The sequence below is a fragment of the Streptomyces sp. NPDC051940 genome (assembly GCF_040680895.1).
GTDB lineage: Bacteria > Actinomycetota > Actinomycetes > Streptomycetales > Streptomycetaceae > Streptomyces.
On sequence record NZ_JBFAXR010000008.1, the window covers coordinates 1 to 55,306 of the forward strand.

52 protein-coding genes and 2 pseudogenes (1 of these 54 cut by a window edge) are annotated in these 55,306 nt (G+C 70.8%); 19 read left to right on the top strand and 35 right to left on the bottom strand.

The features are described 5' to 3' along the window. Positions 1-127: 127 nt before the first annotated feature. The 3 genes from AB0M28_RS05560 to AB0M28_RS05570 form a co-directional block, all read right to left on the bottom strand. The gene (locus AB0M28_RS05560) at positions 128-1,432 is read right to left on the bottom strand and encodes an extracellular solute-binding protein (protein WP_365398186.1); all 1,305 of its coding nucleotides are present in this window, start codon (positions 1,430-1,432) and stop codon (positions 128-130) included. A gap of 100 nt (positions 1,433-1,532) precedes the next feature. Then, positions 1,533-2,660, bottom strand: coding sequence for a DUF4185 domain-containing protein (locus tag AB0M28_RS05565; RefSeq protein ID WP_365398189.1), 1,128 nt, complete (start codon positions 2,658-2,660; stop codon positions 1,533-1,535). Beyond that, positions 2,657-4,297: a fucose isomerase gene (locus AB0M28_RS05570; RefSeq protein WP_365398192.1), complete on the bottom strand. Its 1,641-nt coding sequence runs from the start codon at positions 4,295-4,297 to the stop codon at positions 2,657-2,659. Before AB0M28_RS05570 ends, AB0M28_RS05565 begins: the two co-directional genes overlap by 4 nt. A 417-nt stretch (positions 4,298-4,714) precedes the next feature. On the opposite strand from AB0M28_RS05570, the pseudogene AB0M28_RS05575 reads away from it, so the two are divergent. Continuing rightward, a pseudogene (locus AB0M28_RS05575) lies at positions 4,715-5,785 on the top strand (DUF4185 domain-containing protein); the annotation flags it as partial. A 45-nt stretch (positions 5,786-5,830) separates the two neighbouring features. After that, positions 5,831-6,103: pseudogene (locus AB0M28_RS05580) on the top strand (M23 family peptidase); the annotation flags it as partial. Positions 6,104-6,115: 12 nt separating this feature from the next. Here AB0M28_RS05580 and AB0M28_RS05585 read toward each other — a convergent pair. Next, positions 6,116-6,634, bottom strand: a complete 519-nt coding sequence (locus tag AB0M28_RS05585; protein WP_365398195.1) for an Lrp/AsnC family transcriptional regulator — start codon at positions 6,632-6,634, stop codon at positions 6,116-6,118. A gap of 96 nt (positions 6,635-6,730) precedes the next feature. Here AB0M28_RS05585 and AB0M28_RS05590 point away from each other — a divergent pair, with 96 nt between their 5' ends. Further along, complete coding sequence (locus AB0M28_RS05590; protein ID WP_365398198.1) at positions 6,731-8,035, top strand: MFS transporter; 1,305 nt, start codon at positions 6,731-6,733, stop codon at positions 8,033-8,035. A 48-nt stretch (positions 8,036-8,083) separates the two neighbouring features. On the opposite strand, the gene AB0M28_RS05595 is transcribed toward AB0M28_RS05590, so the two are convergent. The 3 genes from AB0M28_RS05595 to AB0M28_RS05605 all read right to left on the bottom strand — a co-directional run bounded on the left by AB0M28_RS05595 (position 8,084) and on the right by AB0M28_RS05605 (position 11,355). Continuing rightward, a complete protein-coding gene (locus tag AB0M28_RS05595) occupies positions 8,084-9,016 on the bottom strand; it encodes an RIO1 family regulatory kinase/ATPase (protein ID WP_365398201.1) in 933 nt (310 codons plus the stop codon). Positions 9,017-9,340: 324 nt separating this feature from the next. Continuing rightward, positions 9,341-10,003 carry a response regulator transcription factor gene (locus AB0M28_RS05600; RefSeq protein ID WP_365398204.1) on the bottom strand — a complete coding sequence of 221 codons (663 nt, stop codon included), beginning with the start codon at positions 10,001-10,003 and terminating at the stop codon, positions 9,341-9,343. After that, on the bottom strand, positions 10,000-11,355 hold the full coding sequence (locus tag AB0M28_RS05605; protein WP_365398207.1) for a sensor histidine kinase: 1,356 nt from the start codon (positions 11,353-11,355) through the stop codon (positions 10,000-10,002). Before AB0M28_RS05605 ends, AB0M28_RS05600 begins: the two co-directional genes overlap by 4 nt. 166 nt (positions 11,356-11,521) lie before the next feature. Between AB0M28_RS05605 and AB0M28_RS05610 the strand changes: the two genes are divergently transcribed. After that, entirely contained in the window at positions 11,522-12,640 is a 1,119-nt protein-coding gene (locus AB0M28_RS05610) for a pectin acetylesterase-family hydrolase (protein WP_365398210.1), read from the top strand. A gap of 56 nt (positions 12,641-12,696) precedes the next feature. On the opposite strand, the gene AB0M28_RS05615 is transcribed toward AB0M28_RS05610, so the two are convergent. The 4 genes from AB0M28_RS05615 to AB0M28_RS05630 all read right to left on the bottom strand — a co-directional run bounded on the left by AB0M28_RS05615 (position 12,697) and on the right by AB0M28_RS05630 (position 16,688). Further along, positions 12,697-13,608, bottom strand: coding sequence for a CU044_5270 family protein (locus AB0M28_RS05615; protein WP_365398213.1), 912 nt, complete (start codon positions 13,606-13,608; stop codon positions 12,697-12,699). Then, positions 13,601-14,245 carry an RNA polymerase sigma factor gene (locus tag AB0M28_RS05620; protein WP_365398216.1) on the bottom strand — a complete coding sequence of 215 codons (645 nt, stop codon included), beginning with the start codon at positions 14,243-14,245 and terminating at the stop codon, positions 13,601-13,603. Before AB0M28_RS05620 ends, AB0M28_RS05615 begins: the two co-directional genes overlap by 8 nt. A gap of 115 nt (positions 14,246-14,360) precedes the next feature. Beyond that, a complete protein-coding gene (locus AB0M28_RS05625) occupies positions 14,361-15,284 on the bottom strand; it encodes a formylglycine-generating enzyme family protein (RefSeq protein WP_365398220.1) in 924 nt (307 codons plus the stop codon). A 12-nt stretch (positions 15,285-15,296) separates the two neighbouring features. Next, complete coding sequence (locus AB0M28_RS05630; protein ID WP_365398223.1) at positions 15,297-16,688, bottom strand: sulfatase; 1,392 nt, start codon at positions 16,686-16,688, stop codon at positions 15,297-15,299. A 204-nt stretch (positions 16,689-16,892) separates the two neighbouring features. Here AB0M28_RS05630 and AB0M28_RS05635 point away from each other — a divergent pair, with 204 nt between their 5' ends. Next, positions 16,893-17,645, top strand: a complete 753-nt coding sequence (locus AB0M28_RS05635; protein ID WP_365398225.1) for a helix-turn-helix domain-containing protein — start codon at positions 16,893-16,895, stop codon at positions 17,643-17,645. Here AB0M28_RS05635 and AB0M28_RS05640 read toward each other — a convergent pair. Further along, complete coding sequence (locus AB0M28_RS05640) at positions 17,627-18,205, bottom strand: dihydrofolate reductase family protein (protein ID WP_365398228.1); 579 nt, start codon at positions 18,203-18,205, stop codon at positions 17,627-17,629. The two genes, AB0M28_RS05635 and AB0M28_RS05640, sit on opposite strands and share 19 nt — an antisense overlap. A gap of 189 nt (positions 18,206-18,394) precedes the next feature. Further along, positions 18,395-19,336 carry an aldo/keto reductase gene (locus AB0M28_RS05645; RefSeq protein WP_365398231.1) on the bottom strand — a complete coding sequence of 314 codons (942 nt, stop codon included), beginning with the start codon at positions 19,334-19,336 and terminating at the stop codon, positions 18,395-18,397. A 96-nt stretch (positions 19,337-19,432) separates the two neighbouring features. Between AB0M28_RS05645 and AB0M28_RS05650 the strand changes: the two genes are divergently transcribed. Next, a complete protein-coding gene (locus AB0M28_RS05650) occupies positions 19,433-20,023 on the top strand; it encodes a TetR family transcriptional regulator (protein WP_365398234.1) in 591 nt (196 codons plus the stop codon). Positions 20,024-20,077: 54 nt separating this feature from the next. On the opposite strand, the gene AB0M28_RS05655 is transcribed toward AB0M28_RS05650, so the two are convergent. Continuing rightward, complete coding sequence (locus tag AB0M28_RS05655; RefSeq protein WP_365398237.1) at positions 20,078-21,199, bottom strand: NAD(P)/FAD-dependent oxidoreductase; 1,122 nt, start codon at positions 21,197-21,199, stop codon at positions 20,078-20,080. 53 nt (positions 21,200-21,252) lie between these two features. Between AB0M28_RS05655 and AB0M28_RS05660 the strand changes: the two genes are divergently transcribed. Further along, positions 21,253-21,939, top strand: coding sequence for a TetR/AcrR family transcriptional regulator C-terminal domain-containing protein (locus tag AB0M28_RS05660; protein WP_365398240.1), 687 nt, complete (start codon positions 21,253-21,255; stop codon positions 21,937-21,939). A 10-nt stretch (positions 21,940-21,949) separates the two neighbouring features. Here AB0M28_RS05660 and AB0M28_RS05665 read toward each other — a convergent pair whose 3' ends face one another. The 6 genes from AB0M28_RS05665 to AB0M28_RS05690 form a co-directional block, all read right to left on the bottom strand. Continuing rightward, positions 21,950-22,945, bottom strand: coding sequence for a LacI family DNA-binding transcriptional regulator (locus tag AB0M28_RS05665; RefSeq protein ID WP_365398243.1), 996 nt, complete (start codon positions 22,943-22,945; stop codon positions 21,950-21,952). A 61-nt stretch (positions 22,946-23,006) separates the two neighbouring features. Beyond that, positions 23,007-23,870: a carbohydrate ABC transporter permease gene (locus AB0M28_RS05670; RefSeq protein WP_365398246.1), complete on the bottom strand. Its 864-nt coding sequence runs from the start codon at positions 23,868-23,870 to the stop codon at positions 23,007-23,009. Beyond that, positions 23,860-24,813 carry a sugar ABC transporter permease gene (locus AB0M28_RS05675; protein ID WP_365398502.1) on the bottom strand — a complete coding sequence of 318 codons (954 nt, stop codon included), beginning with the start codon at positions 24,811-24,813 and terminating at the stop codon, positions 23,860-23,862. Before AB0M28_RS05675 ends, AB0M28_RS05670 begins: the two co-directional genes overlap by 11 nt. Positions 24,814-24,815: 2 nt before the next feature. Next, the gene (locus AB0M28_RS05680) at positions 24,816-26,087 is read right to left on the bottom strand and encodes a sugar ABC transporter substrate-binding protein (protein WP_365398249.1); all 1,272 of its coding nucleotides are present in this window, start codon (positions 26,085-26,087) and stop codon (positions 24,816-24,818) included. 131 nt (positions 26,088-26,218) lie between these two features. Beyond that, a complete protein-coding gene (locus tag AB0M28_RS05685) occupies positions 26,219-27,817 on the bottom strand; it encodes an FAD-dependent oxidoreductase (RefSeq protein ID WP_365398253.1) in 1,599 nt (532 codons plus the stop codon). Then, positions 27,814-28,899: a LacI family DNA-binding transcriptional regulator gene (locus AB0M28_RS05690; protein WP_365398256.1), complete on the bottom strand. Its 1,086-nt coding sequence runs from the start codon at positions 28,897-28,899 to the stop codon at positions 27,814-27,816. Before AB0M28_RS05690 ends, AB0M28_RS05685 begins: the two co-directional genes overlap by 4 nt. 178 nt (positions 28,900-29,077) lie before the next feature. Here AB0M28_RS05690 and AB0M28_RS05695 point away from each other — a divergent pair, with 178 nt between their 5' ends. Together AB0M28_RS05695 and AB0M28_RS05700 are read left to right on the top strand one after the other, a co-directional pair. Continuing rightward, positions 29,078-31,438: a hypothetical protein gene (locus AB0M28_RS05695; RefSeq protein WP_365398259.1), complete on the top strand. Its 2,361-nt coding sequence runs from the start codon at positions 29,078-29,080 to the stop codon at positions 31,436-31,438. 162 nt (positions 31,439-31,600) lie between these two features. Then, the gene (locus AB0M28_RS05700) at positions 31,601-32,752 is read left to right on the top strand and encodes an MFS transporter (RefSeq protein WP_365398505.1); all 1,152 of its coding nucleotides are present in this window, start codon (positions 31,601-31,603) and stop codon (positions 32,750-32,752) included. A gap of 126 nt (positions 32,753-32,878) precedes the next feature. On the opposite strand, the gene AB0M28_RS05705 is transcribed toward AB0M28_RS05700, so the two are convergent. Both AB0M28_RS05705 and AB0M28_RS05710 read right to left on the bottom strand, forming a co-directional pair. Beyond that, positions 32,879-34,084, bottom strand: a complete 1,206-nt coding sequence (locus tag AB0M28_RS05705) for a DUF4241 domain-containing protein (protein ID WP_365398262.1) — start codon at positions 34,082-34,084, stop codon at positions 32,879-32,881. 76 nt (positions 34,085-34,160) lie between these two features. Next, a complete protein-coding gene (locus AB0M28_RS05710) occupies positions 34,161-35,522 on the bottom strand; it encodes a deoxyribodipyrimidine photo-lyase (RefSeq protein ID WP_365398265.1) in 1,362 nt (453 codons plus the stop codon). A 452-nt stretch (positions 35,523-35,974) separates the two neighbouring features. On the opposite strand from AB0M28_RS05710, the gene AB0M28_RS05715 reads away from it, so the two are divergent. Further along, positions 35,975-36,547 carry a GNAT family protein gene (locus tag AB0M28_RS05715; RefSeq protein ID WP_365398268.1) on the top strand — a complete coding sequence of 191 codons (573 nt, stop codon included), beginning with the start codon at positions 35,975-35,977 and terminating at the stop codon, positions 36,545-36,547. A gap of 18 nt (positions 36,548-36,565) precedes the next feature. Here AB0M28_RS05715 and AB0M28_RS05720 read toward each other — a convergent pair whose 3' ends face one another. Further along, positions 36,566-37,651, bottom strand: coding sequence for a questin oxidase family protein (locus tag AB0M28_RS05720; protein ID WP_365398271.1), 1,086 nt, complete (start codon positions 37,649-37,651; stop codon positions 36,566-36,568). Between the two features lie 14 nt (positions 37,652-37,665). Next, entirely contained in the window at positions 37,666-38,244 is a 579-nt protein-coding gene (locus tag AB0M28_RS05725) for a dihydrofolate reductase family protein (protein WP_365398274.1), read from the bottom strand. Positions 38,245-38,338: 94 nt separating this feature from the next. On the opposite strand from AB0M28_RS05725, the gene AB0M28_RS05730 reads away from it, so the two are divergent. Then, a complete protein-coding gene (locus tag AB0M28_RS05730; protein WP_365398277.1) occupies positions 38,339-39,364 on the top strand; it encodes a DUF5937 family protein in 1,026 nt (341 codons plus the stop codon). Here AB0M28_RS05730 and secD read toward each other — a convergent pair. The 3 genes from secD to AB0M28_RS05745 form a co-directional block, all read right to left on the bottom strand. Further along, on the bottom strand, positions 39,301-41,562 hold the full coding sequence (secD, locus tag AB0M28_RS05735) for a protein translocase subunit SecD (RefSeq protein ID WP_365398280.1): 2,262 nt from the start codon (positions 41,560-41,562) through the stop codon (positions 39,301-39,303). The two genes, AB0M28_RS05730 and secD, sit on opposite strands and share 64 nt — an antisense overlap. Before the next feature lie 463 nt (positions 41,563-42,025). Continuing rightward, a complete protein-coding gene (locus AB0M28_RS05740) occupies positions 42,026-42,700 on the bottom strand; it encodes a response regulator transcription factor (RefSeq protein ID WP_365398283.1) in 675 nt (224 codons plus the stop codon). A gap of 7 nt (positions 42,701-42,707) precedes the next feature. Continuing rightward, on the bottom strand, positions 42,708-43,655 hold the full coding sequence (locus tag AB0M28_RS05745; protein WP_365398508.1) for a HAMP domain-containing sensor histidine kinase: 948 nt from the start codon (positions 43,653-43,655) through the stop codon (positions 42,708-42,710). A 325-nt stretch (positions 43,656-43,980) separates the two neighbouring features. Between AB0M28_RS05745 and AB0M28_RS05750 the strand changes: the two genes are divergently transcribed. Then, entirely contained in the window at positions 43,981-44,289 is a 309-nt protein-coding gene (locus AB0M28_RS05750; RefSeq protein WP_365398286.1) for a TraR/DksA C4-type zinc finger protein, read from the top strand. A gap of 160 nt (positions 44,290-44,449) precedes the next feature. Next, positions 44,450-45,793, top strand: coding sequence for a peptidase C39 family protein (locus AB0M28_RS05755; protein ID WP_365398289.1), 1,344 nt, complete (start codon positions 44,450-44,452; stop codon positions 45,791-45,793). Positions 45,794-45,829: 36 nt separating this feature from the next. Here AB0M28_RS05755 and AB0M28_RS05760 read toward each other — a convergent pair whose 3' ends face one another. Further along, a complete protein-coding gene (locus tag AB0M28_RS05760) occupies positions 45,830-46,555 on the bottom strand; it encodes an SDR family NAD(P)-dependent oxidoreductase (RefSeq protein WP_365398292.1) in 726 nt (241 codons plus the stop codon). 105 nt (positions 46,556-46,660) lie between these two features. Between AB0M28_RS05760 and AB0M28_RS05765 the strand changes: the two genes are divergently transcribed. The 3 genes from AB0M28_RS05765 (at position 46,661) to AB0M28_RS05775 (ending at position 48,664) form a co-directional block, all read left to right on the top strand. Continuing rightward, entirely contained in the window at positions 46,661-47,500 is an 840-nt protein-coding gene (locus AB0M28_RS05765; protein WP_365398295.1) for a LysR family transcriptional regulator, read from the top strand. A gap of 125 nt (positions 47,501-47,625) precedes the next feature. Next, positions 47,626-48,015 carry a hypothetical protein gene (locus tag AB0M28_RS05770; RefSeq protein ID WP_365398298.1) on the top strand — a complete coding sequence of 130 codons (390 nt, stop codon included), beginning with the start codon at positions 47,626-47,628 and terminating at the stop codon, positions 48,013-48,015. Positions 48,016-48,079: 64 nt separating this feature from the next. Beyond that, on the top strand, positions 48,080-48,664 hold the full coding sequence (locus AB0M28_RS05775) for a DinB family protein (RefSeq protein WP_365398301.1): 585 nt from the start codon (positions 48,080-48,082) through the stop codon (positions 48,662-48,664). Between the two features lie 199 nt (positions 48,665-48,863). On the opposite strand, the gene AB0M28_RS05780 is transcribed toward AB0M28_RS05775, so the two are convergent. From AB0M28_RS05780 to AB0M28_RS05790, 3 genes are all read right to left on the bottom strand, one after another. Further along, the gene (locus tag AB0M28_RS05780; RefSeq protein WP_365398304.1) at positions 48,864-50,297 is read right to left on the bottom strand and encodes an NAD(P)-binding domain-containing protein; all 1,434 of its coding nucleotides are present in this window, start codon (positions 50,295-50,297) and stop codon (positions 48,864-48,866) included. A 196-nt stretch (positions 50,298-50,493) separates the two neighbouring features. After that, complete coding sequence (locus tag AB0M28_RS05785) at positions 50,494-50,964, bottom strand: MerR family transcriptional regulator (RefSeq protein WP_365398307.1); 471 nt, start codon at positions 50,962-50,964, stop codon at positions 50,494-50,496. After that, positions 50,961-51,305: a hypothetical protein gene (locus tag AB0M28_RS05790; protein ID WP_365398310.1), complete on the bottom strand. Its 345-nt coding sequence runs from the start codon at positions 51,303-51,305 to the stop codon at positions 50,961-50,963. The genes AB0M28_RS05785 and AB0M28_RS05790 overlap by 4 nt, the downstream gene beginning before the upstream one ends. Before the next feature lie 165 nt (positions 51,306-51,470). Here AB0M28_RS05790 and AB0M28_RS05795 point away from each other — a divergent pair, with 165 nt between their 5' ends. Beyond that, the gene (locus AB0M28_RS05795) at positions 51,471-51,836 is read left to right on the top strand and encodes a metalloregulator ArsR/SmtB family transcription factor (protein ID WP_365398313.1); all 366 of its coding nucleotides are present in this window, start codon (positions 51,471-51,473) and stop codon (positions 51,834-51,836) included. Positions 51,837-51,918: 82 nt separating this feature from the next. On the opposite strand, the gene AB0M28_RS05800 is transcribed toward AB0M28_RS05795, so the two are convergent. Then, positions 51,919-52,635, bottom strand: a complete 717-nt coding sequence (locus AB0M28_RS05800; RefSeq protein WP_365398511.1) for an aquaporin — start codon at positions 52,633-52,635, stop codon at positions 51,919-51,921. A gap of 76 nt (positions 52,636-52,711) precedes the next feature. Next, entirely contained in the window at positions 52,712-53,026 is a 315-nt protein-coding gene (locus AB0M28_RS05805) for a metalloregulator ArsR/SmtB family transcription factor (protein WP_365398316.1), read from the bottom strand. A 91-nt stretch (positions 53,027-53,117) separates the two neighbouring features. Between AB0M28_RS05805 and AB0M28_RS05810 the strand changes: the two genes are divergently transcribed. Next, entirely contained in the window at positions 53,118-53,534 is a 417-nt protein-coding gene (locus tag AB0M28_RS05810) for an arsenate reductase ArsC (RefSeq protein WP_365398319.1), read from the top strand. Between the two features lie 6 nt (positions 53,535-53,540). On the opposite strand, the gene AB0M28_RS05815 is transcribed toward AB0M28_RS05810, so the two are convergent. Further along, positions 53,541-53,879, bottom strand: a complete 339-nt coding sequence (locus AB0M28_RS05815; RefSeq protein ID WP_365398321.1) for a metalloregulator ArsR/SmtB family transcription factor — start codon at positions 53,877-53,879, stop codon at positions 53,541-53,543. A gap of 123 nt (positions 53,880-54,002) precedes the next feature. Between AB0M28_RS05815 and arsM the strand changes: the two genes are divergently transcribed. After that, positions 54,003-54,911, top strand: a complete 909-nt coding sequence (gene arsM, locus AB0M28_RS05820; protein ID WP_365398324.1) for an arsenite methyltransferase — start codon at positions 54,003-54,005, stop codon at positions 54,909-54,911. Here the strand turns inward: arsM and AB0M28_RS05825 are convergent. Then, positions 54,885-55,306, bottom strand: the 3' portion of a protein-coding gene (locus AB0M28_RS05825) for a hypothetical protein (RefSeq protein WP_365398327.1). It continues 106 nt past the right edge of the window; only the last 422 of its 528 coding nucleotides appear in the window; its start codon lies off the right edge, out of view; the stop codon is at positions 54,885-54,887. The genes arsM and AB0M28_RS05825 overlap by 27 nt on opposite strands.

Here is a 55,306-nt window from a genome sequence, read left to right on the forward strand (position 1 = left end):
CGCGGCGAGGTGCGCGCCGAGGCGGACGCGGTCCGCGTCGCCGATGCGGACGCCCGCGGGGGCGACGTAGTCCGTCATGCGCGGGAACTTGTCGAGTGGTGGCCGGTGCCGCCCGGGCGGCTCGCTGCTACTTGGGGGCAGTGCCCGCGAGGGACTGCTTCTTGATGGCGTCGTTGATCGCATTGTCGGCCGTCTTCAGGGCGTCCGGGATGGACTGCTTGCCCTTCATGGCCGATTCCAGGGCCTTGCCGAAGGCGAGGGAGACCTCCCAGGGCTGGGCCGCCTCGGGCTTGCCGTACGGCACCACCTGCTCGGAGATGATCTTCATGAAGGGGTCCGAAGACGCCTGCGGGTCGGCCGCCAGGGCCGCGTCTACGGAGGTGCGGGCGGTGTACTTCGAGTAGCCGGTGGCCTTGAAGAAGTCGGTCATGATGGCCGTGTCCCCGGCGACCAGGTAGTTCACGAAGTCGGCCGCTTCCTTCTTGGCCTCCGACTTGGCGTCCACGGTCAGGGTCCAGCCGCCGAGCGTCGAGGTGGGCTTGGCCGCGTCGCCGTCGACGGTCGGGAACGGCGCCACGGCCGTCTTCTCGATCATCTTCGGGTACTCGTTCTTGAGCTGGCCGATCACCCACGATCCGCCGGCGGTCATCGCCACCTCGCCGTTGCCGTAGGGGGCGCCGTCGGCGTAGGGGACCTTGGGCTGCTTGGGGATCAGCCCGCCGGAGTACAGCGACTTGTACAGTCCGGCCACCTTCTCGAAGCACGGCTCGGTGGCGCGGGCCTTGGACCAGTCGTCCGCGATGGGCAGATGGCCGCAGGCGTTGTACTGCAGTCCCCAGCTCGACCAGCCCAGATCGGCTTCCACCGAGGCGATCGACATGCCCTTGACCTTGCCCTGGGTGAGCTTGGTCGACCAGGTGAGCAGCTCGTCCCAGGTGGTGGGCGGCTTCGCCGGGTCCAGGCCGGCGGCTTCGGCGAGGTCGGTGCGGTAGTAGAGCACGGTGGAGGGTTCGACCAGGAACGGGTAGGCGTAGGTCTTGCCTTCGACGGTGACGAAGTCCTTGACGTTGTCCTTGATGTCGCCCAGGGCCTTCGCGGGCAGCAGGTCGTCCAGCGGGGCGAAGCGGCCTTCGCGGGTGCCCGGGACGATGCCGTTGTAGGCGGTGGTCGACACGTCGGGCTGCTTGCCGGCGGCCTGGGCGGCCTTGAGCTTCTGCTCCCAGGTGTCGCCGGGCACCACCTGCAGGTTGATCTTCACCTTGTCCTGGGAGGCGTTGTAGGCGTCGACCTGCTTCTTGAACCAGGCCTGCTGGTAGTCCTCGAACTTGAACTGCCAGAAGTCCACAACGGTCTTGCCGCCCTCGGTCTGCTTCTCCCCGTCACTGCCGCAGCCGGCCAGTACCAGGGCACCGGCCACGGCCGTCGCGACCATTCCGGCAATTCTTCTTCGCCCGATGAACACGTTCTCTCCTTTGAGGTGCTCGCTGAAATTTACTCATCGCCGGGCCCGAGGCGATCTGCTGTGACGAACGTCACTCCTTGCCGGAAATCAGGTCGGCTTTATACCAATAGACGTTGTACGGCCCCCAGACCGACAACGTGAAATAGATGGTCCAGCCGCCGTCCGCCGTATAACGCGGAAGCATGTAGGGCGAATAGAGCCCCGGCACGTCCTGCGACGAGACCAGCGTGAACTTCTCCCGCCAGGGCCCCCAGGGCGTCGATCCCTCACGGATCGCCGCGCCCCCGCCGCCGCCGTCCGTGTACGTCATCAGCCAGCGCGAGAGGTGCTCGTTCCATACGACGGACAGCTCGCCGACCGTGTCGTCCACGACCGTCTCGGCCTTCGCCGCGTCCGGCGACCAGCGGGGCCGGCCGGTGCCGGCCGTGCCCGCGAAGTAGCGGTAGGCGCCGGGGTCCTCCACGTCCTGCTCGGGTACGCGCATCAGCCGCACACCGCCGAAGCGCCCGTGCGGGACGCCCCAGAAGTACAGGTCCCCGTCCACTTCGGCGACGCTGACCTGGATGAAGTTGCTCGTGCCCGGCCAGCGGGGCGCGTCCAGCTTGGTCCAGGTCCTGCCCTGGTCGGTGGATTTCGCCAGCCCCGCATGGTTCGCCTCCCACTCCCCCGGTTCGCCCCAGTGGCGTACCGACATGTAGGCCAGGTACATGGCGCCGCCGGCCTCGAAGCCGTAGGTGGGGATGACCGTCATCTCCTGGCCGTCCGCCTTCCGGGAGGGCAGCAACTCCTTCGCCCAGCCGATGTCGTCGGCGATGAAGCCGTCGAGGCGGATGCCGTCGGACGGATCGGTGTCGTCGGTGTACGCCAGGACGTTGGAGCGCCAGGCGTCGCCGCCCGCTCCGGCCTTGCCGTCCTCGCGCGGGCCGAAGGTGTCGCCGAAGACGAACCAGGTCCTCCCGGCGGCCTCGAACATCGAGCCGAGGTCCGTGCCGTGGACGTGGAAACGGTCGGTGCGGTTGGGCGAGTCGGCCCCGGTGAGCTGGGTGACGCGCTGCACGTCGCGGACACCGGCGAGGACGGCGGGGCGGGGTTCGGGGTCGAGCATGGCGCCTCCTGGTTCCGCGCAGCCGGCCGCCACCACCACCAGCGCCGCGGCGAGCGCCGCGCGGCTTCGTCGGCGGCTGGTGGCGGTCGTCACTTCAGCTCCACGTCGCCGCACAGGTGCACCGTCAGCCCCAGTTCGTGGAACAGGGCGGCCTTGGCGAGCAGCGCGCGGTCCGCGCCCGCGGCGTCCGGGGCGTACGCGACCTGGACGTGGTTGGCCTTGTGCCGGGCCATCAGCTGGTCCCGGCCGACGCCGTGCAGGACCGCGTGCATGATCGGCCACTGCGGGGTGGTGGCGTCCAGCCGGCGCCGCGTCTCCTCCTCGGGCAGCTCGGCCACATGGCCGCGGCCCAGGTCCACATGGAGCGCCCCGTCCATGATGAACACCCGCGACCAGACGATCTCGCCGGGCTTGGAGACGCCGCTGAGGGTGCCGCCGCCGAGCGGGAAGTACATCGGCGGCTGGCGCATGCTCCAGCTCTTGTCGTAGCCGCCGTTGTGGGCGGCGGGCACCGAGCCGGAGATCTCGAAGACCCAGACGAACTCGCCGCCGTACTCCGCGCCCCAGCGGATGTCGTGGAGCGTGGTCGCCGGGTCCAGGCCCATCGCGGTCCAGATGCGGTTGGTGACCAGCGCGTCGACGGCGACGCCCTCGTCCACCTCGTTGAAGTGCGGCAGCGGCCGGCCGGCGTACAGCTCGCGGGAGCCGTCACGGCTGAACACCGGGGGCCGGTCACCGTCGTTGAGCAGGCCCTCGGCGAGATCGCTGGCCGGGACGGTGTCCTTGAGCCCCTGCTGGTACTGGATGCCGACCGCGTCCAGACCGAAGTCGTCGCTGATCCGCAATGCCGCTACGTACATCTTGAACTGGCTGGTGAGCTGGGCCTCGGTGAGTTCGGTGGCCTCGTCGGTGCCCAGGTGGAAGATGAAGCCGCGCTCGTCCAGCCAGCGCCGGACGTCCTTGGCCTCCTCGTCCGTGACCTTGGCCATCTCGGCGACCAGGGCGCTCTGCGACAGGCGTTCCTTGTAGATGCCGAGGGGGTTGAGCAGTTCGTCGTCGAAGATCGCGTTGTACATGCCCATGCAGCCCTCGTCGAAGACGCCGATGATGGCCTTGTCGTCCTTCAGCTGCCGGGCGAGGGCGCTGCCCAGTTCCACCTCCGCCGCCCCCGCGTCCAGCGGGGGCAGTGCGCGGACATGCGACTGGTCGTGCTCGAGGGTGCCGGTCTCGAGCCAGCGCTCCAGTCCCGTACGGGCCCAGTCGTCGGTGAAGTCCTCGCTCCACAGGATCGAGTGATCGACGCCGGCCTTGGTCAGGCTGGCCGTCAGTCCCAGCAGACCCACGAGACCGGGATGGGCGCCGGACCAGTTGGCGACGACGAGGATCGGACCCCCGTGGTCGCGCAGGCCCGCCAGGACGTGGTGGCTGTACTGCCAGACCGCGGTGACCACGATCAGCGGGGCGTCGGCGGGCAGTTGCCGGAACACCTCCAGGCCGCGCCGCTGGCTGTCGATGAAGCCGTGCCGCGCCCCGGCGTCGACCTCGTGGCCGCGCCGGACCGACCAGCCCAGCCCCGTCACGGCGGCGGCGAGGTCGGCCTCCAGCCGCTCCTGTGCGGGCCAGCAGGCGACGTTGGCGCTGGGCCGGAGGTCTCCGCTGGCCACGGTGTACACGGTGCGCGGGAGTCGGCGCGGTCGCTCGGTGGGCTGGGGCAGCGTGTAGGTACGCAAGGAGGATCCTCCCCGTGCTGGCAACGGGCCGATGGTGCGCGGGCCGGCTGCGGTTGACCCCGCGTGGGCTCGCGGTGCCGGAAATCTCGCAGAAATCGATTTCAGCGTCAAGGGCTCTCACAGCCCCGGATTCGCCCGCAGCGGCCGGGCGGCCGCTGTCGGCGAATCGGTGCCGGGGGCGTTGACGCGCACGGCTGCGCCTGGCAACCTCACTCGACTGCGGGGCCAAATACCGGGCTCACCGCGCACAATCCACGCTCCCGCTTGGTCGCTCACCTTGGTCGAGCAGCCTTGCCCGCAGGTCATCGGCACGTACGCGTGCAGCCATACAGTCGTCGGAAAACGATTCCGTCTCTGCGTCACCCGGCACGGGTGACCGGTCGCCGGCACCCCCAACGCACGCCCTCAGGAGGACGAATGAAACGGTCCACATTCCTCAAAGCCGCCGCCGGCAGCGTGCTCGGCGGCCCGGGACTGCTCGGCGCCGCGGGCGCGGGCCCCGCCCGCGCGGCCCAGGGGGCGGGGGCGGCTCAGGTGGCGCAGGAGCAGGCGCTGCAGGTGACCAAGGTCGCCAACCTCACCGGACCCGGGCTGACGACGGCGTACCGGATGGAGGCCACCGATCTGGGCATCCCGGTCCGAACTCCCGACGGACGGCTGCTGTTCGTCTTCGGCGACACCTTCGAGCAGGCCTCCGTAGGCGGCGGCTGGTGGCGCTCACCGGTGGCCCTGTGGTCGAACACCACGGACCTGACCTCCGGGGTGCGCTGGTCCGGGGCCGTGGGCGGGGCGGCGGCCGAGCAGCTGTGGTTCTACGAGCACGACAACCCGGTGTTCTCCACCGTGCTCCCCTCCGACGTGATCACCATCGGCGGCAGCATGTATCTGCACGTCATGGTGAACAAGGGTCTGCACAACGTGGTGTGGACCGAGATCTGGCGCTCCGACGACTCCGGCGCCAGCTGGTACCACACCGGCGCCAAGTTCGCCCCGGACGCACACGGCGGCCTGTTCCAGTGCATCAGCTGGGGGCTGGGCAACGACGGCTGGGTGTACGTCTACTCCACCGCGTTCACCCGCCAACACCCGCTGATCCTGACCCGGGTGCGCGCCGACCGGATCGCCGACCCCGCCGCGTACGAGCCCTGGGGCTACCGCAACGGCGCCTGGGCGTGGGGCAATCCGGCCACCCCGATCCTCGAGGGCGAGTTCGGCGAGCTGTGCTTGCGGCCCCTGGGCGGCAAGTGGATCCTCACCTGGTTCAACGCGGGTGACTACCGGATCGACGGCATCATCATGGACTACCCCACGTCGAACCTGTACACCGCACATCGGCGCACCCTGATCCACGGCGGCGAGTGGGGCAGCGAGGACGACTCGCATGTCGCCCAGCTCTACGGCGGCTACATCATCCCCGGCTCCACCCTGGACGATCTGCATCTGGCCGTCAGCCAGTGGAACACCGCCCAGGGCTGGCCGTACCGGGTGATGCAGCACCGCGTCCAGGGCTTCGCCTCGGACACGGCACCGACCCGCTACTACGTCGACACCTTCGCCGACGCGCCCGTCTACGCCTCACCGACGAGCACCGTGCAGACGGGGACCCTGCGCGCGGGCACGAACTACGTCTACTGCAAGACCTGGGGCCGCGAGATCCGGGACGCCTCCAGCAACTACAACCACTGGTGGCTGCGCACCGACCCGGATGTGGGGCCGTCGGGCCAGTACGTATCCGCGTACTACCTGTCCCGGTGGGGCAACGACGAAGCGAAGGACAACAACGGCGCGGTGATCCCCGACTGCTGAACCGGCGCCTGGTCACGCGCTGCCCGTGTGCCGCCAGCCCTGCGAGTCCGTGGCGCGTGGGTAGTCCGACGGGGCGGGTTCGACCCGGCGTCCCTCGTACTGCGTCGAGAGCACCATCGAGGTGCTCATGGCTCCGTGCTTGCCGAGGCGTTCCAGCAAGCCTTCCAGATGCTCGAGCGAGGCGGCCCGCACCTTGAGCATGGTGCAGTGCTCGCCGGTGAGCTTGTGCACCTCGACCACCTCCGGGTAGTCGTCGGCGGCAGAGGTCTTCAGCAGGCAGCTGCCCAGCTGGCAGCGCAGTTGTACGAACATCGACACCGGCTGCCCCACCCGCCCCGCCGACACCTTGGCCTCGTACCCGGTGATGACCCCGTCCCGCTCCAGCCGCCGCACCCGCTCGGCGACGGCGGGCGGGGAGAGGTTGACCCGGCGGCCGAGCTGGGCGTACGAGAGACGGGCGTCGGCCTGGAGCTCGGCGAGGAGGCGCCAGTCGAGTTCGTCAAGGTGCACTTCTTCGGAACGAGAGCCCATCAGGGGTGAGAGCCTTTCATTCGTAAAGCAGTCGGCGGGGGAAGTCCGTTGATCGTGCCTTCTGTCGATGTTCGGCTTTCCATAGCGTTGCAGGGTATGGGAGTTGTGAACAGCCGTACGGCGATGGTCCGTTTGCTGGCCGGTGTGGCGCTGGTCAACCTGATGATGTCCGGGGCCTCCACCATGGCCACCCTGATCGCCGCGGACGCGGTGGGCGAGGCGTGGAGCGGCCTGCCGAACGTGGCCGGTGTCATGGGCACGGCCGCCGGAGCGATGGGGCTGTCCGCGCTGATGAGCCGCCGCGGCCGCCGCGCGGGTCTGCTCGCCGGGTACGGACTGGCGGCGTCCGGTGCCCTGCCCGCGGGCGGGGGCGCGGCACTCGCGGCCGGCGGCGCCCCCGTCCTGGGCGTCGTGCTGCTCTCGGTGGGTCTGGCCCTGCTGGGCGCCGGCAACAGTGCTGCCCTGCTGTCCCGTTACGCGGCGACGGACCTGTATCCGCCAGAGCGGCACGGAGCGATGATGGGCGTGGTGGTGTGGGGCGGCACTGCGGGAGCGCTGGCGGGGCCGGCGATGCTCCCCCTGACGACACACCTGGTATCCCCACCGGAAATGGGCCCCTACGCTTTGGCTTTCGTGGCATCGCTGGGAGCGCTGGTGGCGGTGGCAGGCTTGCCCGGGGCCAAGGCGGCGGGCGAGCGATCCGCCCGATCAGCAGACGATGGGCGCACCCCAGGGGGGAGACGGGTAGGCGCAGTCGACCACACACCTGCGTCCCCGCAGGCCCATCCTGCCGCCGGCACCTCCGTCGCCCTGCTGTCCATGATCACGGGCCAGGTGGTGATGGTCGCCGTCATGACCATGGCTCCCGTTCACCTTCACACCCACGGCCACGGCCTCGGCGCGGTAGGTGTCGTCCTGACCGCCCACCTCGCCGGGATGTTCGCCCTCGCCCCGCTCTCCGGCAAGCTCGCCGACCGGATCGGCGGCGCGGCGACGATCCGCGCGGGCTTCGGGGTGCTGGTGACGTCCGGCGCCTGCACGGTGCTGGCGGGCCCGTCTGCCGGGTTCCTCTTCTCCGCAGGGCTCTTCCTCCTCGGCTACGGCTGGAACCTGACCTTCGTCGGCGGCAGCGCTCTCCTCGCGGGCCGCTCCGCCCGCCTCCAAGGCCGCGTGGACGCGCTGGTGTGGGCGGCGTCCGGCGCAGCCGGGCTCGCCGCCGGGCCGCTCATGGCAGGCGCGGGCTTCGGGGCGCTGGTCGTGGTGGCGTGCGCGGCGGTCGTCCTTCCGGCGTCGCTGCTGCGCGAGCGGCCGCAGCGGGCAGCAGCCCCGGACCCGGCTGAAACGGAGGAGGGGACCGGCCGCTGCCACCACGACGCAGGAATCCGCCCAGCCGGTCGGTGAGGCAGGCGCACCGCGGGGATCACTCGACGGGCGGCTCTTGCGTAGCGGTCAGAACACCATCGCGAGGAGGTCGGCGAACAGCTCTTGTTCGTCGATGTCCAGCCCGCGCTTGGTGAACCAGGTCGCCATGTTGTGGCAGTCACGCAACAGGAAGTCCATGCCCTTCGGATTGCCGACGATGTCGACCACCTGCGGCAGGTCGATCATCACGATCCGGTCGGATTGGGCGAGGACGTTGTACGGCGAGAGGTCGCCGTGGGCCAGTCCCGCCCGGGCCAGCTCGCGCATGGCGCCGCGCAGTTGCTCGAAGTACCGCTCGAGGCGGTCCTTCGGCGGCCGGACCTGGGCGAGTCGCGGCGCGGCTCCGCCTTCACCGTCGTCGATGAACTCCATCAGCAGCTCAGTCCCGTCGACCTGCACGGGGTACGGCACGGGGACGCCGGCCTGCCACAGCCGGCACAATGCGTCCCACTCCGCGTAGGCCCACTGCCCGGCGGCGACGCTGCGGCCGTGCGCGGTCTTCTTCGCCATCGCGCGGCTGTCCCGGCTGTTGCGGGTACGTCGGCCTTCGACGTACGACGCGCTGCGGTGGAAGGACCGGTGTTCTTCGGTGCGGTAGCGCTTCGCGGCCAGCAGGGAGGACTTGGCCGGGGTGTCTCCGATGGCTTCGACGGCGCGCTCGATCAGGAAGACGTCGGCTTCCTTGCCGGTTTTCAGGACGCCGAGCTCGGTGTCGATCGCGGCCTGTTCCGTCACGACCCATCCGGGTCGTGGTTCCGGGCCGCGAGAGCCGCGCTCGATGTCGAGCCAGGTGGACCAGCGTTGATCCGGGCCCAGCTGCTCGTCGACCTCGACGAAGCGGACGCCGAAGGGGTCGGCCGGATGGGGTCGGGACTCGCGGCTCAGCTCTGCCGGGCGGGAGTCGAGATCGGAGAGGTTGTCAGAAAGGTCGTGCTCGGTACGAAAGACGTCGGAAGACATCGGGGGTGCTCCTGAACGGTGAGGTGAGACTGACACGGACATGCCGCAGCACAGTGATGGCCATTCGTCAGCCCTCCTCAGGTCCAGGCAGCGCTCCTCGCCGCTCGGTCGCACCAGGGTGCATGCCCGCTCTCGCGCGCGCAACGTATTTACCGGCTCTCAGGATCGCGAGCACCTGGGCCGGCGGCGGACGGGCAGTCGGCGATCACGGCGCGGCCGGCCTCGTGGTGCGCGAGACGTCATTGCCGCCGGCCGTGTCGCTCCTCGGCCACGACCCGTAGCCCCTGCGGTGCCGGCCGGATCTGCCGACACCGTGGGTGCGGGTCACGCGCCGGCGCGGACCAGCCCGCATTCGTACGAGAAGATCACGGCCTGCACCCGGTCCCGGAGGGCGAGCTTTGCCAGGATGCGGCTGACGTGGCCCTTCACGGTCCCTTCGGTGAGGAAGAGGCGGTCGGCGATCTCGGGGTTCGAGAGCCCCCGGGCGATCAGTTCGAGCACCTCGCGTTCCCGGTCGGTGAGGACGCGCAGCTCGGCCTCGGTGCGGGGCAGCGGGTCGCCGGACGTGCCGATGTGGCGTTCGATGAGTCGTCGGGTGACCGGTGGGGCGACGATGGCGTCGCCCTTGGCCACCACGCGGATCGCGGACAGCAGGTCGGCGGCGAGGGTGTCCTTGAGCAGGAATCCGCTGGCGCCGGCCCGTAGCGCGGTGTACACGTACTCGTCGAGGTCGAAGGTGGTGAGGATCAGGATGCGCGGTCCGTCCGGGAGCGATGCGCGGATGCGGCGGGTGGCCTCGAGACCGTCCACCTCGGGCATCCGGATGTCCATCAGCACGACGTCCGGCGTCGTTTGAACCGCCAGGTCGGTGGCTGTGGCGCCGTCGTCGGCCTCTCCGACGACGTCCATGTCCTCGGCGTTCTCGAGGATCATCCGCAGGCCGGCGCGGAGCAGGACCTGGTCGTCGACCAGCAGAACCCGGATCATGCGCTCGCTCCCGGCTCCGGTGGATCGACGGGGATGCGGGCCCGTACCGCATAACCGCCGCCCGGCTCGGGGCCTGCGGCCACTTCGCCTCCCAGCAGGGCCGCGCGTTCCCGCATGCCCCGCAGTCCGTTGCCGACCGTGTCGGCCTTGTCGGCTGCCGGCCCGCCGGTGCCGTTGTCGCTGACCTCGAGGCTCAGCTCGTCGCTTGTGTAGGACACCACCACCTGGACGCAGGCGCCCGGCCCGGCATGTTTCATGGTGTTGGTCAGCGCCTCCTGGACGATCCGGTACGACGAGACGTCCACGCCGGCGGGCAGCGGTCGCGGCGATCCGTCGAGGTGGAACTGGACCGGGGTGCCCGCCTGGCGGACCTGCCCGATGAGGCGGGGCAGTTGCGCCAGCCCCGGCACCGGCCGCGTATCGCCGTCGATCTGTCCGGACCCGGATGAGGACAGCACGTGCCGCATGTCGGCGAGCGAGGCGCGGCCGGTCGCCACGATGGTGTCCAGCGCGGCGAGGGTGTCGTCGGGCCGGTTGGCGAACGCCGCGGCGCCGCCTTGCGCCTGCATCACGATGACGGCCAGGCCGTGCGCCACCACGTCGTGCAGTTCGCGGGTGATCCTGGCGCGTTCGGCGGCCACGGCCAGCGCGGCTTGCTGGTCGCGTTCGCGCTCCAGGTCGCGCGCCCTCGCCCTGAGTTCGCCGAGGTAGGCGCGGCGGCTCTGCAGGCCCCATCCGATCGCCCAGGCGCCGAGCAGCAGGGAGCCGAGGACGGGGATCCCGCCCCAGTCGGTCGGGCCGAACGCCGTGGGTTCCTCGCCGCGCGGCAGTGCGGCGTCGCCGGTTGCCGACTGCGGTGGTGGCCCGGCGACTCCCGGCGGGCGTTCCTGTCCGCCGGTGCGGGGGCCTCCGTGGAGCCAGCCGTCGGCCTTGCCGTCGAGGGTCACGTAGGCCGACCACGCCGTCGCCACGGCCAGGGCGGCGCCGAGCAGTGCGAGCGACACCTGGCGCCGGCGCTGAGCGGCGATCGTGTACAGGGCGACCGGAACGGCCAGGTCGGCGGGCACGGGCCCGGCTGCCAGCGACATCTGTACGACGGTGGCGAGCGACGCCGCCGCGAGTGCCGGAATCGGCCACGTGCGGCGCACCGCCACGGCGGCGACGCAGACCCCGATCAGGGCCCACCTGGCCACCGGCTCCTGCAGCCACCGCACTTCGCCGAACCAACCGGTGCTCTCCTCGGTCGCGGCGGTGCCGGTCCACACCCACGTGCCCGCCAGCAGCAGAGCGGCGAGGACGGCATCCTGGACGCTCGATCTGCGTAAGGCGTGCCACGCCACGTAGATTTTCATACCAGGCAGCACCCTAAGGCTCGGCGGCGCCGTCCAGTACCCGTCGAAAGTCAGGGTTCAGAACATGACCAGGGGCAGGTGCGCCGGCACTCCGGCACCGCGCAGCCTCTGACGTATGACGAACATCTCCCGCGCTGCCGACGGCAGCTCGCGCCACCACCGTGCGATGAGAACACCACTTCTGCTGCTGGCCACTGTGTGCCTGGTGCTGGCCGGCGGGGGTGCCGCGCTCTGGCTCAACGTCGGAGACGACACGCCCTACGCCGACGCCGCGTGGAAAGAGGTCGTACCTGGAGGCGACTGCCACTGCGCGGACGGGAGCGAGTTCAAGTTCTGGGACCGGCGGGCCGATCCGGCCAAGGTGGTGCTGTTCCTGAACGGCGGCGGTGTCTGCTGGGACGCGACCAGCTGTGCCTTCACCAGCGACGGCACTCCCGGCGAGAGCGAACTCTACGACTGGAACCTGCAGTCCGACGGTCCGGGAAACAACTTCGGAGAGGACGGGATCTTTGACTTCGCCAACGACGAGAACCCGTTCGCCGACTACTCGTTCCTCTACGCGGCCTCTTGCACCGGCGACGCGCACCTCGGCAACGTTTCCCAGAAGTACTCCGACACGTTGACCGTCGAACACAACGGCTACGTCAACGGCACCGCCGCCCTGGACCACCTCGCCAGGACCTACCCGGACGCCACCCAGGTCGTCGTCATCGGCAAGACCGCCGGGTCGATCGCCGCCCCCGTCTACGGCGGACTGATCGCCGACCGGCTCCCGGACGCCCAGGTCACCGTGTTCGGCGCGCAGTCCGGTGCCTGGCCCGACAACCCCGACTTCAACACCGACGTCCTCGACGCGGCATGGGGCGCCTACGACACCATGCCCGACTGGGCCGTCCAAGGACTCACCGCCCGCCAATGGGGCGTCCCCGGGTTCTGGACCCAGGCCGGCCTTCACAACCCGGACCTCGTGCTGTCCCGATTCGACTACGCCCACGACCCGCATGCGGCCGTCGAGATCAGCGGATGGGAACACGGCGACTCACCGAGCGTCGACCCCGTGCCCGGCTTCGACGAGCTGGCCGTCATCGACGCCAACGAGAAGGCCATCGAAGCCGCCGGAGCGAACCTGCACAGCTACACCGCACCCGGTGAAGGCCACGGGCTCTTCGAGTTCGAGGACTTCTACCAGATGAAGGTCAACGGCGTCCGCCTGGTCGACTGGCTCGACACACTGGTCACCGACGACCCGCCCGCCGACGTCCATTGCGACACGTGCGATCCGTAGAACCGGTCCTCGACGAGGCGGAAGGGGCGCGGCCGGGTGGGCCGCGCCCCTCGTTGTCAGGGACGCTGCTTCGCCCGGTCCACGACCGCCCAGCGGTCCTGGTGGATCAGCTGGGTGTACGTGTTCTTGCCCGAGACCCGCTCGCTGCGGTAGCCGAGGCACTCGTACGTCCGCGGGTCGAAGATGATCACCACGGCCCACATCGCCCCGGGAAAGGAGATCGCGACACCCTCGCGGCCCTTCGCGGACTTCTGCCCGGGAGTCACCGTGATGCCGGGGATCTTCCCGAGCGCTTCGTACGCGGCGGCACGCAGCCCCTTCGGCATCACCACCGTCTTGTACAGCAAGCTCCCCAGATAGAAGTGGACGTCCGCCCAGTAGCGGTCGAGGTCCTTCTTGGGCTGCGGCCCGGCCACGGCGACGATCAGCTTGTCGGGATCCGTGGGGAGCGCGGTGAGGGTCTCCCAGTCGAACGGCGGCCAGAACCCCTTTCCGGAAGGCTTGCTCCACTCGCCGTGGCCCATCTCACCGCCCCAGGACGGTTTGGAACCGTCGATCGACTCCCAGTTCTCATTGACGTAGGTCTTCACCGCCCCGGTCCTCTGGTTCGTCTCGCGGTGGATCACCTTGGTATAGATGAACTGGTCGTCACGCGGCGGCACGACGGGCTTGTACGTCGCACGCTCCCGCTCCGCCGCACGGTTCAGCACGACGGCGGCGGCCGGCTGCATTCGTGGCACGGCCCGGTCCTGCTCCGCGTGGTCATCCTCATCGCGAACGACGTACGTCGTGGCCACGGCCGCGCTCGCCGCCGCGGCGACGGAGACCCGTAGGACGGCCCGGCGCCGCACCGGGGGACGAGCGCCGCCGACAGCGGCAAGGAGTCGGCTGCGGGCGTCGCGCCGCGCCTGGTCGCCGAGCGGGGCCGCGTCCGCGTCCCACTCCTTCAACAGCTCGAGTTCATTCATGGCCGGAGACCTCTCGCAGAGCACTCGGATCGGATCCACCCAACGCGTCACGCAACTTTCCCCGAGCCCGGTGAAGCCGAGACCGCACCGTGCCCACAGGCACGCCGAGAGCCTGCGCGACCTCCTCGTAACCGAGATCACCCCAGGCCACCAGAAGCAGCACATCCCGGTGCCGGGCCGGCAGCCCGGCCAGCGCCGCCGCCAGCTCACGCCCCGCCCCGGCCGCACTGACCCGCGCCACCACCCGGTCCGCCACCGCCTCGTCGTGCTCCGCAGGCGCGGGCATGCGTGCCAGCGCCTTGAACCGACGCGCCTCCGCCCGTCGATGCCGGGCCACCAGATTCGTGGCGATCCCGAACAGCCACGGCCGGGCGTCCGCCCGCCCGTCGTCGTACCGGTGGCGCTGCTGGAAGGCGGTGGTGAAGGTCTCCGCCATCAGATCGTCGGCGACCTCGCTCCCGAGCCGGCGCGCCGCGTAGCGATGCACCGCATCGGCGTGCCGATCGAACAGCACGGCAAAGACCTCGGGCTCATCCCGCGACCGCGCGATCACGAGGGCGTCGCTCTCGGCCCCGGATTCCTCCTCGGGGCGACGATCCGCCCCGACCAACAGGCGCACGCCTGGCTCGACGGCCATCGGGCCTCCTTACAAACGCTTCGAACGCTTGGGCTTACACCCCTCCTTCGCCGCAGCCGTCAAAGCAGTTCCACTACGCCCGCGACCTTCGGCGCTCCCCGCTGCCGCTGATCACCTATCCCGCGTCCGCCGCCACTCGGAACCCGGTGTGCCCCGTCGACGTGTCGGGCGTGTTCGACGTACGGGCCGAGCAGCGGTAGCGGTTGCAGTACGAGGCGTGGCACAGGTGGGAGCCGCCCCGCAGGGTACGGGCGGGGCTGCCGGGGGTGAAGCGGTCGGCGGTCCACTCCCAGACGTTGCCCACCGCTTGGTACAGGCCGAAGGCGTTGGGGGCGTGGGAGCGGGCGGGGGTGGTGCCCACCCGGGTTGCGGGCCGGTCGGGGAAGTCGCCGCGGAAGATCGTCACCCGCTCCGGCGTCGGTGGTTCGTCGCCCCAAGGGTAGCGGGCCTGGTCCAGGCCGCCGCGGGCTGCGTACTCCCACTCCGCCTCGGTCGGCAGCCGGGTGCCGGACCAGGCGCAGTACGCCAGCGCGTCGTGCCAGGACACGTGGGTGACCGGATGACCGAGCCGGTCGTCCGAGGTGGTGCCCGGCCCCTCCGGCCGGCCGTGCCAGGCGCCGGGCACCGCCAGCCACCAGTCGCTGCCCGGCACCGGCTCGGCGGTCGGGCGCAGGTGGGCCGGGACCACGCCGCGGAACACGAAGGAGTAGCCGAAGACCTCGGCCTCCGTGCGATAGCCGGTGGCCTCGGTGAAGGCCCGGAACTCGGCGTGGGTCACGGCCGTTGCCGAGATCCGGAACGGCGCCAGGGTCACCTCGCGCACCGGGCCCTCCCCGTCGTCCGGGAACGCGGCCGGGTCCGCGGTGCCCATGCGGTAGCTGCCACCGGGCAGCGGAAGGAGCGAGGCGAACGGAGCCAGGTCCCCGCCCCCGGCTCCCACGGGCAACACACCGGGCCGTTCTGCGGGGATCACCGAAAGCGGCACGGTGAGTGATGCCGGCCGCGCATCGCGGCCCGGTGTGCAGCAGGGGCGGGTCATGGCAGGGCCTCCTCAGACCGCGCGGTCGGCGGCCAGGGCGGCCGACAGTGCGGGGATGCCCAGCGCGGTCTCGTCGGCGGGCGTCGCCTGGTACAGGCTGTTGCGCAGCTGGTAGGGATCGTCCTGCAGGTCGTAGAACTCGCGGAACGTCACCTGGCCGGTCCCGCTGACCGTGCCCGCGGCGTCGGAGGTGAGGTCGTAGTACTCGGTGTACTGCCGGTCCTTGGCGACGTACGACGACCAGGTGGCGTGCCCCCCGGTGCCGGTCCCCTGCTTCCACCACTCGATCAGCAGGTGGTCGCGGAAGTATCCGGTGAGCAGGGAGTGCCCGTCGTGCGGGGTGTCCGGGGTGATGCCCGCGGCGTCGAGGAGGGTCGGGGCGATGTCGATGTTGGCGACGATCCGGTTGTCGACCGTACCGGAGCCGAGGCCGCCGGCCGGCCAGGACAGATAGAACGGCACCTCGTGTGCGGGGCGGTAGGGCACGCCCTTGCCGGACAGTCCGTGGTCCGACCAGTTGAAGCCGTTGTCCCCGATGTAGATCACCAGCGTGTTCTCCAGCTCGCCGAGCGCGGCCAGCTTGTCGTGGAACGCCTGCACCGCGTCGTCCACCGAGCGCAGGGTCCGCAGCTGCTCCGCCCGTACCCGCTGCCCGTCGGCGAGGGTCTGGGTGGCGTTTTGCACATAGGCGGGCTTGTCACTGCGGTCCGCCTCGGGGACGGAGGGCCGGCCGTTCCAGTCCGGAACGGCGGTTCCCGCGTACTTGTCCTCCGGGGTGCGCGGGCCGTGAGAGGCGTAGGGGGTGACGTAGGCGAACCAGGGGCGGGTGTCGGTGCGGGACTTGTCGATGAACGCCAGGGTGCGGTTCTTGATGACGGTGGTCGTATAGCCGGAGATGGTCTTGACGGTACCGTTGACGTTGTACGTGCCGTCCACGTACGACGGCTTGAGCAGGGCGAAGTCCTCGAAGTGGGGCGGGTTGTCGGCGATGTCCCAGGAGTTGAGGTACTTGCCGAACAGGCCGGTGCGGTAGCCGGACTGCTTGAGGTACCGCTGCACCGTGGTGTGCTGGTCGAGCGAGTACGAGGCGCCGTTGTTGCGTACGCCGTGGTTGTGGGCGTAGCGCCCGGAGAAGACCGAGGAGCGCGAGGGGGCGCACAACGGGGTGGTGACGTGGCCGTTGGTGAAGCGCACGCCCTGGCCGGTGAGCCAGGCGACGGTCTGCGGGGTGGCCCACTCGGTGTGCTTGGGCTGGTCGTCGGTGACGATCAGCAGGATGTTGGGGCGGGCGGCGGCTCGTGCCGGGGTGGCGGTGAGGGCGGGCAGGGTGGCGCCGGCCGCGACGGCGGCGGTGCCGGCCAGGACTCCGCGGCGGGTGGGGCCGCAGGAGCTTGAGGCGCTCATGACAGCTTTCGTCCTCTCGTCGTCGTACGAGATCAGTGGAGGCGGTGTCATCGAGGCTAGGACCACGCGTCACGGTGATCCATGCACGCGGCAATAAGGCCTCATTGCCGGTTTGTTGCCGCGAAACAACCCCCTGATCAATACGGTCCGACGACCACCGGATCCACTGGCACCCCGCTGCTTCGCGCGGCGTATCCTGCGTCCGTGGGGCTGCGATTCGATACGCGCCGGTCGGACTCGCCGTGGGTCGATGCCGTGTGGACCTGTACGAGCGAGCAGGTCACAGCGATGACGTCCGTCGCCGGTGTGCGCTGGGGTCTGGTGTTCTGGAAGCAGGACGGCCGGTCCTGCACGGCCGTCACCGGCCCCGAGACTCGGACCAGCACCGCCCCCGTACCCACCGGAGCCACCTTCACAGGGATCGAGTTCGCCGTCGGCACCTCGCTCCGGTTCGCACCGGCGCCGACGCTGGTCGACGCCGGCCTCGAACTCCCGGACACCACGCACCGGACGTTCCGGCTGGACGGCATGCGCTGGCCCACGCCCGGTCCCGACGACGCGGAGGCCCTGGTCGACCGACTCGTCCGGGCCGGAGCCGTGCAGCGCGACCCGCTCGTCGCCGAGGTGCTGCGCGGCCGCCCACTGGCCGTCTCCGGACGCACGTTGGAGCGCCGGTTCCGCGCCGCGACGGGCATGACGCGCGGCGCCTTTCGGCAGATCGAGCGTGCCCGTACGGCGGCGGGGCTGCTGGCGTCCGGAGCTCGGGCCGACGATGTCGTCGCCAAGCTGTCCTACTTCGACGAGCCCCACTTGGCGAGGGCGCTGCGCACCTACATCGGACGAACCGCCGGGCAGCTGCGCGAGGGCGTTGGAGGGGCGATCTCACTGGACCTGGACTTGGATCTGGATCGTGCCCTGGACCTGGACCTGGGCCTGGATCAGCGCTTGACGTCGTAGACCAGCTTGACGATCCCGTTCGAGTATGTGTGCGAGTCGCGCAGCGTCAGCATGTACTTGTCGCGGTCGAGCCGGCCGAACAGGCTCTTTCCGGCGCCGAGCAGGACAGGGAAGACGAGCAGGTGGTACCGGTCGATCAGGCCCGCGTCCGACAGCCGCCGGGCCAGCTCGGCACTGCCGTGGATGAAGATCGCCCCGCCCTCGCCCTCCTTGAGCGCGGCCACGTCCTCGGCCGAACGCAGGATCGTCGTCGGCCCCCACCCGTCGACGAGGTCATCCTCGGACATCGCGGACGACACGACGTACTTGGGCAGCTCCTTGTAGTCGGCGTGATCCTCCGAGCCGGGCCACACCGAGGCGAACGCCTCGTAGCTGCGACGGCCGAACATGAGCGCTGTCGTGTCGGCGAGCTCCTCGCCTTTCAGCGACCAGGCCTCCGGGACGAACTCGAGGTCCTTGACCACCCATCCGCCGCTACGGTGCTCCTCCCCCGGCCCGCCGCCGGGCGAGTCCACGACTCCGTCCAACGACATGAATCCGGTGTAGACCAGGTCACGCATGGTGCTGCCTCCGCAAGGATCGGAACGGACTGAAGCGTCCACGCTAGATCGCAGCCGCGGCAGCCGTCTTGGACAGAAACGACAGCGGGGCCGACATCTTCGCGGTGCACTGCGCCGACGGCGCGGCATGGCAGATGGCCCGAGTACCCACCCCCTCACCACGGAAGGGACGGGCACAGGGTGCGAGGGTCAGTTCAGGCGTCCGCCGATGCCGCCGTCCGGGGCGATCTCGGCGACGGCGGCGAGGTCGTCGGCAGTGAGGGTCAGATCGGCGGCGGCGGTGTTCTGCGCGACGCGGCCGGGGTTGCGCGAGCCGGGGATGGGGACGATGTAGTCCTTCTGCGCCAGCAGCCAGGCGAGGGCGAGCTGGGAGAGGGTGGCGTCCTTGGTCTCGGCCAGCTCGGTCAGCTTGCCCGCGATGGCGAGGTTGGCGTCGAAGTTCTCCGGCTTCCACCAGGCCAGGCGCCGGCGGAAGTCGTCGGCGGTGTAGTGGTCGCGGGACTTCACCGCGCCGCTGAGGAAGCCGCGGGCGAGCGGGGAGTAGGCGACCAGACCGATGCCGAGTTCCTCCAGGACCGGGAAGAGCGGGGCGGTGTCGTGGGGCGCGAAGAGTGAGTACTCGTTCTGCAGGACCGAGATCGGGTGCACCGCGTGGGCGCGGCGGATGACGTCCTCGCCTGCGTTGGACAGGCCGAGGTACCTCACCTTGCCGGCGTCGACGAACTCCTTCATCACGCCGACGACGTCCTCGATCGGCACGTTCGGATCGGGCACGTGCTGGTAAAGGACGTCGATCACATCGGTATTCAAGTTGCGCAGGCTGTTGTCGACCACCTCGCGGATGTGGTCGGGCCGCGAGTCGGGGCCGAAGGTGGGGGTGAAGCCGAACTTGGTCGCGATCGTCACTTCGTCGCGGATCGGCGCGAGGGCGTGGCCGAGGAGCTTCTCGCCCTCGCCCCAGCCGTACATCTCCGCGGTGTCGAAGTGGGTGACGCCGAGGTCGTGCGCGCGGCGGATCGCGGTGATCGACTGGGTGTCGTCGGACGGGCCGTAGCCGACGGCCGTGCCCATGGCGCCGTAGCCGATCGCAGAGGCGGTCAGGCCCTGTGTTCCCAGATTCCGCTGTTCCATGAGGCACTCCTCTACCAAACCGAACCGTTTGGTTTGATCGTACGCCGGGGTCCTGCTTACGGCAAACCGAACGGTTCGGTCCGGTAGATTGGCGCTGTGAGCACTTCAGCCGGGACGGACTCCACCCGCGACCGCATCGTCGTCGCGGCCACCGCCGAGTTCGCCCGGCACGGCATCGCCGGCGCCCGCATCGAACGCATCGCCAAGACGGCGAAGACCAGCAAGGAACGGCTCTACGCCCACTTCCGCGGCAAGGAAGAGCTCTACGCCACCGTCGTCGCCCGCGAGATGGCCCTGGTCGCCGAGGCCACCCGCCTCGACGTCACCGACCTGCCCGGCTACGCCGGACGCGTCCACGACTACTTCACCACCCACCCCGACAGGCTCCGCCTGATGAACTGGGGCCGCCTCGAACTCGCCGACGCCCCACCCGACCCGGATGACCCCATCCAGGCCACCGTGCTCCACAAAACCGAGCAGCTCCGCGAAGCGCAGAAGGCCGGCCACCTCGACCCGGCATGGGACCCCGTCGACATCCTCATGTTCGTCAACCAGCTCGCCATGTCCTGGGCCGGCCAGACCGACCTGCTGCCCACCGACGAGAAACGACGCACCTCGTTCCTAACCGCCCGTCGCGAAGCCATCGTGACGGCGGTCCAGCGCCTGTTCCCTGCCTCTACCGCCTAGCGGTCAAGATCCGCCGGACAGAAGACCTGGTGCTGGTGCTCTCGCGCTCGCCGGTCAGGATGGCTGGACCCGGTCGAAGACCGCGATAGCTTCAGCGGGGTCCGGGCTCACGAGGCGTTCCAAGCCGGCCGTCGTGATCTGCGACCATCTGCCGGCCCGTGCCCACATCTGTTCCTCGAAGGCGCGAACGGTCTCGTCCAGATCATCTCCGGCGCCGATCGCGATGGACTCGGCGAGTTCCGCGCCCTCCAGCATCGCCAGGTTCGCGCCCGCCCCCAACGGCGGCATCAGGTGGGCGGCGTCGCCAAGCAGCGTCACCCCGGGGACATGGGTCCAGGCATGGTTCACGGGCAGGACGTACAGGGGGCGGTGTACGAAGGCGGTGCCGTGGCGGACGAGGTCGAGGACGGGAGCGGCCCAGCCGTCGAACAGGGCCAGCAGGCTTGCCCGCACGGCCTCGGCGTCGGTCAGGTCGAGGTTCGCGTGCCAGTCCAGCGGTGCGCGGAACTGGGCGTACACCTTGACGTGGCCGCCGCTGTTGCGCTGGGCGACCAGTGCCCGGTTCACGCCGTACACGGCCAGGGAACCGTCGCCGATCAGCCGGGAGAGGTCGGGGTGGCGGGTGTCGACGTCGTCGAGGGAGGTCTCGATCGCGGTGACGCCCGTGTAGTGCGGCGTCGCCGGTGAGACTGCCGGGCGGGTGCGGGACCAGGCGCCGTCCGCGCCGACCACGAGGTCGAACGCCTCCTGTCGCCCGTCCGCGAAGTGGACCAGCGCGCCGTCCGGGGTCCCTGGCACGACGTGCGTGACGGCCCGCCCCCATTGGACGTCGAGTTCGCCGAGCAGCAGGTCGCGGAGTTGCCCGCGGTCGATCTCGGGATTGGCCTCGTCGTCGGGGCGGGGTTGCCAGTCGCGCAGCACGGTCCCGTCCGGGTCCAGGATGCGCATGGCCTGCCCCTCAGGGCGGGACAGCGCCCGGAACTCCGTCAGCAGCCCCGCCTTGTCCAGGGCGCGCTGGCCCAGGCCTTCCTGCAGGTCCAGCGTGCCGCCAGGGGGACGGGCGTCGGGGGCGGGTTCGCGTTCGAGGACGGTGGCCGGGTAGCCGTGGCGGTGCAGGACACGGGCGAAGGTGAGGCCGCCAGGGCCGCCTCCGATCACGGCGATACGCTGTCTCATGCCGATACACTGTATTGATCAGCACGACGCATCGCAACGAAATGGTGTGACACATGACTGTGTGGGACCGGCCGGAGCCGCCGCCTCGCCCCGTGCCGCTCGACCGGGAGCGGATCGTCGCCGCCGCTGTCGCGCTGGCCGACGAGGGCGGGCTGGAAGCGGTGTCGTTGCGCAAGGTCGCCGCCCGACTCGACGCCGGGCCGATGCGGCTGTACGGGTTCATCTCCACCAAGGAGGAGCTGTTCGACCTCATGGTGGACGAGGTCCAGGCCGAGATCCTCGCCGAGGAGCAGCCCGGTGACTGGCGGGAGGCGTTGCGCGTCCTCGCCCACCGCACCAGGCAGACCGCGCTCCGGCACGAATGGCTGGCCGACCTGCTCGGTGGCCGACCGGCCCTGGGCCCGAACGGCCTCGCCATGGCCGAGGCCACGCTCTCCGCCCTCGACGGCCTCGCCGACATCGACACCGTGATGCGCGCTGTGGAGACCGTCAGCGCCTACTTCACCGGCGCGATCAGGCGCGAGATCGCGAACCTGCGGGCCGAGCGCGCCACGGGCCTGTCCAAGCACGACTGGCAGCGCACCTCCGGCCCGTACCTGACGAGAGTGCTGGCCACGGGCCGATTCCCGGCGCTGACCAAGGCCGTGTACGACGGTACGGACGTGGACGCCGCGACGTCCTTCGCGACCGGCCTGGAGTGGGTCCTCGACGCCGTCGCCGCCAAGCTCACCCCGCCTTGATCGTCTTACGTCACCGCTGACGTCCCCGTCTCTCACACGGCGTCGCCGTACTCCCCCGGACCACCAGCTCCGGCTCGAACAGCAGCTCATCGCCGTGCACGGGGTTTCCCTCCAGTTCCGCCGTCAGCAGGGCGACCGCGGCGTGTCCCATGGCCTCGATCGGCTGGCGGACGGTGGTGAGTGGTGGATCGGTGCAGGTCATCACCGGTGAGTCGTCGTACCCGACCACGCTGATGTCGTCCGGCACGCTCAGCCCGTAACGGCGTACGCCCCGGATCGCGCCGAGGGCGAGTACGTCGCTGGCGCAGATCAGGCCGGTCGCGCCGCGATCGATGAGCCTGCCCGCGGCGGCGCGCCCGCCCTCCATCGAGAAGATGGTGTGCTCGGCCAGGTCCCGACTGCCCGGGAAGGCGCTCAGTTTGCGTTGCGACGGCAGGTGGTCGGGAGGGCCGGCGATGAGGCCGATGCGCGTGTGGCCGAGGCTCGCCAGGTGGGTGTACGCGTGCTCGACCGCCACGGTGTCGTCGGCGGACACGCGCTGGAAGCCGAGCCCGTCGATGGAGGCGTTGATCAGGACGCTCGGCAGCCTGCGCTGCAGGAGTTGGTGGTAGTGGGTGTGGTCCGCGCCGGCCAGCGTGTGGCTGCCGCCGGCGAAGATCACGCCGGAGACGTGCTGGCCGAGCAGCATGTCGACGTAGTCCGACTCGGAGAGGCCGCCGGCGGTCCGCGTGCACAGCACTGGCGTGAAGCCCTGCTTGGCCAGGGCGCCGCCGACCACCTCCGCGAACGCCGGGAAGATCGGGTTGAGCAGGTCGGGCAGTACCAGCCCGACCAGCCTCGCCCGCTCTCCGCGCATCTTCACCGGCCGTTCGTAACCGAGTACGTCGAGCGCGGAGAGTACGGCGTCGCGTGTCGTATCGGAGATCCCCGGACGGCCGTTGAGCACGCGGCTCACCGTCGCCTCGCTGACCTTGGCGTACGTGGCGACCTCGGCCAGCCGCGTCATACCCGCGGTCCCGTCACCGTAGGGGGAACGCCGACGTAGGCGCTGACACCCGTTGCGCGCCTCATTTGAGCCCCGAGTGGGCCAGGCCCTCGACGAACTGGCGCTGTGCGACCACGAAGACGATCAGGACCGGCAGGACGGTCATCGTGGCGGCCGCCAGTTGGGTGTTCCACATCTCGCCCCCGTAGGCGTCGGTGAACCGGGTGAGCGCCTGCGGCAGCGTGAACAGATCCGGCGAGGTGAGGTACACGGTGGGTTCCAGGTAGAGGTTCCACGAGGTGAGGAAGGTCAGGATCGCGACCGCGGACAGCGCCGGCCTGGCCAGCGGCAGGCAGATCCGCCACCAGATCGCGGGGCGGCCGAGGCCGTCCAGCCGGCCCGCCTCCTCCAGTTCGACCGGGAGCGCGATGAAGAACTGCCGCATGATGAAGGTGGCCAGGACGCACGGGGCGGCCAGGGCGGTGACCAGGATCAGCGGCCAGTGCGTGTTGACCAGTCCGGCCTGTTTGAACATCTGGAACAGCGGCACGATGGTCACCTCGCTGGGTACCAGGAGTCCGACCAGCACCACCAGGAACAGGGCGTTCGCGCCGGGGAAGCGGATCCGGGCGAAGGCGTATCCGGCGAGGCTCGAGACCAGCAGCGTGATCAGGGTGACCAGGACGGCGATGTAGACGCTGTTCAGGTACTGCCGGGCGAACGGCTGGAAGCTGAACGCTTCGGTGTACGCGGAGAGCGTGGGGTTGGCGGTCCACAGCGAGGGCGGCGCCTTGAAGATCTCCGCCAGCGGTTTCACCGAGGCAGCCACCATCCAGACCGTCGGCACGGCGAAGGGGATCGCCAGCACGCCGAGCACGGTCACCAGCAGTGCGCGCCGAAGGAACGGCTGCGGCTTACTGCCCAACGGCTGCGGCTTACTGCTCATGGAACACCCACTTCCGGCGCAGCTGCCACTGCAGCAGGGTCAGCACCATGACGAACGACAGCAGCATCAGCGCGAGCGTCGAGCCGTACCCGATGTCGTTGAACTCGAAGGCCTGCTGGAAGACGTAGAACACGAGCACCGTGGTGCTCAACTCCGGGCCGCCGCCGGTCAGCACGGCGATCTGCGCGAACGACTGCAGGGCGCCGACGATGGTGATGATCGCGGTCAGCAGCAGCGTGGGTGAGATGAGCGGCAGGGTGATCCGGGTGAAGATCGCCCTGCTTCCCGCGCCGTCGAGCCGGGCGGCCTCGTACAGCTCGGACGGCACGCCCTGCAGTGCGGCGAGGAAGAGCACCATGTTGACGCCGACGCTGCGGATCACCTGGGTGACGATCACCGACGCCATGGCGGTGTGGCCGTCCTGCAGCCAGTTCGGTCCCGTGATGCCGACCACGTCGAGCACTGCGTTGATGCCGCCGTTGTCCTGCAGCAGGAAGCCCCAGACCAGCGTCCAGGCCACGACGGAGACGACGACCGGCGAGAAGAACAGGGTGCGGAAGAACGTCGCTCCCCGGAACCTGCGGTTGAGCAGGACGGCGAGCAGCAGGCCGAGGGTGATGTTCAGGACCACGACCCCGCCGCAGAAGACGGCGGTGGCCAGCAGCACCTTGGGCAGTTGCGGGTCGGAGGCCAGGGCCGCGTAGTTGTCGGCTCCGACGAAGGTCTGCTTGCCGCTGAAGACGTTCCAGTCGTTCAGGCTGTACCAGACGGCCAGCCCGACCGGGATCAGCACGAAGAGGACGACCCCGGCGAGCTGCGGTGCGATGAACAGGTAGCCGGTGAGTACGTCCCGGCGCCGGGTCGTCCAGAACGGTGGTGCGGTCACGTCCCGGGCGGGCCTCGACGCCCGGGACGTGCTCGGGGTCCTCGTCAGGGTGGCCATGGTCACTTGGCCAGGACCGGCTCGAGCGCGGAGCACACCGATCGTAGGACGGCGGGGACGTCGGCGTCGGCCTTCCACATCGCGTCGAGTGCGGTCTTGCCCTTCTGGGCGATCTCGGCGGGGTTGGTGTGGTTGGGCAGGGTGACGGCGTCCGGCAGCTGGTCGACCACGGACTCCTGCAGCTGCGCGGCGGTCAGCACCGTGTTGTTGGCGGCGAGCTTGTCGCCGGTGAGCATCGACTGCCGCGGCGGCGGGAAGAACTGCGCCAGCTTCTGCGTGTTCGCGGGGTTCGTCAGATAGGCGAGGAAGTCCAGCGCCTGGGGCTGGTGCTTGCCGGCGGCGAGGACGCCGACGCCCGCCTGGCCGATGACGGACTTCTGACCGGCCGGACCGGCCGGCAGGGGGTGCAGTGCGAACTTGAAGCTGCCATCGAGCAGCGAGGCGCGGGAGACCTGGGCGATGGTGAAGGCGGCGTCACCGGCGAAGAAGTCGGCCGTCGTACCGGGGCGGGGCATGGCGTTCTGCTTGAACGCGGCGTCGTGCAGGAAGGTGAACGCCTGCTGCATCTCGGGGCTGGTGAAGGTGCAGGTCTTGCCGTCGGCGCTCCACGCGCTCGCGCCGAAGCCGGTCCACACCGTGGCGAGCGTGTTCCACGCCTTGTAGTCGAAGTCCCGGATGACGAAGCCGGCCTTCTTAGTGGCCGAATGCACCGCCGCGCCGGCGGTCGCGAGCTTCTCCCAGGTCAGGTTCTTCGGGTCGAGCTTCTGGTCGGCCTTGGCCAGCAGGTCGGTGTTCACGTACAGCGCGTACGGCGAGGTCGAGAACGGGTAGGCGTACAGCGTGCCGTCCCGGCTGAACTCCTTGGTCGCGCTGTCCACAAGGTCGTCGTACTGCCAGCCGTCGGTGGCCTTCAGCTTGTCGGTCAGCCCGACGAGCGCGTCGGAGGCGATCAGGTCCCTCGACAGGTCGCCCATCCAGGCCAGGTCGGGGGCGTTGCCGCCGGCGATCTGGGTGGTGAGGGTGGTGTTGTACTCCTCGAAGGGCAGGCTCTCGAAGGTGATCGAGGAGACCTCGGGGTGCTGGGCGCGGTAACCGTCAGCTATCGAGTCGAGGAGCTTCAGCTGGTCCTCGTTCGAGGTCCAGACGGCCATCCGCAGCTTTACGTCGGTGGCTTGCGCATCCCCGCTCCCGCTGCCGGACGCGCCGCAGGCGGCGGTCAGCGTGAGCGCCGTTGTCAGCGTGAGGGCGCCGAGCAGCTTGCGTGCTCTGTTCATGGTGTGGTCCTTCGTGGTCTCGGCGCGCGCGGCGCCTTGCGTGGATGTGGGCGTGGCCGGCTGACCCCGTGGCAGGGCGGCCAGGGGCTGGGTGGCCCGAAATGTCAGGCTTAGGGTCCTTCTTGAGAGTTCTAGTAGCCGGCGATGTGCGGCCAGTGGAGTTCGATGCCGGCGGTGGTCAGCCGGTCCTGGAGCCGGTCGACGAGCCGCTCGTCGGCCGCGACCTGCTGCGGGCTCAGGCCGCCCTCGAGGCAGTACGCGACGAGTTCGCCGGCCGATTCGCCGATGTTCCACTCGACCGGGTGCAGTCGGTAGGCGCCGTTGGTGATGTGGGTGGTGCCGATGTTCTTGGCGGCGGGAACGAGGTTCTTCGTGGCCACCGGGACGAGTGCGCCGAGCGGGATCTCGAACGGCGCGCATTCGACGTCGATGTAGTTGTCGCCGCCGGTGGAGGGGTGCAGGTCGATGCGGTACATCCCCACGCCGACCGAGCCGTCGAACTCGGCCGGTCCCGCGTAGCCGCGGGCTTTGATGGAGATGTCCTGCTCGCGCACCGTGGTGAGTGCCTTGATACGTCGTGATTCGCGGATGTACGGGGCCTGCGCGAACCCGTCGGCGGTGCCGACCAGATCGCCGCGCAGCCGCAGTCCGGGCCAGCCGCGGCCGCCGTCCGGGCGGGGCGCCTCGGTCTGCAGCCAGTACACGTAGGCGCGGGACTGCGCCTTGGCGGCGTTGAGATGTGTCTGGCGGTCCTCGGTGTCGATGATCGAGCCGTTGACATAGTCGAGCTGCGGCCAGTTGGCCAGCACGATGTCACTGTCGTAGAAGCCGTCGGTGAAGTTCTGCCGGGCGGCGATCCGCCGGAACTGCCACAGGTCCCGGTCGCCGGCGTCGAAGCGCGGGTCCCCGGTGGCCTCGCCGGCGGGGTTGACGCTCATCGTCCGTTCCTCGGGCGCGAGGGTGCGCGGGTTCGGCGCGGTGAAGGACAGCATCGGCGCGCCCCAGAAGGGCAGTTCGAAGGAGCGCCAGTAGTCGTAGTCGGCGGGGCGGGCGATGGTGTGGTCGCCGGCGACGTGGTCGAAGACGAAGCACCACGCGATCGACTGCACGTTGGACGGATCGGCGGCCTCGGGGGCGCTCGGCTCGCCGGTGTCGGTTCGCGATTCGGCTCCCACCACGTAGTCGGTTCCGGTCAGGGGCAGCAGGTCTCCGGTCTCGGTGCCGTCCAGGACGTACTCGGCCGAGATCACGGTCTCCGCCCCAGTCCGCGGGTCCGCGACGGTGACCGTGCGGACCACCCCGTCGCTCACCTCCGCCGCGACGGGCACCGCCGGCTGCAGGACGGTGAGCCGCCCGCTGGAGCGGTACGGCGCGAGCAGGGCGGTGATCACCGCCTCGGCCACCCTCGGTTCGTGGCAGAGCCTGCTCACCCGGCCGCGGCCGGGGTTGAGTTCCCGGTCGGCGCGGGCGGCGGCGGTCAGCGGGTAGTGCGTGCGGTAGTAGCGGCGGATGTCCTCCCGCAGCGCCCGATAGCGGGCGGTGACGCCGAACTGCTCCACCCATATGTGCTCGTCGGGCGGGACGGCCTGGGAGGTGAGCTGGCCGCCGAGCCAGGCGTACTCCTCCGTCATCACGACGCGGCGGCCGCGCTCTAGCAGCGCCAGCGCCGCGGCTACGGAGCCGAGTCCACCGCCGATGACCGCCACCTCGGTGGCTATTCGGTCGGTCATGACGGCTGGTCCGTTCGCTTGTCCGTTTCCTGGTCCGTCCGCTCGCCCGTCCGCGTGACGATGGTGTCCCCCGGCTCGACCTCGGCGACCAGCAGTCGCCGGATCTCCAGAGTGGCCCACTCCTGCGGGTCCGTGTCGATCAGGAGCTGGAGCAGATCGAGCGCCTCGGCCGCCAGTTGCTGCCTGGGGACGTGGAAGCCGGCTAGTGCCCGGCCCGCCACGTGATGGCCGCGCACCTCGCCGAGTGCCGCTACGGAGATCTCGTCCGGTACGGCCACTCCAGCGCCGAGCAGTTCGTGCACCACGTCCTCGGCGAGGAACGCGTCCTCCGCGATGATCAAGGTGGCCTCGGTCGCCCGCGCCAGCCGGGGCAGTTCGGCGATCATCTCCTCGCCGACCAGCATGAAGGCCAGCGTGCCCGCGGCCGAGGCGGCCTCGACGGCGCCGCGCCGGTCACGCGCGGTCGGCGTGTCGCGGCCGCGGTGGACGTACAGCGCCTGCCGGTGCCCGCCGCCAGCAGCCTGGTCGATCAGCCCGGTGGTCGGGGTGACGTAGTCGATGGCCACGTACGGCACGGCGGCCGCGGTCTCGTCCCGGCGTCCGATCGCGACGAACGGGAACTGCTCGGCGACCAGCCGTTCCAGCTCGGACGCGACCATCTGCTGGCCCAGCAGGACGCAGCCGTCGGTCAGCCGCAGCCGGGTCTTGCGGTGGAAGAGGCTGCGTGTGCCGTTCTCGACCGGCGAGGAGGTGAAGAAGTGCAGGTCCCAGCCGATGCGTTCGGCGGCCCGCTCGATCCCGTTCAGCAGCGGACCGTAGAAGTCCATGCTCTCGGGGGACAGCGCCGGTTCGTAGGTGAAGACGCCGATGATCTGGTTGTCCAGTCCGGCAAGCCGGCGGGCCGCGGGGTCGGCGACGTAGGTGAGCTGCTCGATGGCCGCCTTCACCCGAGCCCGGGTGGCCTCGGGGACCCGCACGTTCGAGCCGTCGCGGTCGTTGAGCACCACCGACACCGTGGTCTGACTGACGCCCGCCAACTCGGCGATCTCGCGTTGGGTGACTCGGCGAGGTCTCGGCGACATCCGCTCCTCCATCTGATAATGCCTATCTTCAACTTCTGGCGCAGACCGTACGACACGGAGAAGTATCTGCGCAACCACCCGTTGACACCGGGGTAGCAGCCTGGAAACGTTCCGTTCGCTGATCTGAAGATGCGCATTATCAGATGGGCGCCACCCAGGCGCCGGACAGGAGCGGACGTTGACCCCCGAGAACTTCTCCCGGCCCACCCTCAACCGCCGCGGCTTCCTCGGCGCCGCCCTCGCCGCCGGGGTCGTCCTGGTCGCCGACCCGGCCCCGGTCGAAGCGCAGGCCGCCGCCGGCGACGTCACCCTCGCCTCCGGGGGCATCAGCCTGCTGGCCAGCCTGGGCGGCAGGCTCGCGATCCGCGACGCGGCCGGCGTCACCCGGTCGGCCGGGTCGAAGTTCCAGGTCAAGGACAGTGTCACCGGCATCCACCTGTCGACCGGCGGTACCCCGTCCCTGAGCACGCTCTCGGACGGGACGCCCGCGATCCGGATGGAATACACGTTCGACGCAGCCGCCGGCCCGACCGCGGTCACCGGCTGGTTCAGCGTCGACACCTCCCACGCCCGCCTGGAGTGGCGAGTGACCGGAGCGGACACGCTGCTGCCGGACGGCTTCCTGTTCAGCCGCGCGATCCAGGCACCGACGGCGCCCGACGACTACATCGCGATCACCGAGTGGATCCGCGACGCGGGCGGCGGCATCCCGTACGAGGACACCCTCGGCGTGGCGCACACCTCGACCTGGGGCGCCGGCCTGCACGGCCTGTTCCTGCTCGACCGCTCCCGCCAGGCCTGGACGAACGCGACCTGGGTGCACGCGCCGGGCGTCGCCGACCCGGCCGGCGGCTGGACCAGCAGCGCAGACTTCTTCTTCTCCGAGACCCGCCCCTCAGCCACCGCCACCATCGGCCGCGGCCGCGAGCTGGGCCTCGAACTCACCACCGACCGCGACTTCAACCTGTACGAGACACCGGGTGAGCCGATGCAGCTCACCGCCCTGGTGGCCAACGGCGGCGCCGCCCGCTCGGTCGATCTGGAGCTGTGGGTGCGCGGCTTCGACGGCGCGCCGCTGGCCGAGACGACCGCGACCGGCAGCGTGGCCGCCGCCGGCACATGGCAGCACACCTTCACCCTGACCGCGCCCGCCGCCGGGATCGCGCTGGCCGAGGTGGTGGTGCGATCGGGTGACGACGAGGCGTTCGCCCGGACGAACCTCGCCGTGCTGCCGCCGTACGACTACCAGGCCGGCGCGGACAGCATGTTCGGCATCGCCAACTACCCGTGGCTGCAGCGACCCAGCGCCGACGCGTTGCTCGACCTGTGGCAGCGCGTCGGCATCAGCCTGGTCCGTATCGCGTACGACGGCGGCCCCGGACTGCCGCCCGCCGCCTTCGACGCCCGGGACATACGGCACAACATCGAGCTGCAGCCGTCGCTGGAGGCGACCGACACCGAGGCGGCCGCCTGGGCCGCGGACAAACTCGCGGTGGCGGCCGGTGCAGGGGCCGGCTACTTCGAGGTCGGCAACGAACTGAACAGGCCGTTCAACACCGGCACCGCCGCGCAGGCGTACCTGGACAAGGCGCTGCGACCGGTCTTCGACCAGCGTTCCGTGACCGGCGATGCGGTCAAGCTGATGAACAACGGGCTGGCCGGCATGGACAGACCGTGGGTGGAGAACTTCATCGCAGCGGGCGGCTGGGATCTGATCGACGCCTTCGCCTACCACCCGGGCCGCGGCAACTTCACCCCCGACTACATCCCGCCGGGCGACGACTGGACGACCGACGGCGACGGCACGTACTGGAACTTCTACGGCGGCCTGCGGCAGCTGAAGGCCCTGATGGCCGAACACGGCGAGAAGGAGATCTGGCTGACCGAGGCCTACGCGCCGACCAAGCCCAACAGCTGGTGGCACGACACCTACCGGCACGCGGCGGAGAACGTGCTCCTCACCTTCGCCCTGGCCAAGGCTGAGGGGATCCGGTGCGTGTGCTGGTACCAGTTCCACGACAGCGTGCTCGGTATGCCGCAGGTCGCCGACCCCGGCAACGTCGAGTACCACTACGGCCTGATGAACCGCGACCTCAGCCCGAAGCCGTCCCTGCTGGCGTACGCGACGGCGGCCCGTACCTTCGACCAGGCCGTCTACCAGGGCCGCCTCACCTTCCCCGACCCGCTCGCGAACGGCCTGTGGTTCGCGACGCCCGGCGGCCCCGCGGTGGTGCTGTGGCACCGGGCCGACGGCTACCTCCTCAACACCACCGGTACCCGCAACGACTGGCACTTCCCGGCGCCGGAGGTCTGGATCGACCCCTGGCCGACGAAGACCCCCCTCACCGTCGAGGCCGGCGCCGCGGTGCAGGAGGTGGACGCCGTCGGCCAGGTCCGGGGGCTGCCGGTCAGCAACGGGAAGGTGACCCTGACGCTCGACGGCGCGCCACGCGTCTACTACGGGCTGCTGCCCCAGCAGGGAAGCGGCGGCCGCCACACCCTGGCGGGTGTCCGCCCGGGAAGAGGCCAGGGGCGGTGAATGCGGGGGCGGTCGGAATCCGTCGGGCCTGGCGGTAGCCCGCACCGGCAGCAGCGCGGCAACCTGCGAGGACTACGCGGAACGCGTCTTCGCCGCCCGGCACCAGCCCCTGGGAGAGGACATATGACCACGCAGACAGGAGGTTCGGCACCACGGCGCACCATGTGGCCGCTGTACGCGGCGGGGTTCACCACCGCCTTCGGCGCGCACGGCATCGCCGCGAACCTCGGCGGCTTCTCCGAGGACGCGGTCACCTCGCTGCTGGTGCTCGGCGGGCTGCTCGCCCTGTACGACGGCGCCGAGGTGCTCCTGAAGCCGCTGTTCGGCACGCTGGCCGACCGGATCGGGGCACGCCCCGTGATGATCGGCGGGCTGGTCGGCTTCGCGCTCGCCTCGGCCGCGTACGTCGCCGCGGACAGTCCCGGCTGGCTGTGGGCGGCCCGGCTCGGGCAGGGCGCGGCGGCCTCCGCGTTCTCGCCCGCCGCCTCCTCCCTGGTGGCGCGACTCAACCCGGCGGCCAAGCACGGGCGGGCGTTCGGCTCGTACGGCTTCTACAAGTCGATCGGCTACACCCTGGGCCCGCTGCTCGGCGGCGTGCTGGTCTGGGCGGGCGGTCTGCGGCTGCTGTTCGCGGTGATGGCCGTGCTCGGCGCGGCCGTCGCGCTCTGGGTGCTGACCGCGGTGCCGCACGTCCCCCCGCTTCCACGCGCCCGGCAGACGGTCCTGGACCTGGCCCGCCGCCTGGCCGACCCGGCGTTCCTGGCACCGACCGCGGCGCTTGCCGCCGCCACCGCCGCGCTCTCGGTCGGGGTCGGCTTCCTGCCGGTGTCCGGCGCCGCGGCGGGTCTTGGCACCGTCGCCACCGGGGCCGCGGTCTCCGTGCTGGCGCTGTGTGCGGCGGCGATCCAGCCCTGGACGGGCAAGGCGCTGGACGCCGGGCGCTTCACGACACGTACCGGACTGGCGGCCGGGCTCGCCCTCACCACTACCGGGCTGCTGGCCGCGATGCTGCCCGGACTGACGGGCGTGCTGCTCGGCGCCGCGCTCATCGGCACCGGAACCGGCCTGATCACCCCGCTCGGCTTCGCCGCGCTCGCAGCCGCGACACCCCCGGAACGGCTCGGCCAGACCATGGGATCAGCCGAACTCGGTCGCGAACTGGGCGATGCCGGCGGCCCGCTGGTGGTCGGTGCCATCGCCACGACCGCCACCCTCACCTACGGCTACGCCGCCCTGGCCCTCCTCCTGGCAACCGGCACACTGCTCGCCCTGGCCCGCCACCGCACACCCGCCAAGGCGCGTGACCGGGCCTGAGCGTGCGGGCGCGCCCGCCCCAGATTCGGTCATACAACCGGGCGTCCCCGCCGGTGGCGCGCTCTGGAGGTTCGCCGCTGTCCCCGTCTCGGGCAGTGCGGCCTGGCGCCGATGGTCCGCGGCCTCTCACTCTCCCCCATCAGCGGCATGGAGCTGGAAGTCGACGACGACGCAACCAACCTGTCCGTCATCCGTGCGGCCGATCCAGACGGGGTAGGACCCGTCGCCCTGGCCGGCGCGGAAGGCGATGAGGTTCGGCTCGCGTTCCGTGCTGGGCAGTTCGACGGTGAACTGGCTGTCGAGGGGTATGAACAGGTCCTCGTCCAGCCGGTCTTCGGACACCGTCCGAGTCGCATCCATGAAAGCCGCTGTGCCGGTATCCACGCCAACCCCGTAGAACTGGCCCTCTCCGAGCAGCCCCAGGTCCTCGTCGGGCCGGAGGGCCATTTCCCACTCACGGGGCGGGCTGTCCAGGAACGTCACCCGGGCCGCGGCCACACCGGCCCCGCGTGTCGTGCGCAGAAGCGACAGCGTGACCGGGAACTCGCCCCGTGGCACAGCGACGGTCCGCGAGGTCTCTCCGATCCAGCCGGGGTCCGCGATCGCGAGCCGCCCCGACGTGATCCGCAGCAGGCCGGCGTCAACGGGCTCGACGACGGCCGGCCCATCCGTGGTGTCGCACGCACCCGGACTGAACAGCTGCTCGATTCCGGTGGCGCGCAGCGGTCCCGAACCCTCGTCCACCGACACGTCGGCCAGGACTACGGTCGTGGCGGGCTCGTGGCCCTGCTGGGCGAGGAACGGCGCGAACACCTGCCAGTCGCCGAACTCCGGGACGGGGCAGAGGAAGCCTTCGACGGGCGCCGCGAACCGCCGTACGGGGACACCCGACGGACCGGATGATCGAGCATGCAGTGGCTCCGTCGCCGCTCCCCTCGGCCCGGCGAACTCGGACCTCACCTCGACCTGCCCGTCGGCCGAGACGGTCGTGGTCTCCTGGACCTCCCACTTCCCGGATGCGTACTCCTGCGCGTCGGAAAACTGCCATCGGGTGTTCCGGTGGGCCAACAACATCCCCGTGCCGTGCGGCGTGAGGTCGATCATCTGCATGCGCCACGATCTGTCGTCGAACAGATACACGCGCCACATCCGGCGCGGCCAGTACTCGAGCACTGCCAGCGGTCGCTCCCGCGCGGACAGCAGAGCCGCGTAATCCGTCCCTGCGGCATGTCTGCGTGCCGCGACCGCGCGCGACATCGGGTCCGGATGGGTCAATCCCTGATAAGAACCCCACATCTCGCCGTACGACACATCAAGACTCTCGAAGATCACAGCCGCACATCTCCCACCGTGGCACCAGCCGCATCGCCCTGCCCATCCAGGCCCCTGCGGCTGCGCGACCGCCCAGCTACTTCCCGCGCCCGTTCAGGAAGCGCAGACGCCCCTCCCCCAGGTCCACCAGGGGGTCGGGGTAGTCGTAGCGTGCGCGCTCCAGGCCCGGGAGGCGCCAGGGCTGGTGAATTGCGGCGCCTGGGATGTCGGCGAGTTCCGGGACCCAGCGGCGTACGTACTCGCCGTCGGGGTCGTGGCGTTGGGCCTGGGTGAGGGGGTTGAGTACCCGGTTGGGGCGGGTGTCGGTGCCGGTGCCTGCCACCCACTGCCAGTTGAGCTGGTTGTTCGCGATGTCGCCGTCCACCAGCAGGTCCAGGAAGTGCGCCGCCCCGAGCCGCCAGTCGGCGTACAGCGTCTTGGTGAGGAAGCTCGCCGCCAGCAGGCGTCCCCGGTTGTGCATCCAACCCTCGTGGGCGAGCTGGCGCATCGCCGCGTCCACGATCGGATAGCCGGTGCGGCCCTCGCGCCATGCCTGGACCTCCTCGGGGGTGGCCTGCCAGCGATCCCCGCGCGGCTGGTAGTCGTCGTGCGCGGCCTGTGGTCGGGCGGCGAGCACCTGGTGGTGGAAGTCCCGCCACGCCAGCTGGCGTACGAACGCCTGCGCGCCGGCGCTGCCGTCCTGGCTTGCTCGGTGCACTGCCTCCACCGGCGAGAGTGCTCCGAAGTGGAGATAGGGCGACAGGCGGGAGGTGGCGTCGCCGGCCAGATCGTCGTGCGTGTCCTCGTACGCGGTGATGCCGCGCTGGAGCCAGCCGGACAGTCGTCGGCGCGCCTGTTCCTCGCCGCCCCTGGCCAGACCTGGGGAGACGCCCGTCACTAGGGTGCGGTCCGGGAGCGCCTCGGAACGGACGACGGTCGGCACCCGCACCGACCGGGGCGGGCGGAGCACCGCGCGCAGGGGGCTGTCGCACCAGCGGCGGTAGTAGGGGGTGAACACGGCGAAGTGGTCGCTTCCCTGTGGGGTGATCGCGCCCGGGGCGATCACTGTGATCACCTCGTCGTGCTCGATGAGGGTGCGCTGCTCGGCGCCCAGCGCGTCGCGCAGCCGCCGCGCGCGGCGTCGGGCGAAGCCGGTGACACCGCTGCTCATGTGCACCACGGAGGCGTCGGTCGCGGCGGCCACGTCGAGCACCTCCCGCACCACGTCACCGCTGCGCACGATCAACCGCCCGCCCCGTTCCCGTAGCGCGGCGTCCAAGGCGGCGAGGCAGTCGGCGAGGAACGCCATCCGGTTGGGCGCGGCGAATCCGGCGGCGTCCACCTCGGGGTCGCGGACGAACAGCGGCACCACCTCGTCCGTGCCACGGACAGCCGCGCAGAGCATCGGGTTGTCGAAGACGCGCAGGTCGGCGGTGAACAGGGCGATGGAGACAGTCATGCGCGCTTCCCATTCGGCGGTTCCGGTCGATGTACGGGCGGCACCGCCGCCCCGTACACCGAGGTGAACGACCACATGGGCACTACTGGTACCGAGGGACACAGCGATTCCACACCGTCGGGCGACCGCTTCACCTGGTGACACGCGCCACGCGGTTCCCGTAGGATCCCGTCGGCCCCGCGAGCAGGTCACGAAACGTACCGGCGAACCGCAAGGGAATGAATCCTGATGTCAGCGCTTCCGACGATCATCGTCATCCTCTTCCTCGTCGCGCTGGGGGCGTGGATCGTCTCCGCCTTCGTGGGCGGATCCTCGCGGCGCAACGGGGGCGGACCGGGCCAGCGTTGATCCGTTCTGCGAACGGTTGGCTACCCGTGCCCTGGTCGTGAGGACCGGACTCCCGAGCGGATATTCGGTGTGCTGCCGCGCCATGAGGACGCAAGATGGTGCGCATGACTCTGCCCACCCCCGTACTGGACACCGCTCGGCTGCGCCTGCGCCCCTTCGCCGACACCGATGCCGACCGCCTCTTCGCGCTGCACAGCAGCTCCCATGTGATGCGCTACTGGGACTCCCCACCGTGGACCGACCGGGGTCGCGCCGATCTGTTCATCGCGCGGTGCCGGAAGATGGAGGACGAAGGCAGCGGGGCGCGGGTGGTGATCGAGCGTGCTTCTGACGGCGCCTTCGTCGGCTGGTGCGGTCTGGTGGCATGGAACCCGGACTACCGCAGCGCGTCGTTGGGTTACGTCCTCGACGATGCGATGTGGGGCCACGGCTACGCGACGGAAGCCGCGCACGCCGTGCTGCGGTGGGCATTCGACACCCTCGACCTGAACCGGGTCCAGGCCGAGACCGACACACGCAACCTCGCATCCGCCCGGGTGCTGGAGAAGGTCGGATTCCTGCGGGAAGGGACGCTGCGGGAGGACTGCGTCGTGAACGGCGAGGTGTCCGACTCGTGGGTGTTCGGGTTGATCAGGCGGGAGTGGCAGCCCTCGGCCCTGGCGGCCCCCGCCCGCTGACAGGGCGTCACACTCCCTTCACGGCCGGTCGATCAGTTCGCCGGCGTATAGGGTCGCGGCGAGGAGTTCGGGGTCGCCGGTGCGGTCGTAGGACTCGACGGCCGTGTCGGTGAACTTCAGTACGTGCTCATCGCCGTGCCCGGCCGCCCGCTGCAGCGCGTCCTCGCGGGTCAGCCCGGGATGGCGGCGGACGAGCTCCGCGCACGGGGCCGGGCGGGCCGGGGCGTACGTCGCGACCAGGGCCCCCGCGGCTGTCCAGGCCGCCGTCAGGCTGGGCAGCCACTGCTCCGTCGGGAGGACGGGCAGGACATGGCGTACGGCGTTGGGCGCCGTGGCCGCGTGCACCAGCAGGACCGGCGAGCCGTGCCCGAGCAGGAGGTATGCCTTGGCGGCGCTGTCGACGAGAGCTGCCAGCCTCTCCGGCACCTCCTCGGCCGTGGTGGCCGGTTCCAGGGCGCGCAGGCTCGCGGTCCAGCCGGGGGTGCGCTCCAGCCGGTCGAGCCGGTGGGCGATGAACCCGCTCTGGTCCGCGAGGCGGGTGATGGCCGGCAGCGCCTGCCGCGGGGCGAGGCTGCCGTCCGGCGCGGCCACCCCGGCGATTTCGCGATAGCGCGCCGCCCAGAACGCCAGCCCGTGAGCCAGCTCGTCGAGGGTATGATCCGGCGGCCGGCCGGAGGCGGCGCGCAGTGCGCGCACCGCATGGCCGACCCGGATCACGCCGTGGGTCGAGCCGGCCACGATGCCCGGGAGCAGCCGCGGCCACCACTCGGCGAGTACGTCGTGCCAGGGGCGCCCGGTCAGCTCGTACTGGAAGTACGCCGTCCAGTCCGGCAGCCGTCGCGCGCGGCCCAGCGCCCCGCGCCACTCGCCGGGCCGGATGGCCGCGCCCGTGCCGGGCAGCTCCGCCAGGCGGCGGACGTAGCGGTCGAGCCAGCGTTCGACGTCGATGTCAAGTCCCCGCCGGATCATGACCTCCACGGCCATCGGGCCGTGGTTGGTCAGCCCGTGGTTGCCCTCCTCGTCGCCGCCGAACTCGGGCCCGTACGCGTGGAGTCGTTCGTACGCCTCGGGCAGGACCTCTGCCATCGCATCGCCGGTGGTCATGTCTCGGGCGCCTTTCAGCGGACGACGTCGAGGACGAGCTTGGTGACGCCGTTGGCGTACGTCGCGGACTCGACCGCCCGCAGATTCTGCTTGGCCTTGTCGGTGTCGCTGAACATGCGCTTGCCCGCTCCGAGCAGCACCGGGAAGACCAGCAGGTGGTAGCGGTCGATCAGACCGGCGTCGGACAGGTTCCGGGCGAGGGTGGCGCTGCCGTGGATGACGATCGGGCCGCCGTCGGTCTCCTTCAGCGCCGCGACGTCGTCGAGCGTGCGCAGGATCGTGGTCTCGCCCCAGTCCTCGGCGAGGGCGTCCTGCGTGAGGGAGGAGGAGACGACGTACTTGGGCATCGCCTTGTAGCCGGCGAACTCGGCCATGCCCGGCCAGACGGGGCTGAGGTCCTGGTAGCTGACCCGGCCGAGCATCATGGCCGTCGCCTCCTGCTGCTCGCGGCCCTTGATCTCGTAGACCTCCTCGATGAGTTCGATGTCCTGGAACGTCCAGCCGGCACTGCGGTGGGGCTCGCGGGGGCCTCCGCCCGGCGAGTCGACGACGCCGTCGAGCGAGACGAAGGCGGTGTGGATCAGCGTGCGCATGTGGTGTCCTCTCCAGGGTTGTTCGGGTGCCCCCAGTCTTCGATGGCGGCGCTCGCCCGGCCACGATTAGGCTGGGGACTAATCGGAGGGTCCTGTGATCCACCTGCATGTCACGGCGGCGGACCTGACGCGCGTGCGCTTCGCGGCCTCGCCGTTGATGGAGACCGTCACCAGCCTGCGTACGCTGGCCGCCGGCCGGCAGGGGCGGCACCTGCACCGGCCCTGGATCGACAGGTTCGCCGGGCGGGCGGGCCGGCTGCGCCCGTACGACCGGGAGTTACTCGCGGCGCTGGTGCGTCCGCAGGGCTATATCCCCGACTTCCTCGTGCCGCCGCCGGGCCGCCGGTCCTCGACCTTCGCGGACGCGCTCGGGCAGGTCGCCGCGGCCGATCCGGAGGTCGTGGCACGGGAGTTGGCGCATCTGGCGGCCCATCCGGTCGCCCAGCAGGGGCCGGGCCGCGACGCGCGCCGCGCCGTGCTGCAGGCGCTGGTGGACCGGCCGGACGCGGGCATCGGCCCGGTCACCGAGGCGCTCGCCGCGTACCACCGGGCCGCGATCGCCCCGGAGTGGGCGCGGATCGACGCGCTGCTCCACGACGACATCGCCCACCGGCTCGACGCCCTGGCCGACGGGGGCGTCGAGGCGATGATGCGCAACCTGCACCCGTCGGTGACGTTCGCCGGTCAGACCCTGCGGATCGTCAAGTACTACGAGGGTCACGCCGACTGCGGCGGGCGCGGTCTGCTCCTCGTCCCGTGCGCCTTCGCCTGGCCGGACGTCGTGGTGCGGACGGCGCATCCGGAGTCCCCCAGCGTGTCCTACTCCCCGCGCGGCCTCGGCCGGCTCTGGGAGGAGCACCCCGAGGACACCGGCCCGGCGCTCGCCGGTGTCCTCGGGCAGACCCGGGCCGCCCTGCTCGCGCTGCTCGACCTGCCGATGTCGACCAGCCAGGCCGCCACCCAGATGGCGTTCTCCGCACCGACGCTCAGCGTGCATCTGCAGGCCCTGCGCGCCGCGGGACTGCTCACCTCGCGGCGCAAGGGGCGGCACGTGCTCTATGCGCGCACCGAACTCGGGGAACGACTGCTCGCCGAATCCGGCGGACCGTCCGCCCGCTGAACCTTCCGGCGCCCGGCGTGATGGTGGAGCCGGACCGCGATCGGGGCGGCGGTAAGGACCGAGGAGTACGTGCCGACCGCGAGCCCGACGAGCAGAGCGACGGCGAAGTCCGTGAGGGAGGATCCGCCGAGCACGGCGAGGGCGGTCAGGATGAACGCCGCTCCCATACCGGTGTTCACCGTGCGCGGCAGGGTCTGCAGGATCGCCTGGTCGGTGAGGTCTGCGAACGGCTTCCCCGGGGTCTTGCGGACGAGCTCCCTGACGCGGTCGAAGAGGACCACGGAGTCGTTGACCGAATAGCCGATCACCGTGAGCACGGCCGCCAGGAACACGCCGTCGACGGGCTTGCCCAGCCAGGCGAAGACCCCCACGAGGATCACCAGGTCGTGGGCCAGGGCCAGCACCGCGGCCACGCCGTACGTCCAGCGGAAGCGGGCCGCCAGATAGAGGAGTTGGGCGGTGAGCGCGATCCCGAGCGCGATCAGGGCACCGCGGCGCATCTCCTGGCCGAGGCTGGGCCCGATCAGCTCGTCGCGGAGCTTCTCCGGCTGCTGGGTGACGGTTTGTACGGTGTCGGTGACCTCGGCCGCCTCGGCGTTGGTCAGCGGGTCGGTGCGCACCGTCAGGCCCGTGTCGCCGGAGGACTGCACGACGGCGCGCGGGAACCCGGCGTCGGCGAGCGCGGTGCGGACCTGGTCGGTGTCGACGGGGGCGGTGGTGGCGTACTGCATGAGACGGCCGCCGGTGAACTCCACACCGAGGTCGACGCCGCGCACCGCGATGCCCGTGGCGGCCAGGGCGAGCACAGCGGCCGAGGCGGCCAGCCAGCGCCGCGGATGGCGCATCAGCCGGGGGTTGCGGCGGGTGAGGCGGTCGCGTACGACGCCGGTCGACGCGATGCCGGTGAGCCGGGGGCGGCGGCGCACCAGCGAGCGGTTCGCGGCGTACTCGGCGAGCACCCGGGTCACCACCAGTGCGCTGAACACGGAGGCGAGCACGCCGATGGCGAGCGTGACGCCGAAGCCCCGTACCGGCCCGGTGGCAAGGAAGAACAGCACCGCGGCCGCGATGAGCGTGGTGATGTTGGAGTCGGCGATCGCGGTGAAGGCCTGGCGGAACCCGGCTGCCAGGGCGGAGCGGGGCGTGGGCCGCAGACGGGCCGCGTACTCCTCGCGGGCGCGTTCGAAGACCAGCACGTTGGCGTCGACGGCCATGCCGATCGCCAGGACGAAGCCGGCCAGCCCCGGCAGGGTCAAGGTGGCGCCCAGCGCGGCCAGGGCGGCGTACGAGACCAGGCAGTAGCAGGCCAGGGCGAGCGTGGCCAGCGCTCCCATCAGCCGGTAGACGAAGACGATGAACAGCCCGGTCAAGGCGGTGCCGATGGCCGCCGCCCAGGAGCTCGCGGCGATGGCCTGCGCGCCGAGGGTCGGGCCGACGGTCCGCTGTTCCACCGTCTCGACGGGTACGGGCAGGGCACCGCCGTTGATGAGCAGGGACAGCTCGCGGGCCCCCGCCGCGCCGAAGGAGCCGGTGATGCGGGTGGCGCCGTCCTGGATGCCGGTCCCGCAGGTGATGGACGGGTCCACCTGCGGGGAGGAGATGACCTTGTCGTCCAGGACGATGGCGAGCCGCCGCGCCGGATCGCCGACCGGCCGGCAGGCGGCCTCGCCGGTGAGCCGGGCCCAGCTGTCGCGCCCGGCGCCCTCGAAGCCGACGGTGACGTGCCAGCCGGCGCCGCTTTGCTGGTCGAGGCCCGCGTTCGCCTCCTTGACGTGCTCCCCGGTCAGGGCCGGGGCCGCCAGGCGCAGGGGCGTGCCGGACTCGTCGGGCAGGACGCGCCCGCCCGACTCCCCCGTCGTGCCGAGCACCGGGTGGATGGTGAGTTGTGCGGTACGGCCGAGGACGTCGGCGGCCCGTTTCGGGTCTTGTACGCCGGGCAGTTCGACGATGATCCGGCTCTCTCCGGAGCGTACGAGGGTGGGTTCCGCGACGCCGAGCGCGTCGATGCGGCCGCGCAGCACCTCCAGGGTGCGGTCGGCGGCGTCGCGGTCCGCGGAGGTGGTACGGGTCTGGAGCACGATCTGGGTTCCGCCGCGCAGATCGAGCCCGAGGCGCACGGGCACGGTCAGGGCGATGTACAGGGATACGGCGATGACGGCGAGGGCGAGCAGCGCCCTCACGCGCAGGGACGTCTTCAACAGGGGCCTCCGGCAGGCGCACCACAGCGCGCGACGGCCGGGACGGGCCGCCGCGGAGCTGGGCGTGATGGGTGAGGTGGGTTCAGGAGCCGGAGGAGGCAGGGGGTGAGCGTCCGCGGTCACTGCGGGCGGGGGGCCCGGCGGGGATGCGTGACCGGGTTCGCCCCGGATGTGCCGCGGGGGTGGGCCGGGCAGTGGCGTACTCGGGGCCGGTGGCGCCTTGGTCGCAGGGGGCGGGGCGTTCGCCGTGGGGCTGCTGCCGCGGTGTCGCCCGGGCGATGCCGTCTACGTCGACACCGTCGCCCGCGTGAGGGTGGGCGCCGGCGGCTGATGTCATGGTGCTGGGCGTGGCCGTGGCTGGCTGGACGACGCCGGCGAGCACGACCAGGAGGACCGCCGCCAGCACCGCGAGAAGTGGGCGCGGGCGGCCGAAGGGTGCGGCGCGCGCGAGGTGGGTCACCGGTCAGGGTTCGATCAGACCGGCGCGGATGGCGTAGCGGGTCAGGTCCAGGCGGTCGTGCAGGCCGAGCTTCTGCAGCAGGTTGGCGCGGTGGCGCTGGACCGTCTTGACGCTGATGAAGAGCAGTCCGGCGATCTCCTTCGACGAGTGGCCCTCGGCGACCAGCTTGAGGACCTCCTCCTCGCGCGGGGTGAGGATCCGCTCGGGGGCCTCCTCTCCCTGGCGTACCCGGTCGAGGTAGTTGCGGATCAGGGCGGTGACGGCGCCCGCGTACAGGAAGGGCTCGTTGCGTACGGCGGCCCGGCAGGCGGCGACCAGATCGCGGTCGGCGACGGACTTCAGTACGTAGCCGCAGGCTCCGGCCTTCAGCGCCTGGAAGAAGTACTGCTCGTTGTCGTGCATGGTGAGCATCAGGATCCGCGGGGCCCGGTTCAGTGCGGCCAGTTCGCGGGCGGCCTGCAGGCCGGTCAGCCGCGGCATGCTGATGTCCAGGACGGCGAGGTCGACCTGATGGGCTCGGGCCAGTTCGACGGCCTCGGCGCCGTTGCCGGCCTCGGCGACGACTTCGAGGTCGGGTTCCTGGTCGAGGATGAGCCGGACGCCGCGGCGGACCAGCGCGTGGTCGTCGGCGAGAAGGATGCGGGTGGTGCCCGTCCCCGTCGGAGTCGTGTCTGTCATGGCGGGGCTACTTCGCGAAGGCCGGTGCGGTGAGCCGCACCCGGGTGCCGGCGGGGGGTGCGGGGAGGATGTCGAGGTCGGCGCCGATGAGCAGGGCCCGCTCCCGCATGCCGCGGATGCCGGCGCCCTCACAGGGAACACCGATACCCGAGCCGTCGTCGGTCACCGCCAGCACCACCCGGTCCCCGGTGTGGGCCAGCGCGACGGTGACCCGTTCGGCGCCCGAGTGGCGGGCGGCGTTGGTCAGGGACTCCTGGGCGACGCGGTAGAGGACCAGCTCCGTCTCCGGGTCCAGGGCGGGCAGTCCGGCGTCGAACCGGCAGGTCACCGGAAGCCCGGTGTGGGTGGCGAAGTCCCGGGTGAGCGAGGTCAGGGCACTGACCAGCCCGAGGTCATCCAGCACCCCGGGCCGCAACCGGCGTACCAGCCGGCGCACCTCGTCCAGGCTGCCCCGGGTGATCTCCCGGACCTCGTGCAGCTCCTCGCGCAGCGGGGCCGGCGCGGCGTCCGCGGCGCGCTTGAGTCCGAGCAGTACGGCGGTCATGCTCTGGCCGACCTCGTCGTGCAGTTCCTGTGCGACGCGCCGCCGTTCGTCCTCCTGTGCCAGCAGGACGCGGGCGCTGCTGGTGGCCCGCTCCTGCTCCAGCCGCTCGAGCATGGCGTTGAACGTGACGATCAGCTCGGCGATCCCGCCGCCCCCCGAGGCGGGCAGGCGCGCGCCCGGGCGCAGCAGGTCGACCGTGGTCATCAGCCGGGTGAGGCGCTGAAGCGGGGCGAGCCCCAGCCGCAGCAGCGCGGCGTTGGCGACCAGCATGACGGCGAGTCCGGACACCAGGACGACCGCCTCGGTGAGCACCACCGGCACGGAGACGGTCACCGGCGCCCACAGCAGCAGTGCGGTGGCCGCGGCCAGCACCACCGCGTTGCAGGCGAAGATTCGCCAGAACAACGACACCCGCTCCATGCTCCCTCTTCTTCTTCCTTCTTCCGCGGCCGGGGTCTCGGTCAGAGCCGCGGCCTCGGTCTCTTTCTCGGTACGCCTCCACTGTCGGCCACCGTGGACGCGAGGGGGGCGCCGGGGTGCCCCAGTGAGCCTCTCCCCCGCCTCAGGCGTCTGTCGATGGGCTGCGGACCCCATTTCCCCGGCACGCGCAGCCGACGGCCGTGCCGTATGGGTGCCCCGCCCCCGTCCATATGGGCTCCGCGCCCGATGGGACGGCGCCGCCGGCTCGGCCAGGGTGGACTGCGCACGACCACGTTCGTCGAGGAAGGGATTGGTCATGTCGGCCGATGTCACCGGGGCCCCGCACCTGCACGAGGCCCGTCAGCGTCTGGAACACGCCCGCAGCTCACGGCTGGCGCAACTCCATGCCCTCGATGAGACCGCGCGGACGACGAACGACCCCCTGCTGTCCGAGCAGCGGAACGCGATGCGGGAGACGCTCAAGGAGATCGAGGAAGCCTTCGCCCGTCTCGACGCCGGCACCTACGGCAGATGCGTCGGCTGCGCGGCCCCCGTCCCGGCGGAACGGCTGGAGATCCTGCCGTACACCCGCCACTGCGTCGCCTGCCGGAGCCGTAAAGCCTGAGCGGCCCCCCCGGCGATGTCGGGGGTTCGGCGTCAGAGGTCGCACCAATATCGATCGCATTCTCACCGTCGGGGCGCTGGTCATCCCGGACTTGAGGCCTCACGATCGTGCTTGGCGTGTACCTGCCCCGCCCCCGCCCGCGATCGACCGGAGGACCTCGATGACCGCTGCCCCGTCCCGCCGCACCGTGCTGACGGCCGCCCTCGTCGCGACCGCCGGCACGGCGATCGCGACCGCTCTCGGGCAGCCGTCGGCGACGGCCGCCACCGCGCCGGTCGACTACCACGCCTGGTGCACCGCCGCCGACTGGGGCGGCGGCACCGCGAACGGGACGGCGGTCGCCGACGGCGGCCGCCCCGGCATCGTCATCGGCACTCCGGCGGGCACCGTCTCGTATCGCGATCCGCACACCAAGAAGTCCGCGAGCTGGGAGTACGCCACCTGGACGGGACCGACCCACGGCCTGGGCACGCCGGCCACCGAGGCGGTCGCGTCGTGGAACGCGGACACGCCGGCCGGCACCTGGATCCAGATCGAGCTCAAGGGAACGTACTCCGACGGCACCGCCACGCCGTGGTACGTGATGGGCCGCTGGGCGTCGGGCGACGCCGACATCAAGCGGACCTCGGTGGGCAGTCAGTCCGACAAGAAGTCCTCGATCCTCACCGACACCTTCGCGATCCTCAGCCCGGCGACCGGCCTGCGGCTGGTCTCCTACCAGCTGCGCATGACGCTGTACCGCAAGCCCGGCACGTCGGCGACGCCGAAGGTGTGGCGGGTGGGCGCGATGGCCTCGGACATACCCGACCGCTTCACCGTGCCGGCCTCCACGCCCGGCGCGGCGGCCGGCACGGAGCTGGCGGTGCCGCGCTACTCGCAGGAGATCCACGCGGGGCAGTACCCGGAGTACGACGGCGGCGGCGAGGCGTGGTGCAGCCCCACCTCCTCGCAGATGATCATCGAGTACTGGGGCCGCACGCCCACCGCCGCCGACCTGGCGTGGGTCAATCCGTCGTACGCCGACCCGCAGGTCGACCACGCGGCCCGGTACGTCTACGACTACCAGTACGACGGCTGCGGCAACTGGCCCTTCAACGCCGCCTACGCCGCCACCTATCCCGCGATGCACGGCGTCGTCACCCGGCTCGGCTCGCTGACCGACGCCGAGACCCTCATCGCCGCGGGAATCCCCGTCATCACCTCCCAGTCCTTCCTCTCCTCGGAGCTCGACGGGGCGGGCTACGGCACCTCCGGGCACCTCATGACCGTCATCGGCTTCACCCCCGACGGCGATGTCGTCGCCAACGACCCGGCCAGCCCGAGCGACGCGGCGGTCCGGCGCGTCTACGACCGGGCGCAGTTCGAGACCATCTGGCTGCGCACGAAGCGCAGGCTGGCCAACGGCAGCACCGCCTCCGGCTCGGGCGGCATCGTGTACCTGTACTGGCCGTCGGAGGCCACCGCGGCGCAGCTGGCGGCCCTCGCCGCGGTGGGGGTGGCCTGACTCGGTCCACGGACGCCGCCCCGGCCGGTGAGCCTGTCACCAGGGCACTGTTCCACCGTCGTCGAAGAATCCGCCGGTCGGGCCGTCGTCGGGCAGGGTCGCGAGGTGGATCGCGATCGCCGCGCCCTGCTGGGGAGTGCGGACGCCCTGGAAGCCGTTGAGGTCGGTGGCGGTGTAGCCGGGACAGCCGGAGTTGATCAGGATGTCGGTGTCGCTCAGTTCCTTGGCGTATTGGACGGTGACGGCGTTGAGGAAGGTCTTGGACGCCAAGTACGCAGCGGGAACCTGGCCCATGTCGACGCCGGGCGTGGTCTGCAGGCCGAGCGAGCCGACGCTGCTGGACATGTTCACGATCCGCGGCGATGCGGAGCCGCGCAGCAGGGGCAGCATCGCGTTGGTGACGCGGATGACCCCGATCACGTTGGTTTCCACGACGGCTCGTACGGTGTCGGGATCGACCGTGGTGGGCGTCTGCGGCATACCGCCGGTGATCGCGGCGTTGTTGACCAGGACGTCGAGCCCTCCGGCACGGTCGGCGATCAGCTCGGCCGCGGCGGCCACACTCGCGTCGTCCGCCACGTCGAGCGGAACGCCGAACGCGTCGGTCCCGGCCGCGCGCAGCTTCTCCACCGCGGTGTCGCGGCGCTGTTGGTCCCGCGCGCCCACGCCGATTCGCCAGCCGCGGGCGCCCAGGCCCGCCGCGATCTCGTAGCCGATTCCTTTGTTCGCACCGGTCACCAGCGCGATCGTCTGTGCACTCATGTCCTCAAGCCTGGGGCGGACTCGGGTGGGACGTCCAAGACCGACTGGGTGGGCGGCGATACCGCACGGGTATCGGTCGAGGTGAGCGCCGGATACGATGACGCGGTGGAGACGCGGGAGTTGCGCTACTTCGTCGCCGTCGCGGAGGAGTTGCACTTCGGGCGGGCGGCGCAGCGGCTCGCCATGGCGCAACCACCACTGTCGCGGGCGATCCAGCAGCTCGAGCGGCGGCTCGGAGTGGTTCTGCTGCACCGCACCGCTCGCGCAGTCACCCTGACCGAGGCCGGGTCGGTGCTGCTGCGGGAGGCCCGGGCCGCGCTCGACGCGGTCGAAGCCGCCGAGCGCCGCACCCGCCGCGCGGCTGCCGAACGACCCGGTGTGGTGCTGGCCACGAAAGCCGGAGCGTCCGGCGAGCTGTTGTCGAAGCTGCTGGACGCCTACGCCGCCGAGCCCGGCGCGGTCGCCGTCGAGGTGATGTTGTGCGGGCCCGGCGAGCAGGAGGGGCTGCTGCGCGCCGGGCGTGCCGACGTCGCGCTGCTCCAGCGGCCCTTCGACACGACGGCCGGACTCGACACCGAGGACCTGCACACCGAACAGCAGGTCGTGGTCCTGCCCGCGGGGCACCCGTTGGCCAACCGACCCCACCTGTCGATGGCCGAGGTCACCACTCTGACGGACCTGCCCCTGCCACGCTGGCCCCGCCGGGACGGGAGCTGTCCGGACGGGCCGGGCCCGCAGGTGCGCGACCACACCCAGCTGTTCCAGCTGATCGCGCTCGGACGGGCCTGCGCGCTCGTGCCCGCGTCCCTCGGAGCCCACCTGCGCGACGATCACGCGACGGTGCCGGTGCCGGACGCACCGCCTGTCACGACCGTCATCGCCTGGCCACCACACAGCAGATCCAAAGCGGTCGCCGACCTCGTCCGCACTGCGACACGCCTCTAGGTCATCGGGCCTCGCATAGAGTGCTGTCGCGAGGGTGTCCACGTCGTTCGTCACGAAACGATCTTGGACACTCTCGTTCTCGTTGTCCGCAGGCACCCCTTGGACCACACCACCAGGAGGAATCGGTGTCATCCCCGCAACTGCTCACCCCCGAGGAGAAGCTCGCCGACGCGAAGAGGCTGCTGAGCCTCCCGCGTATCGTCGTGATCTGCGGCTCCACCCGCTTCATGACCGAGATGAACGAGGCCGATCTGCGGGAGACCAAAGCCGGCAGGATTGTCGTCAAACCGGGCTGTGACCTGAAGTCGCCGCACGCACTCTGGTCCGATCCTGTCGAGGCCGAGGCGCTGAAGGTTCGACTCGACGATCTGCACCGGGCGAAGATCCGGCTCGCGGATGAGGTGCTCGTGGTCGGCGACTACATCGGAGACAGCACCCGAGCCGAAATCGTCTACGCCCGGTCGCTGGGCAAGCCCGTGCGATTCACGCACCCCGAAGTCGATCCTGACGTCTGACCGCCCGCTGCCACTCGCGACCCGGTGCGCCGCAACACCTCAGCCCATGGCAGGATCGTGCCGCATGATCGATGAGTTCGCGAAGGACAACCTGCACCGGCGACTGAGGCGGGATCGCGAGGCGCTGCTCTGGAAGCTCGACGGCTTGTCCGAGTACGACGCCCGCCGACCTTTGACAGCGACCGGAACCAACCTCCTCGGCCTGGTCAAACACGTGGCCACCGTGGAGGCCAGGTACTTCGGCGAGGTCTTCGACCGCCCCTCCCCGGAACCGCTGTGCCAGTGGCAGGACTCCGACGGCAGCGACCAGTGGGCGAACGAGGACGAGACCCGCGATCAGATCATCGGGTTCTACCGGCGCACGTGGGAACACTCGGACGCGACGATCAACGAGCTCCCCCTCGACGCCCCCGGCCACGTGCCGTGGTGGTCGGAGCCTTCTCCCAACACGAACCTGTTCGCCATCATGGTCCATGTCCTCGGCGAGACCATCCGGCATGCCGGACACGCCGACATCCTGCGCGAGGGCGTCGACGGCCGGACGGGGGTGCGGGCCGAGAACGAGCAGCCGATCGACGAGGAAGCCCGTGCGGCCTACCGCGCGAAGATCGAGCAGGCCGCCAGGTCGGCCGCACCGGTCAAGGTTTAGAGGATCACGTGACTTGATGTTCGTACGGCCCGACGCTGGTCGTGGTGCGTCGGCTGCACCATGCGGTGCTGGCGGAACTCGGGGCCGGGGCGAGGCGGACTGGACCGCCGCGATCGTCGGCTGCTACTCCAGTCCCTTCCTGCCCGGCGCCCAGAGCGGTTTGGTGAGCACCGACCGCCGGTCCCAGCCCGATGGGCGGTCAGCTGCAGCCGCCGCCGGCGGTGCCGCAGCCACCGCCCGTGGCGGATGCGCCGATCTGCACCAGCTCGGGTGCGGGAGCGGTGCCGCAGCAACCGCCCGCGCTCTCCTCGGCCGCGATCTCTGCGGCGGCCGGGGTGCAGCAGCCGCCCGCCGCCTCGGCCTTGGTGGCGTCCGGCTCGTCGAAGAGCCCGGCGCCGCCGCACACCCCGGTCTCGGGCAGGGTGAGTTCGACGCGCTCGGCGGCCTCGCGGTCGCCGGCCAGGGCGGCGGCGATGGAGCGGACCTGCTCGTAGCCGGTCATGGCGAGGAAGGTCGGGGCGCGGCCGTAGGACTTCATGCCGGCGAGGTAGACGTCCTGCTCGGGGTGGGAGAGCTCGTTCACGCCGTGCGGGTAGACCGTGCCGCAGGAGTGGACGTTGGGGTCGATCAGCGGGGCCAGGGCGATCGGGGCCTGCAGCCGCTCGTCCAGGCCCAGGCGCAGCTCGTCCAGGAAGGACAGGTCGGGGCGGAAACCGGTCAGGACGATGACCTCGTCCACGGGTTCCAGGCGGCGGCCGTCCTCGCCGACCAGGACCAGCTGTTCGTCGGTCCGCTCGACGGCGGCGGTACGGAATCCCGTCACCGCGTCCGCGTACCCCTCGTCCACGGCTGCCTTGGCCCGCAGGCCCAGTGCGCCGCGGGCCGGCAGCTGGTCGGCGCTTCCGCCGCCGAACGTGGAGCCGCTGATGCCGCGGCGCAGCACCCAGGTGGTGTGTGTGCCCGGGACCTGCTTGGCCAGGTCGGCGAGGTAGGACAGGGCTGTGAAGGCGGAGGCGCCGGAGCCGACCACGGCGGTGCGCTTGCCGGCGTACCGGGCGCACACGGCCGGGTCGCTCAGGTCCGGAACCCGGTAGGAGATGCGGCCCGATGCCGCCTTCTCCCCCAGCGCCGCAAGCCCGTTGCCGCCCAACGGGCTCGGCGTGGACCAGGTGCCCGAGACGTCCATCACGGCACGGGCGAGGATCCGCTCCTCGCGGCCGTCCGGGTGCTCGATCTGCACGGTGAACGGCTGCTGCTCCCGCTCGGCGTCGACGATGCGGTCGCGCCCGGTACGGGAGACGCCGGTGACCCGGGCGTCGAAGCGCACGCGCCCGTCGCCGAGGGCGGCGGCGAGGGGCTCCAGGTAGAGCCCGGCCCAGTCCGCGCCGGTGGGGTAGGCGGCCCCGTCGGGGCGTGCCCAGCCGGTGGGGGCGAGGAGCTTCTCGGCGGCCGGGTCGATGACCTCGTCCCAGGTGGAGAAGAGCCGTACGTGCGGCCACTGCCGTACCGCGCTTCCGGCGGCAGGTCCGGCTTCGAGTACGAGCGGTTCGATGCCGCGCTCGACGAGGTGGGCGGCGGCGGCCAGACCGATCGGCCCGGCTCCGATCACGACGACGGGAAGGTGCTCGGACATGCGGTGATGCTCCTCGACTCGGCGCGCGGCAGTGTGCGGCGGAACGCGGCGGGCGACGGAGGTCGAGCAGGACCAGGGACCCTGTTTCGACTTCCGTCGATGTCTTGACGCTGGAAAGCATGACACCGACTTCGACGGTCGTCAACATAGACGTCCATCGAATTAGACGATCCGCCTCGCCGACCGACGAGGCGGATCAGGGCTTCGGCAACGCCGTAACGGTCGGGCCGGTATCGGCATGGCGACCCCGCTCCGCAAGATCCGTGAACGGGATCGGGCAGCAACTCATGCCGGCACACACGGTCAGGTCGTCGCAGCCGGCGTCCATCGCGGCCACCAGGGCGGCCCGGATGATGTTCAGATTCGCGATCTTCGCGTCGATCTCGGCGAGCTTCGCCTGCGCACGTTCCTGAAGGCCGGTGACAGGGCGGCCGTGTCGATGGCGGCCCGTCTCGAGCAGTTCGGCGACTTCATCGAGGGTGAAGCCGAGCCGCTGGGCGGCCTTGATCACTTTGAGGGTGGTGACCGCGCCATCCGTGTACATGCGGTGCCCGCCCGCGCTGCGCTCCGGCGCGGGCAGCAGGCCGCGGCGTTCGTAGTAGCGCAGCGTCTGGACGTTCACCCCGGCAGCCTCGGCGACTTCGCCGCTGCGCAGACCACTCGTCACGACCGGTCCTCGCCGGCGGTCAGGGCCCTGGCCCGATCGGCCAGTGCGCTCAGCACGGGCTCGTGCACCGGGTCCACAGCGATGTCCAGATCGATGACGTCGTCGGCTGTGGTCACGGTGAAGGTGAAGAACGAGCAGCAGCCGCTCTCCCGCTCGGCGAGATCGCTCACGCGCTCCATCACGCCGGCGCCGTCCTCCAGTGACAGTCGCAGCCGCAGTGCTTCCGGCCGCGACACCCTTCTCAGCCGCTCGGCGAACAGCGCATCCCACTCCGCCACCCGCAGGGGGCGCTCCGCGCTCGGCAGGGTGCAGGCTTCCGGCACCCACTCCAGCTCAGTCATCACGCTCGCTCCCGTCCTCGCCGTCCACGGGCCGTCCGCGCCCGGCTGTCTTCGACGGTAAACCTGTACCTGAGTACGGGATGCAAGCCGGCTGCCGGGCAGCAGTGTGCAGGGTTGCCCCGCGCAACGCTCGACGCATTCATCGACGCATGTCAAAATAGACGCATGTCGAACGTGAGCAGGTCACTGCCGGTGCTGGAGCTCGAGGACGTCACCCCCTGCTGCCCGCCGCTCAACGAGCGGCCGCTGACCGCGGAGGAAGCGGAGCGCACAGCGCGGATGTTCAAGGCCCTTGCGGACCCGGTCCGGCTGCGTCTGTTCTCCGCCGTGGCCTCGCACGAGGGCGGCGAGGCGTGCGTGTGCGACATCTCCGATGTCGGCGTCTCCCAGCCGACCGTCTCCCACCACCTGAAGAAGCTGAAGGAGGCCGGGCTGCTCACCTCCGAGCGCCGCGGTACGTGGGTGTTCTACCGCGTGGAGCCGGGCGTGCTGGCCGGCCTCGGCCAGGCACTCGTCCTCCCCCGGTCCTGACCTGGCCGAGCAGGCCCGCGACCTCCCGGGCCGCGTCGCATCGGCCGGCACCCGCAGCGGTCGCCGTCCGCGACCGCGACGCTCACACGGCGGCCTTGCGCGTACGCACGAAGACGACCGCCACCAGCCCCAGCCCTACGACGGCGCCGACCAGCTGCGCGGCGATGAAGCCGGGCACCGAGCCCGGGGCGATGCCCGCGAAGGTGTCGCTGAACGCACGGCCGACGGTCACTGCCGGGTTGGCGAAGGAGGTCGACGAGGTGAACCAGTAGGCGGCGCCGATGTACGAGGCCACCGCCACCGGCGCGAAGTGCAGCCGCGCGGTGCGCGCCAGCCCGAAGATCAGCATGATCAGGCCCGCCGTGGCGACCACCTCGGCCAGCAGCAGATGGCCGGCGTCGCGGTCCTTGGCCGACCACTCCACCAGCGGCAGGTCGAACATCGCGTCGGCCAGGATCGCGCCGCCGACGGCACCGGTGAACTGGGCGGCCAGATAGGCGGGCAGTTCCCGGGTGGTCACGCCCTCGCGGCCCGCGCGGCGCTGGGTCCACCATTCGGCGAGCGTCACCACGGGGTTGAAGTGCGCGCCGGAGACCGGGCCGAACAACGCGATCAGTACGCCGAGCCCGAAGACGGTCGCCAGGGCGTTGGCCAGGAGCTGCACACCGACGTCGTTCGACAGCTCGGTGGCCTGGATACCCGAGCCGACCACCACGGCCACCAGCGCGGCGGTGCCGATGAACTCCGCCGCCACGCGGGCGGACAGCGGGATGCGGGCCGGTCCGGCCGGCGGCTCCATGGCATCGTCCGCGACTGCGGACGAGGTGTCGGCGCTGCTCAACTGCTCTCCTGGAAGTGAGTAGGGGGCGGTACGGCTAGGGGCAGGCGCGCTTGCGGCCGCTCTCGTCCGTGGTCCGGGCGGCAGCAGCCAGCTCGGTGAACGACGCGGCCAGGGCCTCGAGTACGTCCGGCCTGAGCCGGTAGTAGGTGAAGCGGCCGCACGGTTCGGTGTCCACCACGCCCGCCTCGCGCAGCACCCGCAGATGGTTGGAGAGATTCGTCTGCCGCGCGCCCGTCTCCTCGACCAGATGCGTGGTGCACAGCGTCTCCCGGGCGAGCAGGGTCACGATCTGCATCCTGAGCGGGTCGCCCAGCACCCGCATCAGGTCAGTGTCGACTGACGTCATCATGCGCTGATACTGTCACATCAGTGACCGCTGACACCACCGGCCGCTGATTCGGGCCTGCCCGATTCCCGCCGTAAGACAAGAGAGGCCGCTGATGACCGCAGAGAAGCCTTCCGTGCTCTTCGTCTGTGTCCACAACGCCGGCCGCTCGCAGATGGCCGCCGCCTGGCTGAGCCACCTGGCCGGGGACCGGGTGGAGGTCCGCTCGGCCGGTTCCGCCCCGGCCGACCAGGTCAACCCGGCCGCCGTGGCGGCCATGGCTGAGGTCGGTATCGACATCACCGCCGAGCAGCCCAAGCTCCTGACGGTGGACGCGGTCAGGGAGTCGGACGTGTGCATCACCATGGGCTGCGGCGACGCCTGCCCGGTCTTCCCCGGCAAGCGCTACCTCGACTGGAAGCTCGACGACCCGGCAGGACAGGGCGTGGCGGCGGTCCGCCCCATCCGCGACGAGATCAAGACCCTGGTCGAGGCGCTCATCACCGAGATCGTCCCGGAGAGGACGGCATAACCTCGCTCAGCATGCGGATGGCGCCGACTCCCGCCCCATGATCGAACGGACGGCGGCCGGAAAGCACTCCAGACAGGCCTCGTTGACCTTGTACCGGGTGGAGGTGCCCTGCCGCTCGGGGAGGATGAACCGGACCTCGGCGAGGATCTTCAGGTGGTGCGAGACCGTCGACTGCGCGATGGGCAGCAGCTCGACCAGCTCCCCGACCGACATGGACCGCCGCTCGGACGCGATCAGGTTGAGCAGGCGTACGCGCATCGGGTCGGACAACGCTCGAAACCAGCCGGCATAGGTGACGGCGTCGTCGTGGCTCAGCGGCTGAACGCCGCGCTGACTCGTATTCATCGACAATCGACGATAATAGATGAATGCGGGAAGGGGAAGCCCTTATTTGACTGACGTCTATGTTGACGGATGTCAATGCCACTGCCAGCCTGATTCCACGACCGTCAATACGAGGAGCGTGTGATGAGCGAGCAGGCCGAACTACGGGAGCAGGTCCGAGCCGGATACGCCGCGGCGGCGCTGAAGGTCACCCAGGGCGGCACGGCCTGTTGCGGGCCGGGAGAGGTCGAGGTCGACGAGAGCTTCGGCGCCGGGCTCTACGCCACCGAGGAGACGGGCTCCCTCCCCGCGGAGGCGCTCGCGGCCTCGCTCGGCTGCGGCAACCCCCTTGCGGTTGCCGACCTCCGGGAGGGCGAGCGCGTACTGGACCTCGGATCCGGCGGCGGCATCGACGTACTGCTGTCGGCCCGCCGGGTCGGCCCCGCCGGCCGGGCGTACGGCCTGGACATGACCGAGGAGATGCTCGCCCTCGCCCGAGCCAACGCGAACAGGGCCGCAGCCACCAACGTCGACTTCCTCAAGGGCGCGATCGAGGACATCCCGCTGCCCGCCGACAGCATCGACGTCGTGATCTCCAACTGCGTCATCAACCTGTCGGTGGACAAGCCCGCCGTCTTCGCCGAGATGTTCCGCGTCCTCACCCCCGGCGGCCGCATCGGCATCTCGGACGTCGTCGCCGACGACACGCTCACCTCGGTCCAGCGCGCCGAGCGCGGGGGTTACGTCGGCTGCATCGCGGGCGCCCTGTCCTTCGCCGAGTACCGCGAAGGGCTGGCGACTGCGGGCTTCACCCGGATCGAGGTCACCCCGACCCACCAGGTCACCGACGGCATGCACTCGGCCATCGTGCGGGCGGCCAAGCCCACCACCGTCCCCCTCACCCTTGAGCCGGTAGCCGCGGTGCAGGCCGGCTCCTGCTGCGGGGTGACCGCCTGCTGCACCCCGGCGGAGACCGCCGCCGATCCCGGCGAGGGCACGGCTTCGCCGGCCTCAACCGGCAGGACGCTAGAGCCAGATAAAAACGGGGTGTGAATCCATTGTCCGGCGAAGCGCGGTGTCGAGTGGCCAGGGAAACTCGAGGTCATGGCCGAAACGGCAGTCCACGGCGGCCGTCGAGTCCCACCGCAGTTGTGTGGCGTCGACTCGGTCGATGAGCTGGTCAAACGACGCGTGGGGTGTTGCCAGATAGTAGAGAGGGTGTCGTCGTGGGCACGCGGACGTTTGTCCGGCGGAGCGGATCAGCGGTTCGGGGTAGGGCTTTCGTTGCGGCTGAGGCGACCCCTGCAACCTGGCCGCGTACAGCAGGCCACGGGGTGTGATCACCACGCGTTCCGAGGTGATCCGCACGTCCTCGGAATTTTCGGCCCGACCCCAGTCCACGGCGGCGCGCTCGGCCAGCTCCAGACGCCGTTGACCGTCGTCGGTGA

Coding starts and splice junctions, on each gene's coding strand:
- AB0M28_RS05560 (WP_365398186.1), bottom strand. CDS start 1,432: ATGGTCGCGACGGCCGTGGCCGGTGCCCTGGTACTGGCCGGCTGCGGC.
- AB0M28_RS05585 (WP_365398195.1), bottom strand. CDS start 6,634: ATGGGCTCTCGTTCCGAAGAAGTGCACCTTGACGAACTCGACTGGCGC.
- AB0M28_RS05590 (WP_365398198.1), top strand. CDS start 6,731: ATGGGAGTTGTGAACAGCCGTACGGCGATGGTCCGTTTGCTGGCCGGT.
- AB0M28_RS05595 (WP_365398201.1), bottom strand. CDS start 9,016: ATGTCTTCCGACGTCTTTCGTACCGAGCACGACCTTTCTGACAACCTC.
- AB0M28_RS05600 (WP_365398204.1), bottom strand. CDS start 10,003: ATGATCCGGGTTCTGCTGGTCGACGACCAGGTCCTGCTCCGCGCCGGC.
- AB0M28_RS05605 (WP_365398207.1), bottom strand. CDS start 11,355: ATGAAAATCTACGTGGCGTGGCACGCCTTACGCAGATCGAGCGTCCAG.
- AB0M28_RS05610 (WP_365398210.1), top strand. CDS start 11,522: ATGAGAACACCACTTCTGCTGCTGGCCACTGTGTGCCTGGTGCTGGCC.
- AB0M28_RS05615 (WP_365398213.1), bottom strand. CDS start 13,608: ATGAATGAACTCGAGCTGTTGAAGGAGTGGGACGCGGACGCGGCCCCG.
- AB0M28_RS05620 (WP_365398216.1), bottom strand. CDS start 14,245: ATGGCCGTCGAGCCAGGCGTGCGCCTGTTGGTCGGGGCGGATCGTCGC.
- AB0M28_RS05625 (WP_365398220.1), bottom strand. CDS start 15,284: ATGACCCGCCCCTGCTGCACACCGGGCCGCGATGCGCGGCCGGCATCA.
- AB0M28_RS05630 (WP_365398223.1), bottom strand. CDS start 16,688: ATGAGCGCCTCAAGCTCCTGCGGCCCCACCCGCCGCGGAGTCCTGGCC.
- AB0M28_RS05640 (WP_365398228.1), bottom strand. CDS start 18,205: ATGCGTGACCTGGTCTACACCGGATTCATGTCGTTGGACGGAGTCGTG.
- AB0M28_RS05645 (WP_365398231.1), bottom strand. CDS start 19,336: ATGGAACAGCGGAATCTGGGAACACAGGGCCTGACCGCCTCTGCGATC.
- AB0M28_RS05655 (WP_365398237.1), bottom strand. CDS start 21,199: ATGAGACAGCGTATCGCCGTGATCGGAGGCGGCCCTGGCGGCCTCACC.
- AB0M28_RS05660 (WP_365398240.1), top strand. CDS start 21,253: ATGACTGTGTGGGACCGGCCGGAGCCGCCGCCTCGCCCCGTGCCGCTC.
- AB0M28_RS05665 (WP_365398243.1), bottom strand. CDS start 22,945: ATGACGCGGCTGGCCGAGGTCGCCACGTACGCCAAGGTCAGCGAGGCG.
- AB0M28_RS05670 (WP_365398246.1), bottom strand. CDS start 23,870: ATGAGCAGTAAGCCGCAGCCGTTGGGCAGTAAGCCGCAGCCGTTCCTT.
- AB0M28_RS05675 (WP_365398502.1), bottom strand. CDS start 24,813: ATGGCCACCCTGACGAGGACCCCGAGCACGTCCCGGGCGTCGAGGCCC.
- AB0M28_RS05680 (WP_365398249.1), bottom strand. CDS start 26,087: ATGAACAGAGCACGCAAGCTGCTCGGCGCCCTCACGCTGACAACGGCG.
- AB0M28_RS05685 (WP_365398253.1), bottom strand. CDS start 27,817: ATGACCGACCGAATAGCCACCGAGGTGGCGGTCATCGGCGGTGGACTC.
- AB0M28_RS05690 (WP_365398256.1), bottom strand. CDS start 28,899: ATGTCGCCGAGACCTCGCCGAGTCACCCAACGCGAGATCGCCGAGTTG.
- AB0M28_RS05700 (WP_365398505.1), top strand. CDS start 31,601: ATGTGGCCGCTGTACGCGGCGGGGTTCACCACCGCCTTCGGCGCGCAC.
- AB0M28_RS05710 (WP_365398265.1), bottom strand. CDS start 35,522: ATGACTGTCTCCATCGCCCTGTTCACCGCCGACCTGCGCGTCTTCGAC.
- AB0M28_RS05715 (WP_365398268.1), top strand. CDS start 35,975: ATGACTCTGCCCACCCCCGTACTGGACACCGCTCGGCTGCGCCTGCGC.
- AB0M28_RS05720 (WP_365398271.1), bottom strand. CDS start 37,651: ATGACCACCGGCGATGCGATGGCAGAGGTCCTGCCCGAGGCGTACGAA.
- AB0M28_RS05725 (WP_365398274.1), bottom strand. CDS start 38,244: ATGCGCACGCTGATCCACACCGCCTTCGTCTCGCTCGACGGCGTCGTC.
- AB0M28_RS05740 (WP_365398283.1), bottom strand. CDS start 42,700: ATGACAGACACGACTCCGACGGGGACGGGCACCACCCGCATCCTTCTC.
- AB0M28_RS05750 (WP_365398286.1), top strand. CDS start 43,981: ATGTCGGCCGATGTCACCGGGGCCCCGCACCTGCACGAGGCCCGTCAG.
- AB0M28_RS05755 (WP_365398289.1), top strand. CDS start 44,450: ATGACCGCTGCCCCGTCCCGCCGCACCGTGCTGACGGCCGCCCTCGTC.
- AB0M28_RS05760 (WP_365398292.1), bottom strand. CDS start 46,555: ATGAGTGCACAGACGATCGCGCTGGTGACCGGTGCGAACAAAGGAATC.
- AB0M28_RS05775 (WP_365398301.1), top strand. CDS start 48,080: ATGATCGATGAGTTCGCGAAGGACAACCTGCACCGGCGACTGAGGCGG.
- AB0M28_RS05780 (WP_365398304.1), bottom strand. CDS start 50,297: ATGTCCGAGCACCTTCCCGTCGTCGTGATCGGAGCCGGGCCGATCGGT.
- AB0M28_RS05790 (WP_365398310.1), bottom strand. CDS start 51,305: ATGACTGAGCTGGAGTGGGTGCCGGAAGCCTGCACCCTGCCGAGCGCG.
- AB0M28_RS05795 (WP_365398313.1), top strand. CDS start 51,471: ATGTCGAACGTGAGCAGGTCACTGCCGGTGCTGGAGCTCGAGGACGTC.
- AB0M28_RS05800 (WP_365398511.1), bottom strand. CDS start 52,635: ATGGAGCCGCCGGCCGGACCGGCCCGCATCCCGCTGTCCGCCCGCGTG.
- AB0M28_RS05805 (WP_365398316.1), bottom strand. CDS start 53,026: ATGATGACGTCAGTCGACACTGACCTGATGCGGGTGCTGGGCGACCCG.
- AB0M28_RS05810 (WP_365398319.1), top strand. CDS start 53,118: ATGACCGCAGAGAAGCCTTCCGTGCTCTTCGTCTGTGTCCACAACGCC.
- AB0M28_RS05815 (WP_365398321.1), bottom strand. CDS start 53,879: ATGAATACGAGTCAGCGCGGCGTTCAGCCGCTGAGCCACGACGACGCC.
- arsM (WP_365398324.1), top strand. CDS start 54,003: ATGAGCGAGCAGGCCGAACTACGGGAGCAGGTCCGAGCCGGATACGCC.